This window comes from Geobacter sp. OR-1 (assembly GCF_000813145.1).
Taxonomy (GTDB): Bacteria; Desulfobacterota; Desulfuromonadia; order Geobacterales; family DSM-12255; genus Geoanaerobacter.
This window is the reverse complement of record NZ_BAZF01000021.1, coordinates 1-57,194: the sequence shown is the minus strand read 5'-3', so window position 1 is coordinate 57,194 and position 57,194 is coordinate 1. Positions and strand designations below refer to the sequence as shown.

General features: G+C 52.1%; 54 protein-coding genes and 1 tRNA gene (1 of these 55 running past the window's edge). 17 read left to right on the top strand and 38 right to left on the bottom strand.

The features are described from left to right. The 6 genes from nuoF to OR1_RS17245 form a co-directional block, all read right to left on the bottom strand. Positions 1-1,707, bottom strand: the 5' portion of a protein-coding gene (gene nuoF / locus OR1_RS17270) for an NADH-quinone oxidoreductase subunit NuoF (protein WP_041973564.1). 75 nt of this gene lie to the left of the window's left edge; the window shows 1,707 of its 1,782 coding nt (coding positions 1-1,707); the start codon lies at positions 1,705-1,707; its stop codon lies beyond the left edge, outside the window. A gap of 40 nt (positions 1,708-1,747) precedes the next feature. Beyond that, on the bottom strand, positions 1,748-2,269 hold the full coding sequence (locus tag OR1_RS17265) for an NAD(P)H-dependent oxidoreductase subunit E (RefSeq protein WP_041973562.1): 522 nt from the start codon (positions 2,267-2,269) through the stop codon (positions 1,748-1,750). A gap of 27 nt (positions 2,270-2,296) precedes the next feature. Further along, entirely contained in the window at positions 2,297-3,469 is a 1,173-nt protein-coding gene (gene nuoD / locus OR1_RS17260) for an NADH dehydrogenase (quinone) subunit D (RefSeq protein WP_041973560.1), read from the bottom strand. Between the two features lie 63 nt (positions 3,470-3,532). Continuing rightward, on the bottom strand, positions 3,533-4,021 hold the full coding sequence (locus OR1_RS17255) for an NADH-quinone oxidoreductase subunit C (RefSeq protein ID WP_041973558.1): 489 nt from the start codon (positions 4,019-4,021) through the stop codon (positions 3,533-3,535). Between the two features lie 31 nt (positions 4,022-4,052). Then, on the bottom strand, positions 4,053-4,565 hold the full coding sequence (locus tag OR1_RS17250; protein ID WP_041973556.1) for an NADH-quinone oxidoreductase subunit B family protein: 513 nt from the start codon (positions 4,563-4,565) through the stop codon (positions 4,053-4,055). Then, positions 4,556-4,912: an NADH-quinone oxidoreductase subunit A gene (locus OR1_RS17245; protein ID WP_041973554.1), complete on the bottom strand. Its 357-nt coding sequence runs from the start codon at positions 4,910-4,912 to the stop codon at positions 4,556-4,558. The genes OR1_RS17250 and OR1_RS17245 overlap by 10 nt, the downstream gene beginning before the upstream one ends. Before the next feature lie 353 nt (positions 4,913-5,265). On the opposite strand from OR1_RS17245, the gene hemL reads away from it, so the two are divergent. The 5 genes from hemL to atpE all read left to right on the top strand — a co-directional run bounded on the left by hemL (position 5,266) and on the right by atpE (position 8,288). Next, positions 5,266-6,549, top strand: coding sequence for a glutamate-1-semialdehyde 2,1-aminomutase (hemL, locus tag OR1_RS17240; RefSeq protein ID WP_041973552.1), 1,284 nt, complete (start codon positions 5,266-5,268; stop codon positions 6,547-6,549). 90 nt (positions 6,550-6,639) lie between these two features. Continuing rightward, positions 6,640-6,879: an AtpZ/AtpI family protein gene (locus OR1_RS17235; RefSeq protein ID WP_041973551.1), complete on the top strand. Its 240-nt coding sequence runs from the start codon at positions 6,640-6,642 to the stop codon at positions 6,877-6,879. Continuing rightward, positions 6,857-7,243: an ATP synthase subunit I gene (locus OR1_RS17230; RefSeq protein WP_041973549.1), complete on the top strand. Its 387-nt coding sequence runs from the start codon at positions 6,857-6,859 to the stop codon at positions 7,241-7,243. Before OR1_RS17235 ends, OR1_RS17230 begins: the two co-directional genes overlap by 23 nt. 4 nt (positions 7,244-7,247) lie before the next feature. Further along, on the top strand, positions 7,248-7,937 hold the full coding sequence (gene atpB / locus OR1_RS17225; protein WP_041973547.1) for a F0F1 ATP synthase subunit A: 690 nt from the start codon (positions 7,248-7,250) through the stop codon (positions 7,935-7,937). Between the two features lie 66 nt (positions 7,938-8,003). Continuing rightward, positions 8,004-8,288, top strand: a complete 285-nt coding sequence (gene atpE / locus OR1_RS17220; RefSeq protein ID WP_041973545.1) for an ATP synthase F0 subunit C — start codon at positions 8,004-8,006, stop codon at positions 8,286-8,288. Between the two features lie 80 nt (positions 8,289-8,368). Here atpE and OR1_RS17215 read toward each other — a convergent pair whose 3' ends face one another. Beyond that, positions 8,369-9,853 carry a leucyl aminopeptidase gene (locus OR1_RS17215; protein WP_041973543.1) on the bottom strand — a complete coding sequence of 495 codons (1,485 nt, stop codon included), beginning with the start codon at positions 9,851-9,853 and terminating at the stop codon, positions 8,369-8,371. 169 nt (positions 9,854-10,022) lie between these two features. On the opposite strand from OR1_RS17215, the gene OR1_RS17210 reads away from it, so the two are divergent. Then, complete coding sequence (locus OR1_RS17210; RefSeq protein ID WP_041973541.1) at positions 10,023-10,736, top strand: phosphatase; 714 nt, start codon at positions 10,023-10,025, stop codon at positions 10,734-10,736. A gap of 52 nt (positions 10,737-10,788) precedes the next feature. Here OR1_RS17210 and OR1_RS17205 read toward each other — a convergent pair whose 3' ends face one another. The 5 genes from OR1_RS17205 to OR1_RS17185 form a co-directional block, all read right to left on the bottom strand. Next, positions 10,789-12,195, bottom strand: coding sequence for a DegQ family serine endoprotease (locus OR1_RS17205; RefSeq protein WP_041973539.1), 1,407 nt, complete (start codon positions 12,193-12,195; stop codon positions 10,789-10,791). Positions 12,196-12,267: 72 nt separating this feature from the next. Beyond that, positions 12,268-13,713, bottom strand: coding sequence for a cell wall metabolism sensor histidine kinase WalK (locus tag OR1_RS17200; RefSeq protein WP_041973537.1), 1,446 nt, complete (start codon positions 13,711-13,713; stop codon positions 12,268-12,270). Beyond that, on the bottom strand, positions 13,714-14,388 hold the full coding sequence (locus OR1_RS17195) for a response regulator transcription factor (protein ID WP_041973534.1): 675 nt from the start codon (positions 14,386-14,388) through the stop codon (positions 13,714-13,716). It lies immediately after the preceding gene. Between the two features lie 61 nt (positions 14,389-14,449). Then, positions 14,450-15,286 (bottom strand): pyruvate, water dikinase regulatory protein, encoded by an 837-nt coding sequence (locus OR1_RS17190; RefSeq protein WP_041973532.1) that lies wholly within the window; start codon positions 15,284-15,286, stop codon positions 14,450-14,452. A 51-nt stretch (positions 15,287-15,337) separates the two neighbouring features. Continuing rightward, positions 15,338-16,504 carry a M20 family metallopeptidase gene (locus OR1_RS17185; protein ID WP_041973530.1) on the bottom strand — a complete coding sequence of 389 codons (1,167 nt, stop codon included), beginning with the start codon at positions 16,502-16,504 and terminating at the stop codon, positions 15,338-15,340. A gap of 146 nt (positions 16,505-16,650) precedes the next feature. Between OR1_RS17185 and prmA the strand changes: the two genes are divergently transcribed. The 3 genes from prmA (at position 16,651) to OR1_RS21095 (ending at position 19,488) form a co-directional block, all read left to right on the top strand. After that, the gene (gene prmA / locus OR1_RS17180; protein WP_041973528.1) at positions 16,651-17,592 is read left to right on the top strand and encodes a 50S ribosomal protein L11 methyltransferase; all 942 of its coding nucleotides are present in this window, start codon (positions 16,651-16,653) and stop codon (positions 17,590-17,592) included. Continuing rightward, a complete protein-coding gene (locus OR1_RS17175) occupies positions 17,593-18,336 on the top strand; it encodes a 16S rRNA (uracil(1498)-N(3))-methyltransferase (RefSeq protein WP_041973526.1) in 744 nt (247 codons plus the stop codon). It abuts the gene before it with no gap. Between the two features lie 114 nt (positions 18,337-18,450). Next, entirely contained in the window at positions 18,451-19,488 is a 1,038-nt protein-coding gene (locus OR1_RS21095) for a hypothetical protein (RefSeq protein WP_052440589.1), read from the top strand. Between the two features lie 6 nt (positions 19,489-19,494). On the opposite strand, the gene OR1_RS17165 is transcribed toward OR1_RS21095, so the two are convergent. The 7 genes from OR1_RS17165 to OR1_RS21770 all read right to left on the bottom strand — a co-directional run bounded on the left by OR1_RS17165 (position 19,495) and on the right by OR1_RS21770 (position 26,343). After that, a complete protein-coding gene (locus OR1_RS17165; protein ID WP_041973525.1) occupies positions 19,495-20,616 on the bottom strand; it encodes an HRDC domain-containing protein in 1,122 nt (373 codons plus the stop codon). Beyond that, positions 20,616-21,686, bottom strand: coding sequence for a cyclic dehypoxanthinyl futalosine synthase (mqnC, locus tag OR1_RS17160; RefSeq protein ID WP_237754339.1), 1,071 nt, complete (start codon positions 21,684-21,686; stop codon positions 20,616-20,618). The genes OR1_RS17165 and mqnC overlap by 1 nt, the downstream gene beginning before the upstream one ends. A 4-nt stretch (positions 21,687-21,690) precedes the next feature. Continuing rightward, the gene (locus OR1_RS17155) at positions 21,691-22,311 is read right to left on the bottom strand and encodes a LysE family translocator (RefSeq protein WP_041973523.1); all 621 of its coding nucleotides are present in this window, start codon (positions 22,309-22,311) and stop codon (positions 21,691-21,693) included. 61 nt (positions 22,312-22,372) lie between these two features. Further along, entirely contained in the window at positions 22,373-23,455 is a 1,083-nt protein-coding gene (mqnE, locus tag OR1_RS17150) for an aminofutalosine synthase MqnE (RefSeq protein ID WP_041973521.1), read from the bottom strand. Continuing rightward, positions 23,452-24,060 carry a flavin prenyltransferase UbiX gene (locus OR1_RS17145; protein ID WP_041973519.1) on the bottom strand — a complete coding sequence of 203 codons (609 nt, stop codon included), beginning with the start codon at positions 24,058-24,060 and terminating at the stop codon, positions 23,452-23,454. Before OR1_RS17145 ends, mqnE begins: the two co-directional genes overlap by 4 nt. Beyond that, the gene (locus OR1_RS17140; RefSeq protein WP_082003014.1) at positions 24,057-24,950 is read right to left on the bottom strand and encodes a UbiA-like polyprenyltransferase; all 894 of its coding nucleotides are present in this window, start codon (positions 24,948-24,950) and stop codon (positions 24,057-24,059) included. The genes OR1_RS17145 and OR1_RS17140 overlap by 4 nt, the downstream gene beginning before the upstream one ends. Continuing rightward, a complete protein-coding gene (locus OR1_RS21770; RefSeq protein WP_041973517.1) occupies positions 24,937-26,343 on the bottom strand; it encodes a UbiD family decarboxylase in 1,407 nt (468 codons plus the stop codon). The genes OR1_RS17140 and OR1_RS21770 overlap by 14 nt, the downstream gene beginning before the upstream one ends. 208 nt (positions 26,344-26,551) lie before the next feature. Here OR1_RS21770 and OR1_RS17130 point away from each other — a divergent pair, with 208 nt between their 5' ends. The 4 genes from OR1_RS17130 (at position 26,552) to OR1_RS17115 (ending at position 31,387) form a co-directional block, all read left to right on the top strand. After that, positions 26,552-27,475, top strand: a complete 924-nt coding sequence (locus OR1_RS17130) for a diguanylate cyclase (protein WP_041973515.1) — start codon at positions 26,552-26,554, stop codon at positions 27,473-27,475. 50 nt (positions 27,476-27,525) lie between these two features. Continuing rightward, positions 27,526-29,052 (top strand): hypothetical protein, encoded by a 1,527-nt coding sequence (locus OR1_RS17125; RefSeq protein WP_041973513.1) that lies wholly within the window; start codon positions 27,526-27,528, stop codon positions 29,050-29,052. Positions 29,053-29,160: 108 nt separating this feature from the next. Next, positions 29,161-31,167, top strand: coding sequence for a bifunctional 2-polyprenyl-6-hydroxyphenol methylase/3-demethylubiquinol 3-O-methyltransferase UbiG (locus tag OR1_RS17120; RefSeq protein WP_052440583.1), 2,007 nt, complete (start codon positions 29,161-29,163; stop codon positions 31,165-31,167). A 143-nt stretch (positions 31,168-31,310) separates the two neighbouring features. Continuing rightward, positions 31,311-31,387 (top strand) — tRNA-Pro (locus OR1_RS17115). A 951-nt stretch (positions 31,388-32,338) separates the two neighbouring features. On the opposite strand, the gene OR1_RS17105 is transcribed toward OR1_RS17115, so the two are convergent. Beyond that, positions 32,339-32,524, bottom strand: coding sequence for a hypothetical protein (locus OR1_RS17105; RefSeq protein ID WP_041973509.1), 186 nt, complete (start codon positions 32,522-32,524; stop codon positions 32,339-32,341). Next, positions 32,521-32,811, bottom strand: coding sequence for a hypothetical protein (locus tag OR1_RS17100; protein WP_041973507.1), 291 nt, complete (start codon positions 32,809-32,811; stop codon positions 32,521-32,523). The genes OR1_RS17105 and OR1_RS17100 overlap by 4 nt, the downstream gene beginning before the upstream one ends. Positions 32,812-32,918: 107 nt before the next feature. On the opposite strand from OR1_RS17100, the gene OR1_RS22345 reads away from it, so the two are divergent. Then, the gene (locus OR1_RS22345; protein WP_160295275.1) at positions 32,919-33,062 is read left to right on the top strand and encodes a hypothetical protein; all 144 of its coding nucleotides are present in this window, start codon (positions 32,919-32,921) and stop codon (positions 33,060-33,062) included. Positions 33,063-33,219: 157 nt separating this feature from the next. Here the strand turns inward: OR1_RS22345 and OR1_RS17095 are convergent, their stop codons facing one another. From OR1_RS17095 to OR1_RS17015, 17 genes are all read right to left on the bottom strand, one after another. Then, positions 33,220-34,287, bottom strand: coding sequence for a hypothetical protein (locus OR1_RS17095; RefSeq protein ID WP_041973505.1), 1,068 nt, complete (start codon positions 34,285-34,287; stop codon positions 33,220-33,222). Then, complete coding sequence (locus OR1_RS17090; RefSeq protein ID WP_041973503.1) at positions 34,284-35,207, bottom strand: hypothetical protein; 924 nt, start codon at positions 35,205-35,207, stop codon at positions 34,284-34,286. The genes OR1_RS17095 and OR1_RS17090 overlap by 4 nt, the downstream gene beginning before the upstream one ends. A 19-nt stretch (positions 35,208-35,226) precedes the next feature. Then, positions 35,227-36,852 (bottom strand): hypothetical protein, encoded by a 1,626-nt coding sequence (locus OR1_RS17085; RefSeq protein WP_152609949.1) that lies wholly within the window; start codon positions 36,850-36,852, stop codon positions 35,227-35,229. 9 nt (positions 36,853-36,861) lie between these two features. Then, positions 36,862-38,421 carry a M15 family metallopeptidase gene (locus OR1_RS17080; RefSeq protein WP_041973500.1) on the bottom strand — a complete coding sequence of 520 codons (1,560 nt, stop codon included), beginning with the start codon at positions 38,419-38,421 and terminating at the stop codon, positions 36,862-36,864. 75 nt (positions 38,422-38,496) lie between these two features. After that, the gene (locus OR1_RS17075) at positions 38,497-40,461 is read right to left on the bottom strand and encodes a M3 family metallopeptidase (protein ID WP_160295274.1); all 1,965 of its coding nucleotides are present in this window, start codon (positions 40,459-40,461) and stop codon (positions 38,497-38,499) included. 8 nt (positions 40,462-40,469) lie between these two features. Next, positions 40,470-40,790, bottom strand: coding sequence for a hypothetical protein (locus tag OR1_RS17070; protein WP_041973495.1), 321 nt, complete (start codon positions 40,788-40,790; stop codon positions 40,470-40,472). A 43-nt stretch (positions 40,791-40,833) separates the two neighbouring features. Continuing rightward, the gene (locus OR1_RS17065) at positions 40,834-41,937 is read right to left on the bottom strand and encodes a patatin-like phospholipase family protein (RefSeq protein WP_041973493.1); all 1,104 of its coding nucleotides are present in this window, start codon (positions 41,935-41,937) and stop codon (positions 40,834-40,836) included. Between the two features lie 21 nt (positions 41,938-41,958). Further along, the gene (locus tag OR1_RS21080; RefSeq protein WP_052440581.1) at positions 41,959-42,414 is read right to left on the bottom strand and encodes a hypothetical protein; all 456 of its coding nucleotides are present in this window, start codon (positions 42,412-42,414) and stop codon (positions 41,959-41,961) included. A 149-nt stretch (positions 42,415-42,563) separates the two neighbouring features. Next, entirely contained in the window at positions 42,564-42,893 is a 330-nt protein-coding gene (locus tag OR1_RS17055) for a hypothetical protein (protein ID WP_041973491.1), read from the bottom strand. A 72-nt stretch (positions 42,894-42,965) separates the two neighbouring features. Next, positions 42,966-44,198, bottom strand: coding sequence for an ATP-binding protein (locus OR1_RS17050; RefSeq protein WP_041973488.1), 1,233 nt, complete (start codon positions 44,196-44,198; stop codon positions 42,966-42,968). 110 nt (positions 44,199-44,308) lie between these two features. Further along, positions 44,309-44,803 (bottom strand): DUF2569 family protein, encoded by a 495-nt coding sequence (locus tag OR1_RS17045; RefSeq protein WP_041973486.1) that lies wholly within the window; start codon positions 44,801-44,803, stop codon positions 44,309-44,311. A gap of 64 nt (positions 44,804-44,867) precedes the next feature. Beyond that, complete coding sequence (locus OR1_RS17040; RefSeq protein WP_041973484.1) at positions 44,868-45,470, bottom strand: hypothetical protein; 603 nt, start codon at positions 45,468-45,470, stop codon at positions 44,868-44,870. Positions 45,471-45,556: 86 nt separating this feature from the next. Then, on the bottom strand, positions 45,557-50,608 hold the full coding sequence (locus OR1_RS17035) for a caspase family protein (RefSeq protein WP_041973482.1): 5,052 nt from the start codon (positions 50,606-50,608) through the stop codon (positions 45,557-45,559). A 19-nt stretch (positions 50,609-50,627) separates the two neighbouring features. Then, positions 50,628-52,280 carry a DUF6531 domain-containing protein gene (locus OR1_RS17030; RefSeq protein WP_041973479.1) on the bottom strand — a complete coding sequence of 551 codons (1,653 nt, stop codon included), beginning with the start codon at positions 52,278-52,280 and terminating at the stop codon, positions 50,628-50,630. 107 nt (positions 52,281-52,387) lie between these two features. After that, the gene (locus OR1_RS17025) at positions 52,388-52,708 is read right to left on the bottom strand and encodes a hypothetical protein (protein ID WP_041973477.1); all 321 of its coding nucleotides are present in this window, start codon (positions 52,706-52,708) and stop codon (positions 52,388-52,390) included. A 27-nt stretch (positions 52,709-52,735) separates the two neighbouring features. Beyond that, positions 52,736-53,296, bottom strand: coding sequence for a hypothetical protein (locus tag OR1_RS17020; protein ID WP_041973475.1), 561 nt, complete (start codon positions 53,294-53,296; stop codon positions 52,736-52,738). Between the two features lie 84 nt (positions 53,297-53,380). Then, positions 53,381-54,070 carry a hypothetical protein gene (locus tag OR1_RS17015; RefSeq protein ID WP_041973473.1) on the bottom strand — a complete coding sequence of 230 codons (690 nt, stop codon included), beginning with the start codon at positions 54,068-54,070 and terminating at the stop codon, positions 53,381-53,383. A gap of 223 nt (positions 54,071-54,293) precedes the next feature. Here OR1_RS17015 and OR1_RS17010 point away from each other — a divergent pair, with 223 nt between their 5' ends. From OR1_RS17010 to OR1_RS22155, 3 genes are all read left to right on the top strand, one after another. Then, entirely contained in the window at positions 54,294-55,781 is a 1,488-nt protein-coding gene (locus tag OR1_RS17010; RefSeq protein WP_041973463.1) for a DUF6531 domain-containing protein, read from the top strand. A 31-nt stretch (positions 55,782-55,812) separates the two neighbouring features. After that, positions 55,813-56,577, top strand: coding sequence for a disulfide isomerase DsbC N-terminal domain-containing protein (locus tag OR1_RS17005; RefSeq protein ID WP_041973461.1), 765 nt, complete (start codon positions 55,813-55,815; stop codon positions 56,575-56,577). A gap of 145 nt (positions 56,578-56,722) precedes the next feature. Beyond that, positions 56,723-57,034, top strand: a complete 312-nt coding sequence (locus tag OR1_RS22155) for a hypothetical protein (protein WP_152609948.1) — start codon at positions 56,723-56,725, stop codon at positions 57,032-57,034. Positions 57,035-57,194: the final 160 nt, after the last annotated feature.

Below are 57,194 nucleotides of genomic sequence, written 5' to 3'. Positions count from 1 at the left end.
AATCTGCCCTTTTTCCCACCTGATGGCATCTACCGGACACGCCTTGAAACAGGCGCCACACTTGACGCACTTTTCTTCGACCACCTGCCACAGAAGGAGTTCCTTGCAGCAGTTGGAGGGGCAGCGCTTTTCATTTATATGGGCTTCGTACTCATGCCGGAAGTATTTGATAGTTGAGAGGATGGGGTTTGGAGCCGTCTGGCCGAGCCCGCACAGCGAAGCCTTCTTGATGGTATTACCCATGTCCAGAAGCGTGTCGATATCCGAAGGCACACCTTGACCGGTGGTGATCCTCTCCAGAACGTCAAGCATTGCCTTGAGACCGATTCTGCACGGGACGCACTTGCCGCAGGACTCGTCACGGGTAAAGGTCAGGAAGAAACGGGCAACGTCTACCATGCAGGTGGTTTCATCCATGACGACCAGACCACCCGAACCCATCATGGCGCCTGCCTTTATCAAGGAATCATAGTCAACCGGCGTATCGAGGATCTCTGCAGGGATGCAGCCCCCTGAAGGGCCACCCGCCTGTACTGCCTTGAACTTGCGGTTGTTGGCGATACCACCGCAGACCTTATAGATAACGTCACTAACCGTCATCCCTGCAGGCACTTCAACAAGACCGGTATGCTTCACCTTGCCGGTAACCGCAAAAATCTTTGTCCCCTTGGTGGTCTCCGTACCCAGAGAGGCATACCATTCAGCACCACGAAGAATGATATGGCGGACGTTGGCAAAGGTCTCTACGTTATTTATATTACTCGGCTTTCCCCATAACCCTTTTACGGCAGGGAAAGGCGGGCGGGGGCGGGGCATGCCGCGCTCGCCCTCGATGGATGCCATAAGTGCTGTTTCTTCGCCGCAGACGAATGCACCGGCACCTTTCTTTATTCTCAGATCGAAGTCAAAGCCCAGCCCCATAACATTCTTGCCGAGATAACCCTTCTCGTAACAGACATCCAATGCCATCTGGAGACGTTCGATTGCAAGCGGATATTCTGCGCGAACATATACATAACCAGCTACTGCGCCTATTGCATAACCGGCAATCATCATTCCTTCGATGACGCAGTAAGGATCGCCTTCCAGAACCGACCGGTCCATGAATGCGCCCGGATCACCCTCGTCGGCGTTACAGATTACATACTTGAGTTCACCGGGGGACCCTGCACAGAAGGACCACTTCATACCTGTCGGGAATCCGCCGCCGCCGCGGCCTCTCAACCCCGACTTCTTGACTTCATCGATGACACCGGCAGGGCTCATCTCCTTGACGCACTTTTGAACCGCCTTGAACCCATCCTCCTCAAGATACGCGTCGAGGCTTTCCGGATTGATCTGACCGCAACCGGTCATAACGATTCGCAGCTGTTGATCGACAAATGTATTGTAATATGGCTTGGCTTTACGCTTTTCAAGGACTGTTTTGTTAACTATGTGTTCGTTGATGATGTTTTCTACTTCTTCTGGCTTGACGAAGTCGTAGGTAACCCGCCCATTTTCTTCTGTGATAATATCTACAAGCACGTCGTTTGCGCAGAGACCGCGACAACCTGTCTTGATCACGTCGCAACGCTTGCCGACAACGGCGTCAACGCCCTTTTCGGCAATTACCCTGTTAAACTCCGCCTCGACCTCTTTGGCCCCCATCGAGACACCGCCGGTACCCTGGCAGATCAAAATTTTTATCGCAGCGTTTTCGCTCATGACTGAATTGTCCCTTAACGAATAGTATCGAGCTACTTACTTACTTCATTGGCCTCTGGTTATAGTCGGCTATGATCTGATCAACCTTCTGTACAGTCATCGCACCGTAGGTGGAATCATTAACCATTGCCAGCGGCGCCATACCACATGCGCCCAGACACGCAACCTTTTCGAAGGTGTATCGAAGATCCGGAGTTGTTTCAGCATGCCCGATTCCGAGCTTGTCAAAGAAGGTCTCAACGATTCGCGGCGAGCCTTGAACATGGCATGCCGTACCAACACATACCCTTATTATGAAGCGACCACGCGGCTTTAAATGGAACTGGGCATAAAAGGTTAGAACGCCGAATATCTGACTGGGGTAAACATTCAACCGCTCTGCCACAAGATCTATAGTAGGCTTAGGAACGTAACCATACTCATCCTGAATTCCCTGCAGAACCGGCATCAGGTTCCCGTGGAGAGTCAGGTACTTGTCTATGACATGATTAGCTGGACCGAGATCGATCTCTTCAGCTGGGGTTTTTTCATCGTTTTTTGCTTCGGCCGGAGCGTTGCTCATTACTCCCTCTCCTTTGTCGCGGTAACGTTACCGGTCGATCTCACCAAGCACGATATCCAATGTTCCGATTACAGCCACAAGATCCGCTATCATCGCACCTTTAGCCATCTTCTCAATAGCCCCGAGGTTGCAGAATGAAGGTGGGCGAATTCTCATGCGGTAAGGCTTGTTACCGCCGTCACTGACCAGGTAATACCCGAGTTCACCTTTTGGCGCTTCAACACTCTGGTAAACCTCCCCTTCAGGAACAGGGAAACCTTCGCTGGCAATCTTGAAGTGATGAATAAGCCCTTCGATCGTGTTGTACACATTTTCTTTGGGCGGATAGCAAACCTGCGGATCATCTGCAAGGATGGGCCCGGGCTTGAGTGAATCAAGGGCCTGACGGATAATCTTGACCGCCTCCCTCATCTCCACGAGACGAACCTTGTAACGGTCGTAGGTGTCGCACTTCTCGCCCACCGGTACAGTGAAATTGTATTTCTCATAACCGCTGTAAGGATTGTCGCGACGAAGATCCCAGTCAACACCTGATCCACGCAGCGCAGGACCGGTAATGCCGTAATCTATGGCATCTTCGGCCGAGATTACGCCGTTGCCTATGGTCCTCTGCATCCAGATGGTATTCTTCGTCAGCAGCCCCTCATAGGTATCAAAGTGTGCCGGGAAGGTATCGATGATCTCGCGAACGTCTTTTTCAAAGCCGTCATATACTTCAGACGAAAGGCCGCCGACCCTGAAATAGTTACTGGTCATTCTCGCGCCGGAGATCTTCTCATATAGACTCATGATTGCTTCGCGCTCGCGGAAGGCGTAGATGAAGACCGTCATCGCACCGATATCGAGCGCATGGCAGGCAATCCAAACAAGGTGCGACTTGAGACGCGTCAACTCCGCCATAATCACGCGAATGGTCTGGGCCCGCTCAGGAATCTCTATTCCGAGCAGTTTTTCGACCGCCAGCACATAGCCGAGGTTATTGCTCATCGGAGCCAGGTAATCCAGACGGTCAGTAAGAGGGATCGTCTGATGATAAGTCCGGTGCTCCGACAGCTTCTCCACCCCACGATGCAGATAGCCGATATGAGGAGTGATCTTCTCAATGATCTCTCCGTCAAGCTCGATGACGAGCCGCAAAACCCCGTGTGTACTCGGGTGCTGCGGTCCCATGTTTACTGTCATTACCTCTTTATTAGCCATTGCTCGCCTCTGTATCTAATCTAAATAGCGTGATTAACTATCTACTTCAGAAAAATGGAGCCCTTAAGAGAGCCTGCCTTTGTACGGTTCGCGATCAGGTCCCTGCAATGGATAGTCCTTGCGGAGCGGGTGGCCTACCCAGTCATCCGTCATCAGAATTCGGCGAAGGTCTGGATGATTCCGGAAGTTGATACCCATCAGGTCATACACTTCGCGCTCTAAAAAAATCGCCGACTTCCACAGCCCGGTGACCGAATCGATAGCGCAGTCACTCTCAGGCACCGGAGCCTTAACACGAATGCGATCCTTGTTAGGAATTGAATAGAGGTTGTAGACTGCCATAAAACGCGGCTCTTGCTTCCCAAGATAATCTACCGCAGTGACGTCGGTGCACAGATTGAAGCGGAGCGAATCCTTCAGGAAACCGCAGATCTCCAGAATCTTCTCCCTGGCGACCGTAACCGTAACCTCGCCCCGAAACTCCTTCACCTCAAGAATGGAGTCCGCGTACTTCTCTTTGAGCTTTATTACTGCGCGATTATTTTCAGCCATAACCGTTAGTTCCCCTTAATTTGAAAGTTCGCTACGCCGCAGACTCTATGCGCTCGCCAAGGCCGATGGTTGAACCGAAAGAGTTCTTATCTTTCATTATCTTGTCCTGCAGTTTCATCAGACCATAAAGCAGCGCCTCAGGCCGAGGCGGACAACCAGGAATATAGACATCTACCGGGAGAAAATTATCCACTCCCTGCACAACACTGTAGGTATCAAAAACACCGCCCGAGCAGGCACAGGCACCCATCGCAACAACCCATTTCGGCTCCGGCATCTGCTCATATACGGTCTGAATGACCGGGGCCATCTTTTTCGTTACAGTGCCGGCAATAATAATACAGTCTGCCTGGCGAGGCGAGGCGCGGAAGATAATACCGAAACGGTCCAAGTCGTTATGGGACGCACCGGTTGCCATCATCTCAATAGCACAACAGGCAAGGCCGAAGGTCATCGGCCAGATGGAGGACTTCCTCGCCCAGTTGACGAGGCCATCCAGGGACGTTGTAATGAAGTTGTCTCCCAACGGCTGATCTACTCCCATTCCAGTGCTCCTTTTTTCCAGACATAAATATAACCGACAAAGAGAATGACAATAAAGACTGCCATCTCCATCACTCCGAACATTCCCAACTTCTTATAAATGATTGCCCAGGGATACAGAAACACTGCTTCAATATCAAACAGAATGAACAACATGGCAATAATGTAAAACTTTACAGAAAAACGCTCGCGAGCCGACCCGACCGGTTCGCATCCGCATTCGTACGGTGCCAGCTTGACTTCCGACGGCTTCTTCTGTCCGATAAGCGACGAAAAGCACAGGGAAGCGAATCCGAACACCGCCGCAATTACTACCAAAAAGATAATGGGCAGGTATGCACCTAACATATGCAACTTCCTCCACTCTGATATATGCCCTGAAGCCATTGCTTCCATACTTCTATTCTGCTTCAGGACTCTCTGTTTAAGCCATTAATTTCATTAGTAAAATTGTTACATTAATACAACATTTAAACGCATACTGTATACACTTGACCGAACGGGAACTTATTTCATTTCTTAGGCAGTGTCAAGAAAAAAAAGCTTTAATCATCTCCCTCTCAGCGCCATTATTTTTCACATCAAAACCCGCTTCCCTCAAGCAATTGAATCTCGGCTAGTTACACCTTGACACCCAAGAGCCTTGTAGGTATAAAAATATCTTCATTTCTAAGTAAATCTCATCAACGAGGTATAAGCACATGCAAAACAGCCGCTCAGTTTGCCTGTTCAAACAAGCCCAAAATTCAATACCCGGCGGCGTCAACAGCCCTGTCCGCGCATTCAGATCGGTGGGAGCAGACCCCCTCTTCATAAAACGGGCGTCCGGCTCACAGATAATCGACGAAGACGACAATACTTATATAGATTATGTCGGTTCCTGGGGCCCAATGATTCTAGGCCATTGCCACCCGCAAGTCGTAGCAGCGGTCAAGCAGACCATGGATAATGGCTGCAGTTTCGGCGCCCCGACCGAACTTGAAGTAACACTCGCGGAAATGGTCATCAAGGCTGTGCCCTCGATCGAAATGGTCCGAATGGTGAGTTCCGGTACCGAAGCGACCATGAGCGCCATTCGCCTGGCCAGAGGCTACACCAGCCGCGACAAGATCCTCAAGTTTTCCGGATGCTATCATGGACATTCCGATGCACTGCTGGTCAAGGCAGGGTCAGGGGCCGCAACTTTTGGCGTGCCTGATTCGCCTGGCGTTCCTGCCGACTTTGCAAAGCACACGCTTACCGCACGTTTCAACGACATAGAATCGGTGCGCACGCTGGTTGCAGAGAACAAGGGACAGGTAGCATGCATTATTATCGAACCGATTGCAGGTAACATGGGAACGGTCCCACCCCGCGAAGGGTTTCTTGAAGCGCTGCGCAAGCTTTGCACTGACGAAGGAATAGTTCTTATTTTCGATGAGGTAATGAGCGGCTTCCGGGTTGCCTATGGCGGCGCGCAGCAAGTATACGGCGTCACCCCTGACATGACCACTCTCGGCAAGATTATCGGCGGTGGCCTGCCGGTTGGAGCGTTTGGCGGCAAGAAAGAAATAATGTCCCTGCTTTCCCCATCGGGAGGTGTATACCAGGCAGGGACACTTTCCGGCAATCCCCTTGCCATGACTGCCGGCATCGAAACACTGAAACTTCTTCAACGCCCCGGTTTCTACCAAGAGCTCGACGACAAAAGCAGCTACCTGTCCGCTGGAATTGCCAAGGCCGCCAAAGATGCCGGCTATCCTATTTACTCGACCCGCGTCGGCAGCATGATCTGCGCTTTTTTCAATAAAAATGAAGTTCACGACTGGGACAGCGCGTCAACCTGCGACACAGCGGCCTTTGCAAAGTACTTTCGTTTGATGCTTGAAGAGGGTGTATACCTGGCTCCGTCTCAATTCGAAACCGCTTTTGTCTCCATTGCCCACAGTCAGGACGATTTAGATCGGACAATCGCTGCGGCAGCAAAAAGTTTCAAAGCTCTGTAGTGCCTGAAGCGGCAACGCACTGTCATAAATTGTTGACAGCGGCCACGCTCTTGTGCTAAACAGCCTTGTTTTGCTGCAGGCCATTCAGACATGAAAAGTGAAAAAAAGGATCTCTTCCGGGCACTCGGGCTGGTTTCCAGTATGGGAATCTCGGTCGTTGTAGCAATAGCGATTGGGGTCTGGTGCGGGCTTAAACTTGACGAATGGCTGGGAACGGCTCCTTGGTTCTTTTACATCTTTCTTTTTTTCGGGATCGCTGCCGGTTTCCGCAACATTTATATTATAACCAGCAGGGAGATCCATAGAAATGGGAACGGCACGGATAAATGACGACAACCTGATAACCGTGCTGGTAATAGGCTGTGCCTGTCTCGTGGTGATAATGACCGTCATGGGCTGGCTGATGGTTTCCGGCAGATTCGCAATCGGGGTTGCAGCCGGCGGCTGCCTTGCTCTTCTCAATTTTTTCTGGCTGCGAATTGCACTCCAGAAGATAATGCAAATGCCTGCCGGTCAGGCGACAAGGTCAGCAAACGTACGATATATTCTTCGACTTTCCGCTCTCGGATTCATCATCTGGGCGCTGATCGTAAAGGCGAACATAAGCATACCCGGCCTACTCGTCGGACTTTCGGTGCTCGTAATCGGCATCGTGCTCATGACATTGTACAGACTACTCCATATGGGAGGTTAATTTTATGGTTCACCCGTTACTTTTCCTGCAGTTTTTCAGAGAGCTTCTGGCACCGCTTCACATTTCAGCCGGTTCAGCAGATGCGATTGCCTATACCTGGCTGATCATGATACTTCTTCTGATAGTATCCAAACTTGCCACGAGCAGCCTGAAGAGCGTGCCAAGTGGACTTCAGAACTTCATGGAAGTGATTATCGGCGGCATAGAGAACATGCTGGTCGAGACCATGGGTGAGCACGGCAAGCCGTTCTTCCCCCTGATAGCGACGCTGGCTATATTCATTCTGGTTTCAAACCTGATTGGCCTGGTTCCCGGCTTTTTCCCGCCAACTGCCAACATAAACACCACTGCCGCCTGTGCAGTTATTGTCTTTGTAATGACCCATGTAGTGGGGATCAAGCACCATGGCGCAGCCTATGTAAAGCATTTCATGGGGCCGATCATCTGGCTCGCACCGATGATGTTCTTCATCGAAGTTATCGGGCACCTCTCAAGGGTAGTATCGCTGACGCTCCGTCTTTTCGGCAACATGAACGGCCACGAACTGGTGCTGATGATCTTTTTCGGACTGGCGCCGTTCATCGTACCGATGCCGATGATGCTAATGGGCGTTCTGGTATCTTTCATTCAGGCATTCGTATTTATGCTGCTGGCAATGATCTATATTCAAGGATCTCTTGAGCACGCCCATTAACTACTTATATTGATTTCAACATCCTATACAATTTAGGATACAAACAACAAACGAGGAGGTAGTACAATGAGCTTTTTCACCATGTGCGTTCTGGCCGCCGGTATCGGTATGGCACTTGGAACAGTAGGAACCGGCATCGGCCAGGGTATGGCAGTTAGCCGCGCAGTTGAAGGCGTTTCCCGTAATCCGGGCGCTTCGGGCAAGATCCTCACCACCATGATGATCGGTCTCGCCATGATCGAGTCTCTCGCAATCTATGCTCTGGTTGTCTGTCTGATCATCCTCTACGCAAACCCCTACAAGGAAATCGCAACCAAGCTGGCTGAGACTGCAGCTGCAGTTGTGAAGTAATTCCGCATTTTCCGGCAAACAATAAAAGAGGGTGTGTCAGTTGATGGCACACCCTCTTTTCATTCGGACCTTGATGCAATCTATCCGGCAATTCCCCTCAGATAGTCCACCAGCAGCCGCACACCGACCCCCGTCGCCCCTTTCGGCAGGTAATTTCTCCCTTTCTCTTCCCAGGCAGTGCCGGCAATATCCAGATGCGCCCATTTCGCCTTGCCGACGAACTGCCTGAGGAACCACGCAGCGGTAACAGTTCCGGCATGCGGGCCTCCGGCATTTTTCAGGTCAGCGATATCGCTCTTCATTGCTTCACCATACTCGTCCCAAAGCGGCAGTTCCCACACCCGTTCGCCGGTCGCTTCCCCTGCCTTTTTCAAGGCCCTTTTCAGCCCGTCGTCATTGCCCATAAGCCCTGAAGCCTCGGTTCCGAGGGCTACCAGGCAAGCGCCGGTAAGGGTCGCGAGATCGATCAGAGCCGATGGCCGGTAACGCTGAGCATAATGAAGAGCATCACAAAGAACCATTCGTCCTTCGGCATCGGTATTGTTTATCTCAACGGTCTTTCCAGACATTGTCCTGACCACGTCCCCAGGCTTGTATGCCCCGCCATCGGGCATGTTTTCCGCAGCCGGAACCAGCCCGACAAGGTTGACCGGGATTTTAAGAGCGGCGGCCGCTTTCATGACACCGAATACCGCTGCGGCACCGGACATGTCATCCTTCATCCGCTCCATCCCTTCGCGAGGCTTGAGGGAAATCCCGCCGGAATCGAATGTTATCCCTTTGCCAACTATGACTACCGGCTTGCCGTCCTGCCTCCTGCCATGGTACTCCATTATTATGAACCTGGGCGGCTGAGCCGACCCTTTGCCAACGAACAATAAGCCGTTCATACCCAGATTTTCGATTTCTTTGGCATCCAGCACGTGGCAGGCAAACCCCTGGCGAGCGGCAATAGCCAGAGCCTGTTCAGCCAAAAAGGCCGGTGTGGCGTGATTTCCCGGATGCGACACAAGGTCGCGGGCCATTCGGACCGCATCGCATATTATGCGGCTCTCCGATGATGCCAGCGCCATCGCCTTTGCTTCCCTTTTCGTTTCGGCCGCGAGATTCAGCTCCGCTAGACAGGCGCGCTCTTTCGGCTCTGTTCTATAGACATCGAACCGATAGGAACCGAGCATCATCCCCTCGACAACGGCACCTGCGAATCTGTCACCACCTTCAATTTGCGGCAGCGTCGCAAGGCAACTCGAAACGCCGAGCTGATTCAGTGTTCTGGAGGCTGTGCCCGCGGACTGCCGAACCCGTTCAGCGGTCAACTCCCTCCTCTTGCCAAGTCCAACCAGAACCACCCTCTCGGCAGGCATCTGCCCCAGGGTGTTCAACTCTTTCACCTTGTTTAGCTCTCCGGAAAACTCCTTCTGCTGTCGCAGAAAGGAAAGAACCCCATTCAACCCCCTGTCGAGGCGCTCCAGAAGATCGGTCCCGTCAACATCCTCGAAACACCCGACTACCAACGCCGGTGTAACAAACTTGAGGGGGTCCGCAGTAATAACTTTGACCTGCATCCAGGCTACCTCCCGATCAATAAGATTTCTCTGAGTGAGCAGATAGTTCCGGCATCACGAACAATCAGACTGACGCCTAAACCGCCATAATATTGTACCTGCACACCGGACGATGACAAGCGAGCCGTATCCATTGACAACCAAAGTATTAATGTGAAATAGTCTCTTCATGAAAATAATTGCCGATATGCATACACACACCATATCCTCGGGACATGCCTACTCAACGATCAACGAACTGGCGGCATCTGCCGCACAAAAGGGATTGCAGGCCCTGGCGGTAACCGATCACGGACCGGCATTGCCCGGCGGCCCCCATATATACCACTTTGGCGCTATGCGGTTTATCCCCAGGGAAATATCCGGCGTCAGAATATTTGCCGGTTGCGAGGCAAACATCCTCGATTCGGATGGCAAGATAGATCTTCCCGAAAACTATCTATCCAGGCTCGATTTTGTCATGGCAGGCTTTCACGAATTCTGCGGATTTGATGACAAGGGGACGGGCCGTAACACTGAGGCAATGATCAACGCTATGCATAATCCGGGGATTCACGCAATTTCGCATCCGGGCAATCCGGCTTTCCCGGTTGATTACGAGGCAATAGCCCGCGAAGCTTCCCTAACCGGCACCGCTCTGGAGATAAACAATGCCTCGTTTACCTTCAGCAGATGCGGCAGCCGCCCCAATTGCGAGAAACTTGCCCGACAGATAGGCAAGTTTCATACGCCGGTCATTGTCGGAAGTGATGCCCATATAGCGCAGAACGTCGGCGAATTTGCGGTTGCGTTGGAGGTAATTGCCGGAGCTGGGATAGAAGAGGCGCAGGTCGTTAATTCGGACCTGGAAAGGCTAATTGGGTTTCTGAAACCGTCCGGGTAAGGGTTTCGGGGAGGCGGCTTCATAATCCGGGCCGGCCTCCCCGCAGATATTCCTACTGCTCAACCTTGGTAACAATTATCAAAGCAGCATCGCCACGCCGGAGCCGGAAACGGAGATACCCCCCCTTGGCGGTGGCTTTGATCCCCTTTTCATAATCCGGGACGGTCTGAACCTTGACGTCGTTTATCTCCAGAATGATATCACCGCGCATAATGCCGGCTTCGTCGGCAATCCCTCCCGGTTTGACATCCGTGACCACTACCCCGGTAGCCTCTTTGATTCTGAGAGAATTGGCAAGATCCTTGTTCAGCTCCTGAACCGTAATGCCGAGCTTGTCAGGCGAGACCGCACCGGGCGCCTCCGTGTCGCCATCATCCTTTCGACGCTCCAAAGAAACCTCTACGACCTTTTCCTTGCCTTCGCGAAACAGCTTCAGCTTAACAGCCTTACCAGGAGGGGTTGCGGCAACGATCCGCGAAAGCTCATTAGCCTCCCGCACCGGTTTGCCGTCTATTTCTGTAATAATGTCACCGTTCTTCAGTCCGGCTTTCTCGGCCGGTGTGTCCTTGATGACGTCGGCTACCAGAGCACCTTTTTCCCCTTCCATCCCGAAAGCCTTGGCAATTTCCGGCGTTACAACCTGGGTCTGGACACCCAGCCATCCGCGCGTTACCTTACCCTTGTCCTTGAGCTGCGGGATAATCGATTTAGCGAGATTTATCGGTATGGCAAACCCAATCCCTTGGCCTCCGGCGACAATCGCCGTATTTATGCCGATCACCTCGCCCTTGACATTGAACAGCGGTCCCCCGGAGTTGCCGGGGTTGATCGAGGCATCGGTCTGGATGAAATCGTCATAAGGCCCACTCCCGATAACCCGACCCTTGGCGCTGACTATGCCGGCGGTCACCGTTTCGGAAAGTCCGAAGGGGTTCCCGATGGCCATGACCCATTCGCCGATCTCGATGGCGTCACTCTCGCCGAGCTCAGCTGCAGGCAGGTCTGTAGAGGCAGTAATCTTGATCAGGGCAAGGTCCAGTTTCTGGTCCCGCCCCTTGATCTCCGCCTTGTATTCTTTGCCGTTGTTCAGTTTCACCTTGATCTCGTCCGCGCCGTCCACCACATGATTATTGGTCAGGATGAGACCGTCCTTGCTGATGATAAAACCGGAACCCAGGCTTTTTTGCTTTTGCTGGCGCTGAGGAGCGTCTTCGAAAAACCGGTCAAAGAAATCGTCAAAGGGGCTGGAGCCAAAAGGACTGGTGAAGGGACGCCCGAGACGGCGCTGTGAAGCGATGGTCTTTGCGGTACTGATGTTGACCACCGATGGCGTCAACCGCTTGGCAAGTTCGACAAAATCCGGGTTCACCGGTTTTGCGATTGCGTTCGGCACAGGCAATACTGCCATAATGGCAGCCGCCAGCGACAGAGCAACACTGGCGAAAAATCGTCGTGACATATCCACCTCCGGAAGCTGATTTGTGCTTTAATCTAATTACAAGGGAGCCGGTTGTCAACCGTAAGGATTAAATTATGAAGCTATGAAAGGGCATTCTGCAGGTGCCGGGATGGCTGGTAGATCAACCGTAAAAGTGCTGCCGAGGCCAACATTACTCTCAACATAGACTTTTCCTCCATGGGCTTCGGTCAGTGACTTGACGAGCGACAGCCCCAACCCAGCCCCACCGTCGCGACGATTGCGAGATTGGTCAACCCGGTAAAACCGTTCGAAAATATGGTCGATATCCTCGGCAGGAATCCCGGTGCCGCGATCAACAACTGAAACCCTGGCCCGTCCGGCCTCTGCAACCAGTTCCACCCGGACCGTACTCCCCTCGGGAGAATAGCTGACAGCATTATTGAGCAGATTGAGAAATACCTGGCGGAGCCGCCGCATATCACCCATAATCCAGGCAGAAGCGACACTTTCCAACAAGACGCGGCTCTCCTGTTCAAGGTGCTTCTGCTGCTGATTCAGATCATGGATCAGCGCCTGCAGGAATTCTCCGAGCTCGATCTCCTGCATTTCCAGATGAACTCCCCCCTCCTCCGCCCTGGAGAGATCGAGAAGCGACTCAACGATGTCGGACATCCGCTTGACTTCATCGAGATTGCTCTGAAGGATCTCCTTGAAATCGTCCGGCTCTTTGGCCCACTTGAGACCGACCTCGGTCTCACCGCGGATTATCGTAAGAGGGGTGCGAAGTTCGTGAGAAATATCGACAAAGAAACGTCTGGTCCGGATAAATGACGCTTCCAGACGAGCAAGAGTCGAATTGAATGTCTCGGCCAGCCGGCCGATTTCATCATCAGGATTTAATACTTCAAGACGCTGGCTGAGGTTTTCCGCGGTAATTCTCTGGGCAGTGCGGGTTAACAGATCGACCGGTCGCAAGGCCTGCCCGGCAAGAAACCATCCGCCGCCACTGAGCAGCAGAATTCCCAGCGGAATAGAAATACCGAAAATAACTAGCAGTTTATCGAGAGTTTCCAGCTCGTCCCCGAAAGGAGCTCCAACCTGAACGACCCGGACGAGCTTTTGATCATTGAATACCGGAATCGTAACAATCCGCATGTCCGGCAACCCATTCACCTGGCCGGTCTCATGAATGCTCTCTCCGGCGACGGCCTTGCGATACGTGCTGCGTGACAGCAGAAACCGCTGATTGTTGAGGTTTTTGGAGGCTGCGGCCACAGTACCGTCAGCCTCCAAAAGCTGGACATATTTACCGTTTATCTTGGTTCCGAAGAAATCTTCAAGCACCTGGTCGAACACTGAAGGAGCCGCACGGCGAAAGGGCTCCATGGTCGGGCTGGCTAAGGCTTCCGCGATTTTGTTCAACTCACGGTCGATCTGTTTATAGATGCCTGCCCGGATGGTCAGATAGACAAAACTGCTGAACACCAGCATTATCACAGCCAGCGTAAGAGCATACCAGAGTGTCAAAGAAAAGCGGATTGAGCGACGAAGCTGCAATCAATCCTCCTCTTTCAGGATGTAACCAACCCCCCGCACAGTGTGTATCAGCTTCTTGTCAGCATCGCGGTCAATCTTCTTCCGCAGGTAATTCACATAGACATCGATAATATTGGTAAAACTGTCAAAAGTATAATCCCAGACGTGATCGGCAATCATGGTCCGGGTTAGAACCTGGTTCGGATTGCGCATGAAGTATTCGAGAAGGGCATACTCTTTGGCAGTAAGATCGATCTCCTTGTCATTACGCCAGACTTTATGGGTTACCGGATCAATCCTCAGATCCGCAAAACGCAGTTCCGCACCCCGGTCCATTTCACTGCGACGCAGCAGCGCTCTTACCCTGGCAAGCAATTCGGCAAAAGCAAAAGGCTTGGTCAGATAGTCGTCGGAACCGGAATCAAGTCCGGCAACAATGTCCTCAACCGTATCCTTGGCAGTCAGCATGAGAACCGGGGTTGATTTCTTCTGCGCCCTGAGTTCCTTGAGGACCGACAAACCGTCCTGCTTGGGCAGCATCCAGTCCAGGATCACCACTTCATAAGGCCTTTCCACCGCCAGCTTCAACCCTTCCTCTCCGTCAAAAGCTGTATCCACCTCGTACTTCTCTTCCTCAAGGCCCCGTTTGATAAAACTCGAAACTTTTTTCTCATCCTCAACCACTAGAATTCTCATGTTAGTACCTCTCGTCGCGTTTGATATAGTGAAACAAAAACCAAAGCTGCCGGCATCAATGTCACGCTGCCACACCATCATTGACGCGTTTCAGTATTTCCGCAGCTGATTCCTCCACAGACTTGTTGGTAACATCAATAACCTGCCACTGCGGATTCCGGCGATAAATCCGGCGGCACCACTCCAGTTCATCCTCGACAACCTCATAATCCGCATAGCTACCTCTTGGATTTTGCCGCAGATTTCTGAGCCGGGCGGAACGAAGCTCAACCAGTCTTTTGGCATCTATCAAAAGGCCAACCACCTTCTTCTGGTCGATCTCAAACAGCTCACGTGGAGGCTCAATCCCTTTCACCAGCGGAACGTTTGCAACCTTGTATCCCTTGTGGGCAAGATAAATGGACAGAGGGGTCTTTGAAGTTCTCGATACCCCTACCAGTACCATGTCGGCGCGATAGAGATGACGAAGTTCCTGACCGTCGTCCTGCTTAACAGTGAAATTTACCGCTTCTACCCGCTTGAAGTACTCGGTATCGACCTGATGGAGCAAGCCCGGCTCTTCTCGCGGTGCCCGGCCCAGCAGATCGGAGAGTTTGTACAGCAATGGGCTGATGAGATCGATGGCATCGAGGCCATAATGCTCCACCTCGTTGCGCAGGTACTCAGCCAGGTCAGGGTTGACCAGCGTGTAAATTATCAGTCCAGGCGTTCCTTTGGGACCGGCCAGTGCGTCATCGATATCGGAACGGCTTCTTAATCCGCTCAATCGGTGCAGCCGTGAATTCCCCCCCTGGAACTGGGAAAGAGCCGCACGAACCACACGTTCAACCGTCTCTCCGGTTGAATCGGAAAGTAAATACAGATGCTGGATCAATTCTTCGTTTAAGTGCTTAATCATTAGCATGTCTCATTAACAATATCATGGATTGGAATTTCAGCAAATTTTTTGTCAACTATTCCGGAACTCTTCAGTAATCCTCTGGCGGCATTCCGGATCGCATGCCAGCTCAACTGCAGCCATCGCTAGTGCACATGCACCCTCGAGCACGGCCTGATCTCCCTTGGGCGAAACCGAGGCTTCGGCAAAGGTGTTGCTGTGAATGTTTATCCCTAAACCTATCGGCACATGAGGATGAATGGTCGGCACTATCTGGGAGACATTGCCGATATCGGAAGAACCGCAGTTCCGGTCAACCGGAACCTCATCCACCTGCAGTCCGAGAGCCTGCAACTGTATAGCATACAGCTCGGAGAAAGCCGCATTGATCCTGAAAGGCGCCATTATCCGCGGATCTTCCACAACTTCAACTTCGCAGCCTGCAGCGGTTGCAGCCCCCTGAGCGCAGGCAATAACACGCTTGACCGTTTGATGGACCCGGTCCAGATCCATGGCGCGGACATAAAAACTGCACGCGGCGCGGGCCGGGATGATATTCGGGGCAGTCCCGCCTTCGGTAATAATCCCGTGGATTCTTACATCCTGAGCTGTTTGCTGTCTGAGGGCATTTATTGCGTTAAACGTCTGGATAACCGCATCCAAAGCGTTGATCCCCTCTTCAGGATAAGCAGAGGCGTGCGCCGGTCGCCCGAAAAATATAAACTTCAACCGGGCCAGCCCCAGATACGCCTTCGTGATGTAACGCCGTGATGACGGATGAACCATCATCGCAAAATCAATCCGGTCGAAGTAGCCGGCCTTGATCAGCTCGATTTTCCCAATTCCCTGCTCTTCTGCCGGAGTGCCCAAGACCGTCAGCCTGATGTCCTCATTCGACAAAACTGCACGCAAGCCGGTTGCCGCGCCCAGTGCAGCTGCAGCAATAATATTATGTCCGCAAGCGTGTCCGAGTTCAGGCAATGCGTCCATTTCCGCCAGGATTGCGATTGAAGGGCCGGTGTCGCCACGAGACGCCATGAAAGCGGTTTCCATCCCGGCCAATCCGTATTGCACCCTGAAGCCTTCACGCTTCAGGAATTTACACAATAATTCCGATGAGCGGTGTTCCTGCAATCCCGTCTCTGGATGCTTAAAAAGTTCGTGCGATATTGCTATGAAATCTTGCTCTCGCGACCGTATGACTTTGACTACAGCATCTTTGAGCGAAGCAACGTCCACTCAATCACCCCGGTTTATAAAAAATTTATTTTAATGAATTACACTGCAAGCCCCTCTTTGTCAAGGGAATTTCATTGACCAATACTGTTTCGTTCTGCTAGGTTAGCTCCAGCCGGACCATCTTATTGCTGCAGGAGGATCTTTACATGTCTGATGGTTGGGTGGAGGTTGCCTTTCAAATTCCCGCCGGTCTGGCGGATCAGCTCTCAGAAGAACTCTTTGCGCTTACCGGCAACGGCGTGTGCATAGACAATCAAACCCTTGATACCTTCTCTATTGACGCTCTCACCGAACCGGATGTCGTTACAATCCACTCTTATTTTCCTGATACCCCGGAATTCCCCCGGCTGCTCGCAGAATCCGAACGCCTGGTTGCAGCACTCTGCTCAAATCACCCGGAATTCGAGCAGACACCGCCCCAGGTAAAACCGGTCTGCCGGGAAGACTGGGCAACCAGCTGGAAACAGCATTTTCATCCAAGCCCGATCGGGAAGCGACTGCTGCTGAAACCCTCCTGGGAGGAGTCTGACGAGTTCGGAGACAGGCTTGTCATAGAGATTGATCCGGGGATGGCTTTCGGCACCGGCACCCATGCCACGACACGCCTCTGCCTTGAGACAATTGAAAGGATTTTGGCGCATCTCCCGCCTTATGACGCGCCTCTGCCGAATAACCCGCCGACAATTCTCGACGTGGGTACCGGCTCGGGCGTCCTTGCCATAGCAGCACGCAAACTGGGTGCCGGTAGAATTGTCGCGCTGGACATCGATCCGGAGGCGATCCGGGTAGCAATGGAAAACCTCGGCAATAACGGCATTACAGAAGATATCGAAGTAGCGACAACGCCTCTGGACCGAATCGACGGCTCTTTCGCCGTAATACTGGCAAACATCCTTGCTGAAGACCTGATCAGGATGGCCCCGGAGCTTGTTGCCCATCTTCTGCCAGGAGGAATCATTGTCCTGTCCGGCATACTTACAGAGCGGGAAGAACGGGTTACGGATGCCTACCTTGATTGTGGGCTCAGTCAGTTGGAAATCACCCGGCAGGACGAATGGTGCTGCCTTTCATTCATTCGGAACCGTTGAATGCGCAGATTCCTCGTAGCCACAGAGCTTGTTCCAGGCGAATCCTTAACCATCGATGGTGAACTGTACCGGCACATGGTACGGGTACTCCGCCTTCACCCAGAAGACCTGGTGATATTATGCGATGTTGTTGGAGCGGAATTTACCGCTGTCATCCGCCGGATCGACAGCCGCAGCCTCATCCTTGATATTCTTGACCGACACTCCATCTCCATTGACCGCCAGGGGATTCCCGCCATGACCCTGGTCCAGGGACTCCCCAGAAGCGATAAATTCGACCTGATAATTCAGAAGGCCACGGAACTCGGGGTGCATTCCATCATCGCCTTCCCATCGTCCCGCTCGGTAGTCAAGATCCCTAAAGCCCAACTAGCAACCAAGATCACCAGATGGAATAAAATCGCATCAGAAGCTTCAAGACAGTCAGAACGCACCACCGTACCGGCCGTTACTTATGCCGAAACTTTGGAAGCCGCATTGCAGGGTGCGGGTCAGTCTGTTAAACTTTTGCTATTCGAGCGCGAGCAGACGAACCGCCTGCGTGAAACCCTGGCAGGTATCGACCGGCCGGATAAGGTAACCATACTGGCAGGACCGGAAGGCGGATTTTCCGAGACAGAGGTTTCTTCGGCCCGCTCAAACGGTTGCGTGACGGTATCACTGGGCCCCAGAATTTTGAGGACGGAAACGGCTGGCATAGCCATGCTGGCGATACTTCAGTATCAATGGGGAGATATTGGTTGAGCAACTATCGGTAAAGCTTCGCGGTTACCTGCCGAAAAGTAGGGTAACGCCCGAGAATCCGCCCAGACAGGATTCAACGTCGCGAAAAGCTTTCTGCCGCAAAGGAGTGAAACGATGAAGTGCCCCAAATGCGGATACAATAGTTTCGAGTACCTGGACAGCTGCAAAAAATGCGGCAATTCCCTCGCCACCTTCAAGGAATCGCTCGGGATAAAAACGCTGGTGCTTCCGGCAGGAATAACTGCGGTAGCTTCGGCTACCCTGTCTGCCGAGGCTGAACAGCAAGTACCCGCAAGCAGCGGGGACGATATCTTCCAGTGGGACACGACATCTCCGCCCGCTCCGCCTACTCCACCCGCTTCAGATGGCCCAAGCAGCGACGATTTCGAGATCAACTTCGGAGAAGAGCCCGGCCAAGAGCCGCAGCAAAACTCAGACCCGTTCTCCTTTGATGAACAACTTCCCGAGGAAACTTCAGAAAAGCAGGGAGCTACGACAAAGGACCTCCTGGAAGAACTCTCGTTACATCTTCCGGACCGGCAGCAGGCCCCCACGCCACCACCTCAACCTGAAGAGCAGGCGGCAAGTCTGAATATAACAACCGATGCCTTCGGCGACTTTTCGTTGGATCTTCCCACAGAACAACAGCAGGAGATCGCACTGCCGGATGAAAGCATCCCTTCCTTCGCTACAGAACAAACGGATGACCAGGATTCGTCGGCCGGCGTTTTCGGCGAATTCGCTTTCGATCTCTCAGAGCAGCAGCCTGTGTTGCCTCAAGAAACCGGGCCGGCTGAAGTTCCAGCCAGTCAGGATGCAGCGGACAACATTTTCGGCGAATTCGCCTTTGATGACAACGTCGCTGATCAGCCTGCCGATGCTTTTGACCGGAGTGAGGGGAGCAGTGAGGCTCTGGCTGATGCAGAATTTCCATTCGATCCATTCAGTGACCTGGACGGGGGGGATACCACAGGAAAGGGAGAGCCGCAACTGGCAGGCACCGCCGGGGAGTTCGATCTGGAGGGTTTTTTAATGGATCTTCCGGAGCCGCAGCAGTCGGGAACTGCCAACAACGTTGACCAGAAATCCCCCCAACTTACCGGCAGTGAGTTCGATGCACTGTTCGGTGAACCGGATGAAAAGAAAAAATAGGAGTGACTAATCTCCCAATACTGCCGCAAGCTCACTGCCGAATGCACTTATCTGCCACTGCTTGAGATTGTCCATTAGCGCCTTTTGGTCACCATTATTGTGCCGCTCGGCAAGTATTTCCAGCAACGCATTGTTGGCAATGAGCCCGGGGGCCAAACCGCTCTTGACCGCTTTTTCCTCACGCCACGATTTTAACTTCTTTAGTCTTTCATCCTGGGCAGCAGTTCTCTTCCGTCGGGGAGAAAAAGGATATGCCGGCAGCTGTTCGGGCGGCACGGCAACCCCCTCCTGAATTGCCTTCATGAGCTGCTCGCAGTATCGCTGAATCAGCCGGGGCGACAAGCCGGCTATCCCTTCCATTTCCGCCAACGTAGCCGGCTTTCGCTCGGCCAATCCCTTGATGGACTCGTTTCCCAGGACCTTGAACAGCGGCAGGTCCCGCCGCTCAGCCTCAATCTCCCTGAATCTGAGCAGCTTCTCCAGAACCGCCAGCGTTGCCGGAGACATCTTCGCTGCCCCCTTGAACCTCAAGAACAACGGCTCGTCACCGCGCTCAGCACTTCTGACGTGGGAGAGCAGTTCACATTCTTCCTTAACCCATTCGAGCCGACCGATGTCGAGCAGTTCGCGGGAAAGCTGCTCATAGAGCGGAATCAAAAGGGTGGTATCCTTTATCGCGTAATCCAGCATCTCCTGTGAAATCGGCCGGCGGCTCCAGTCAGCCTGCTGAAACCTCTTGTCCAGTTCGGCACCAAATCGCTTTCGCAACACTGCCGCAAGCCCGAACTCGTTTTCACCGAGAAACTGGCTCGCAATCATGGTGTCGAACAGATTGTTGATCTCAATGCCGAAATCGCGATACAGAGACCGCACATCATAATCAGCCCCGTGAAATATCTTGCAGGTAAGATGATCGGCAAAAATCGGCTTCAGTTCCGACAGGTCCCGACAGGCCAGAGGGTCAATGATATAACAAGAAGTCGGCGAAGATATCTGCACCAGACAGACTTTTTCCCGGTAATGGTGCATGGAATCGGCCTCGATGTCGCATGCCAGCAACGGCTCCCCCTCAAGGCGCCTTACCGCTGCAGCGAGCCCGGCAGACGTGGCAATAAATTCAAATCCCATCAATACTCCTTCACGATATTGTACAGGGTTGTCCGCTGAGCAGCACGGAACCCGGCGCCATGAATCAGCTCCACCATCTCGGCCATGCTCATCCGGAAATGGCACCCGGCAGCGGCAACCACATTCTCTTCCAGCATGGTCCCCCCAAGGTCGTTGGCCCCGAAAAACAAGGCCACCTGGGCCATTTTCGCCCCCTGGGTCACCCAACTTGCCTGAATATTGGGGACATTGTCCAAAACTATGCGCGACAAGGCCAGAACCTTGAGATATTCGACACCGGTAGCGGATTTGCCACCGAGTTCAGTGTTCCCGGACTGATAGGTCCAGGGGATGAACGCGGTAAAACTCCCCCCGTCCATCTGGAGTTCGCGCACCCGATAGATATGTTCGACGATATCAGCCGGGCTCTCGGTGCTGCCAAACATCATGGTCGCGGTGGTAGGCATCCCCAGCCGAGCTGCTTCATGCATCACGGCGGCCCACCCCTCCCAGCCGATTTTTTTCGGCGAGATCTCCCGGCGAATCCGGTCGACCAGAATTTCCGCCCCACCACCGGGGACCGAGTCCAGCCCAGCCTCCTTCAGGCGGCGCAACGCTTCCGTGACTGTCAGCCTGGAAACCTGGGCAATCTGGGTAATTTCGGCAGGAGACAGGGAGTGGTTCTGAACTTGCGGGAATCTGGCCTTGATCGCCTGAAAAAGTCTCTCGAACCACTCGATTCCGAGTGCCGGATGGAGCCCGCCCTGCATCAAGAGCTGGGTCCCACCAACAGCAACCAGTTCCTCGATCTTCTCGAATATCTCCTCTTCTGCCAGCACAAAGGCATCCGGAGCTGCTTCGTCCCGATAAAAGGCGCAGAAGCGGCATTTTGATTCGCAGATGTTGGTATAGTTGATGTTACGGTCCACAACGAACGTTACAAGATTTTCCGGGTGTCTCCGCCTCCGGATCGAATCCGCGAGCTTCCCGAGTTGCAACAGGTCACCGTCGATCAGCAGCTTCAAGGCATCCTCGCGATTGGGGTGGTATCCCTGCCCGATCTTCTCAACCATTGTCTCTATCGACTTCATATTCCTACCTTTGCACAAAGGCGAGTCTCACCCCCAAGGAGGCAAAGATTGCCGCGGCAAGCCATGAAAAGCACCGGCCGGCCTGAGGGCGCTTCAGTATCCAGTTGCCGAGGCTCCCGGAACAGAAACCGATGGCGGTAAATATGACCAGCGCCTGCACCATGAATATTGCGCCGAGAAGAAGCATCTGCACAGGGATACTCCCGGCCTCGCGGCTGGTGAACTGCGGGAGAAAGGCGAGAAAAAACAGCGCCACCTTGGGGTTCAGAACATTCATGATAAAGCCGCGGCGAAAGAGTGCCACCCACGAACCTGCTCCTGCTTCGGAAAGCCTGAGCGGGCCGTGCTCACTTAGCGCCTGCCAAGCCAGATAGAGCAGATAGGCGGCGCCGGCAAACTTTACCGCCTGGAACGCCAGGGCAGATGAGTAGAAAACCGCCGATATTCCTGCGGCAGCCGCCACGGTATGCACCGTCAGGCCGCTGCACATTCCCCACGCGGTAACTATGGCAGCCTTTCTGCCCCGGCTGACTCCCTGGGTCACGACGAAGACATTGTCCGGCCCAGGCGCAACCGTCAAAGCAATTGATGCCCCGAGAAACATGAAGATGGTTGAAAGCGTCATCTATCGATCCGATCAAGCAGGGCAAATGCCGCGGCATTGTCCCGCAAAATTGCCGTTACTCTCAGTAAACTCTCAATTCATTGTACAATGTGTCCCGCTCGACCGGAATCCGGCCGGCCTTACGGATCATGGTGACGATATCGTCCTTTGTCATCGATTGCGGTGAACCGGCCCCGGCGTCGTGGCCGATCTTCTCCTCCACCACGGTGCCGTCCAGGTCGTTCACACCGAAACAGATGGAGGTCTGGGCGATCTTTTCGCCCAGCATGACCCAATACGCCTTGATATTGGCAAAATTATCCAGGTACAGCCTCGCTATTGCCAGGGTCATGAGATCATCAACGCCGCCGCTCATCGGGTTCTTCAGATGGCCGAGCGGATTGTTCTCCTTCTGAAACGCCAGCGGGATGAAGACCTGAAACCCTCCGGTCTCGTCCTGCAGCTCCCGCAGCCTCCGCATATGGTCCACCCGGTCCGCATACGACTCCACATGCCCATACAGCATGGTGGCATTGGATTTGAGCCCAGCACAATGCACAGCTCTCATGATCTTCAGCCATTGCTCCCCGGAAATCTTCTCCGGACAGAGCCGGTCCCGGATCTCCTGCCTGAAAATCTCGGCACCGCCGCCCGGCAGTGATCCTAAACCCGCTTCCTTCAGTTCGGCAAGGGTTTCGGGTATCGACAGCCCGGAGATTTTCGCCAGGTAATCGATCTCCACTGCTGTGAAGGCCTTGATATGCAGGGCTGGGGAGACGCCCCGCACAGTCCTCAGCATCTCCAGATAAAAATCGAAGGGTAGATCCGGATGGAGCCCACCGACGATATGGATCTCGGTAGCCCCCTGCTCTGCCGCCTCAATAGCCCGGTTGCGGATCTCGTCCAGATCGTAGCAGTATGCCCCCGGTTCGTCGGTAGTTTTGGAAAAAGCGCAAAACTTACACTGATTGACGCAGATGTTTGTGTGATTGATATGGCGGTTGACGTTAAAAAAAACCCTGCGGCCGTTTTTCCGCGCATTGGCAACTGCGGCCAGTTCACCCACGGCCAGGAGATCACGGCTTTCAAAGAGCGACAGGGCGTCTGCATCCGTGATCCGCTCAGCGGCAGCAATCTTCTTCCGTACGGTTTCCAGGCTGCTCAACGCCCTCCCCACCTTTCATACAGATCATGTTCAATCCCCAGGACGTCCAGCACCTTTCCCACAACAAAAGCGACCATATCATCGACCGTCTGCGGATTGCCGTAAAATCCGGGCATGGCGGGGATGATCCTTACCCCTGCCTGAGCCAGCCTCAGCATATTCTCCAGGTGAATTACGGAAAGCGGGGTCTCGCGAGGGACCATGAGCAACGGACGGCGCTCTTTGATCATGACATCGGCGGCACGCTCCAGGAGGTTTCCCGATATCCCTGCACTAACCCTGGCCACAGTACCCATTGAACATGGGGCGAAAACCATGGCGTCAGGCGCTGCGGAACCGCTGGCAATGGCAGCATGGAAGTCGTCGTCAGCATAATACCGGAGCCGTTCGGCATCGACATTAAAATGCCTCCTGAGCCTTACGGTCACAAGATCCGCATTTCCAGACCAGTCCAGGCGCTGCTCTTCCTTCAGCACTGCAAATCCTGCCCGGCTGATCAGGACCTCCAGGTTGTGACCTGCCGCGAGCAGCTCACGGATAAGAAGCAGGCCGTAAATTGCCCCTGAAGCGCCGGTAATTGCGACGATGATCCTTTTTCCGCTCATAGTGCCGCCTTGTTGACGCAAATTTCCAAAAGAGTGGCGATAAATATAATAATGCTGATGTAGCCGTTCATGGTGAAAAAGGCCAAATCCAGCCTTGCCAAATTGCCGTTTCTGAGCAGCCAGTGCTCATATAGAAGCAGTAGCGAGGAGAGGACGACCCCGGCAAGGAAAAACACCCCCAGATGCAGCTCGACAAGAAGCCAGATCAGCAGCACCACCATGAGCAGCGACAACAGGCGCGCCAGGTAGAGTGACCCTTTTACCCCCAGTCTTACCGGTATGGAATGGAGCCCTGCCCCCCGGTCGAATTCCAGATCCTGCAAGGCATACAGGATGTCGAAACCGGCAACCCAGAACAGCACCGCCAGCCCCAGCAACAGTGCCGGCAGTTCAATGGTACCGCGAATGGCAACCCATGCCCCGACCGGCGCAGCACCGAGGCAGAGACCGAGAACAACGTGTGCCATCGAGGTAAAGCGCTTGCAGTACGAATAGAGCACGAGGAAAAACAGGGCCACTGGAGCAAGCTTAAGGCAGAGCGGGTTGAGCCGTGCCGCCGCATACAACAGCAGCAATATGGACAAAAGGATAAATGCGACGACAGTCCCTTTGCCGAGCAGACCGGCGGGTATCGCGCGTCCGGCGGTACGCGGGTTTCTGGCGTCGATTTCGGCATCTATCACCCGGTTCAGCCCCATGGCGGCAGTTCTTGCACCAACCATTGCCATGACAATCCAGAACAGCTGGGCCAACGACGGAATTCCCCGCGCCGCCAGAAGTGCCCCGGTAAGGGCAAACGGCAGGGCAAACACCGTATGGGAGAACTTGATCATCTCCAAAAATATCTTTAACCGCGTAAAAAGGCCGCGGCTTGTCTCATCTGCCGTCATTAAAGCCATACTCCTGCCATCGCATTGTCACCAGACACTCGGTATCCGGGTCTCCTTGCAGGGCCACCCTGGAATCGCCGGGTTTGCGGGTCGCATCGACCGTCAGCCGTTTTCCGTCGATAATCAGGTCGTCCTGCCAGACCGTATTGTTCAGCATCCGCCAGTAAACACCTCCGACATCGACAGGGTCCTGGTCTTCGTCCACCAGCACCAGCAACCGCGCCTCCGCAAGCCACTTAATCCCCCGGATCTGCTGCAGCAAAGTTTCTCTGCCGCCGGCTGCGGCCTTGTCCACGGCCAGGACCGTTGCCCCGTGGAATGTTCCGGCAATCGGCCTGTGTAAGGCGCGGATCGCAGGAAGGTCCTGCTGCAGCAGCGGCAGCAGCAGCCTGCAGGCCGCCTCGGCGAGCATGCAGTCCTCCATCGGCGGCCGGCCGACAACAGTGAACGGCAGGATCATCTCCCGGCGATGGGTTATGGCTGTGACCCTTACCAGCGGATAGAACCCTGAAGGGTTATAGTATCCCGTATGATTGCCAAAGGCGCCATCTGCGGCACTCTCCCCCGGCTCGATGAACCCTTCTATCACCAGCTCCGCACCAGCCGGGACAAGCAAGTCGCTGGCCGGACATTTTACGGCAGCTACCGGTTCACCCAGGAGCAAACCGGCAAAGGTGAACTCGTCAACCCCTTCCGGCAATGGCAGCATGGCGGCAAAAGCAAGAGCAGGCGGGCCGCCGAGTGCAATCGCTACCGGCATCGGCCGGCCATCCAACCGCCACGCCTCTGCGTGGAGCGCACCGCCGCTTTCAGGCGACCAGTGGATTGCCAGCCGGTCCGGCCCGAGAACCGCTGCCCGGTACATGCCGCAGTTTTGAGTGGCGTCTGCCGGGTCGCGGGTTATGACCAGTGGCAGGGTCAGGAACCGGCCTTCATGTGCCGGTTCACCGTCACTGGGCCAGCATTTCGGTATCGGCAGCAATGTGAGGTCCGGCGGCTCAATCCTCAGCTCTTGGCAGGGAGCATTCTGTTGTATCTGCGGCCGGAACCTGCTGGCAGAGCTACCACTGGAAAGAGAGCTGAGTTTTTCGGCCGCGGTCCTGCCCGGCACCCCTTCGATCAGCCGCCCAATAATTTCCGAAAGCTGACCCAGTTTTGCCAGACTCAAAGCCGCTGCCATCCGCTTTTTCGAGCCGAAGAGGTTGGCAGCGGCACCAAACCCCGACCCTTTAACCCTGCTGAAAAGCAAGGCCGGCCCGCCAGAGTCGATCTTACTGACCCTGGCGCTGATAGCAGCCATCTCGAGAATGGGGTCAACCTCGACTGTCACCCGATGCAGTTCCCCAAGCTCTTCGATGCGGCGGAGAAAATCCCTCAAATCTCTGATTGCCATATCAATGATTCTCTTTGTTCAGCCGAACAATCATTACCACTTACATACCTTGATGACAATATTTTTGTCCTTGTTTAGGCCCAGTTCAAGCATCCTCAAGCCAGACAATCCTCCGGTAAAGCTTCTCCATCTTGACATCCGTATGCTCTCTGGCAATATCAAATCGACAAAGTAACGGTTTTATCCATACTCTTTAAAAGGAAATGATATGTCATCAAGTGCTCTAATTATCGATGACTCTTCGACCGAACTCAGCAAAATCAGATCGATCCTGGAACCAAGCAACCTGTTTGACAAGATATTGATGGCTCACGATGGCATTGAGGGGTTTAAAGCTCTCGTAAACGAGCCGGTTGACCTGATTATTTGTGATCTGATAATGCCGAATATGGATGGCATAAAATTTTTAGAGCTGGTTGGCACGCAGGATGGGCTCAAAGACATCCCGATTATCATGCTGACGTCAAGAGATGAAAAAAAATTCAAGATCAAAGGACTGGAGCATGGCGCATCCGACTATCTGACCAAGCCGTTCGACAACGAAGAGCTTGTTGCCCGGGTAAAAGTTCAGTTAAAACTCAAACATCAGCAGGACGATCTCAGGCAATCGAACAAAATACTGACCGAACTTACCACCCGCGATCCCTTGACTCAGTTTCACAACAGGCGCTCCATGGTCGAAATTCTGGAGCGGGAACTGCAGAGATGCGACAGAAAGGGCTCCCAGCTTTCCATCGCCATGTTCGACATCGACCATTTCAAGCTGGTTAACGACGAATTCGGCCATCAGGCCGGAGATACGGTTCTGGTTGCGATTGCGGAATTGACCAGATCTAGACTGCGCGGTTACGACCTGGTGGCAAGGTACGGAGGTGAAGAGTTTGTCCTGATACTTCCCGACACCCCTCACGAAGGGGCAATCCTGGTGGCCGAGAGATTACGCGCCCGGATCGAAAAGCTGAGATTCGAAGGGGAGCTGTCAAACCTCGGCGTATCGATCAGTCTTGGTGTAGCCTCGTTCCCATTCGAAGACATAGATTCAGTAGAGAGTCTGATCAAAGCGGCCGACTCGGCACTTTACGTCGCAAAACGGGAAGGCCGCAACCGGGTAGTTTCCGCACAGAGAACATAGCGGAGAAACTACTGTTGACGACCAATCTTGGAGCTGATAGAAGTCTTGTCATGCTCAAACCCAATCACTCCACCTCACCTGCTCCGATCCCAACTGGCATAAATTATATTTCGATTTTAGTCTGGACGCTGGTTTATCTGTGCGTTATCGGCTGTATCCAGCTTTACTCTTCATATCCCTACGACACTGATACTGCATACCATGCCGCAGTCGGTGGCCTGATCCGCAAATTCGGACTGCTTCATTCTTTTCCATGGACTACATTCAGTATAATGTCCGACCGGTATGCGGACAAAGAGTTGCTGTTCCATCTGCTCTTTGCACCTCTTTCCGGACTGGATTACGTGACTGCTTCTCGAATAGTCGGGACGGTCGGCGGGACCGGTGTGCTCCTGGCGATATACCTGATCCTTCAACGAGAAGGGGTCCGTTATGCCGGGATTTGGGCGCTTTTGCCACTGACAGCATCGGGATTCTATGTCTATCGGATAGCACTTGTAAGACCTCACCTGCTTTCAATCACTCTTGCCCTGCTGCTGCTCTGGGCCGTTGTACGATGCAGGCTTTGGACCATTACGATAATATCCATCATCTACCCTTGGGCGTATGTGGCATTTTGGCAGATTCCACTATTGATCCTTATTGTTGCCACGACCGCGCGGATAATTGGGAAGGAACGGTTTCGCTGGGAACCTATTGCAGCAGTTGCAGCCGGGATTATTATTGGTGCCGGACTCCACCCCAATACGATGAATCTGTTGCATCTTAACTGGGCTCAGATGTCGGTTCTGAAAAACTCATGGCAGATGAAGCAGGGGTTTGACCTTGGGAGGGAGTTTTCCCCGCCCACCTACGATGCATGGATCGCCCATCTCCTCCCGCTGGTGCTTGCGACGGTCATCAGCATTGCCGTCGCCTTGTACAAACGGCCCAGAAGCATTGTTCAGATTGCCTTTATACTTGGCTCTATCGTGTTTTGTATCCTTACTGCGCGGACTATCCGCTTTATCGAATACTTTGTCCCGTTTGCTGCAGTTTCGCTGGCATTTGCTTCGCAGCATCTGTCCTTCAAATATTTCACCCATTCGACCCTGATCGTTACCCTTGTCTACACAATTATGTTTGGGCGCGATGAAATTATCAGGCTGTCGCGAAGAGCGGATGACATGCCGGCCAACGTTGGCAATGCATTACGGCAGCTCGTGCCCCCGGAAGTGCAAATTTTTACCCCCGACTGGCAATGTACGGGAACGTTTATGCTGACTCTTCCGGGCAGGCGTTTCATTGTGGCGCTCGATCCAACGTTTTTTTATTTGAAAGATCCGGCGCTTTACAGAATATGGTATCGTGTTTCCCGAGAAGCTCCTGCCGATACGGTCGACATCATACGAGAAAGATTCGGGGCAAGATATGTCCTGTTCAACTACATTGCTTTCAAGGAAACATTCGGCCCACTTTTCAACCGTCTCTCAACAGAGGCACGAGTAAAAACTTTATTCAGAAAAGACGGGCTGGTTCTTTTTGACCTTGGGGATGCCAAATTCCCTTCTTCCAGCCCTCCTTTGCTCCCCAACTGAGCTGCCACTGACTCTTCTTCACAAAAATTGCTATTAGAATGCTTGACTTGTCAGTCAGGCATTGGATATTTAGTTAAAAAATTAAATCCCCCATACAGGAGAGTTAATGTGCGGATTGATGAGATTTTCAACAATGCACTGGCAAATCATAACGCGAATAATTACGAAGAGGCGATAAAACTGTACAAGATGGTCCTCAGCAAAGACCCTAAGCACCTTGATGCCAATTACCTGCTCGGCACGCTCTATTCAGAAATCGGAAAGCTCGGAGAAGGAAAACAGTACCTGCAGAAAGCCGAGAAAATAATGCCCAGCTCCCCTTATATAAAGGTAAACCTGGGCATTATCCACAAGAAACAAGGGAAGCACGAAACTGCACTAAACTGTTTTATTCGCGCTCTTCAACTCCAACCTAACCTTCCCGAAGCACTTAACAATCTTGCCATGCTGCTAAATGATCAAGGCGAGTCGGTAATGGCCTTGAACTTCATCAAACAATCATTGCAAATCAAAGAAACACGGGAAACCAAAAACATCTTTTTCAAATGTCTCCAGCACGTCAGTTTCACGCAATACAACAATGAGCTTCGGGCAATCATGTTTCGTGCTTTAACCGAGCCTTGGGGCCGTCCGAGCGAATTAGAAAATGCCTGCATCGATATCGTAAAAAAAGACCCGGAAATGACGTGCATAGAACGCGCTGCAAACGCCTGGCCGCATCGTTTGTCAGCGCAAGAGCTGTTCGGGACAGACGGATTCGCTACAGTTGCGGATGATCAGCTGTTATGCGCCCTGCTTGATTCGGCGCCAATTTGCGACATTGAGATGGAGCGCTTTCTAACTATGGCGAGGTGTGCCTTACTGGAAATTGCTTCCGGGATAACTGCTTCTGAATATATGGTTGATTCTGCGTTAAGTTTCTACGCTGCCTTAGCGCGCCAGTGCTTCATCAATGAATACGTGTTTTCCGGCACCGATGATGAAATGCAAAAAGCCCGGTATTTGCAAGGTGTGCTGGTTGCAGCGCTGGAAACAAAAACCCAGATTCCAATTCTTTGGGTAGTCGCAGTAGCGGCCTACTTTCCTCTCGGATCTCTCGCGCCGGCTAACAGGCTTCTGGAAAGCCAATGGCCCAAAGAAGTCACCGCCATCCTGGAACAGCAACTCATTGAGCCATCGAAAGAGATGCAATTACAGGCTGACATTCCCCGGTTGACCGATATTCAAGATAAAGTGACCCTGCTGGTTCAGAATCAATACGAAGAAAACCCTTATCCTCGCTGGGTCAAATTGGCGCCAGCAGAGAAGCCAATGAATATCGATGTATACTTTCGCCGCAAGTTTCCATTGACCTCTTTCAAGCATTATGGAGATTGCGACAGCGTTGACGTCCTGATTGCCGGGTGTGGCACGGGCCAGCATTCTATTGAATCGGCACAGCGATTCCCGGGGGCGAAAGTACTCGCAATTGATCTTAGCATCAATAGTCTTTGTTACGCCAAGCGGAAGACGCTGGAGCTTGGCTTGACCTCTATTGAATACGCTCAAGCCGATTTGATGGAGTTGGGCTCACTTGAGCGGAGTTTCGATATCATCGAGTCTTCAGGGGTGCTGCACCACCTTGCGAACCCTTGGGGCGGATGGCAAGTGCTCTTGACTCTTCTTCGACCTGGCGGATTCATGAAAATTGGCCTATATAGTGAAGTGGCGCGCCGTAGCATCGTTCAGATACGATCTGTAATCGCTGAGCAGAATTACGGCACGACCGCCGATGAAATTCGCAGATTCCGGCAGGATCTGATGAATTTGAATAACAGCTCAGATTTCGAACCCCTATTGAAATCACCAGATTTTTTTACAACCAGTAATTGTCGAGATTTGCTTTTCCATGCACAAGAACATCTCATGACACTGACCGGCATAGAAACGTTTCTTCGCGATAACAATCTGGCATTTCTTGGGTTTGATATCGGGCAAAATGTCCTTCATGATTATCTGCAGCGTTTTCCTAAAGATCATGCTGCCACCAATCTTGGTAATTGGCAAATTTTCGAGAACGAAAATCCGACCACATTCACAGGCATGTATCAATTCTGGATTCAAAAGACGGGATAAGATCAAGAAACGACGAACCTTCTATTGGTACCGGGATAGGACAATCGTCACCAGGGGAGGTACGCTCTCCGGCCCTCTCCATCCACTTCTTTCGTCTTTCTCCTTGACAAAATTCATCTGAAAAGCTAGAAAGGTGGTTCAGTCGGGGCGTAGCGCAGCCTGGTAGCGCACCTGCTTCGGGAGCAGGGGGTCGGAAGTTCGAATCTTCTCGCCCCGACCATAAAATTCAGGGACTTACGGCAACGGCTGTAAGTCCCTTTTCTTTCTTTTTTCTTCATGCAACCTCTGGTGCAACCTCTTGTTGCCTTGCTAGGAATTTTTATTTCACCATCCCCCTTTCCCTCTCGTTTCAAATTAAAGCAATGTTTCTCTTCATCAAGGAGAGCCTGACATGACCAAAGCAGATTTAGCCGCGATCATTTACCAAAATAAGCAACAGGCAGAGCGCCGGGGTTCCGTTCGCCGTTTATTTGAATCGTGTAAGTGGTAGGTGGGGTAAAGAGGGATTCTGAAAGGGAAAAATTAAGGCCCGACCACGGGGCGTCCCGCTCGGGCTCTTCAGCAGTGGATAAGAAGAACGCCTTCACACATGCTGATGATTCTAAATGTCTCTGTGGAGGGCGGTAGTTCCTCCATGGGGCATGATGCCATTTCTAGCAACCCCGCTGGCAACCGGTTTTCCAGTCGTACAGAGAAAGGCTTTATTCGTGTCATGCACTGGAGGGGCGACCGTACATATCCATCATGTTCCTCGCAACACACCCGAAGGTGAGGCTGGCGAATCGGAGGGCCTTTCCGAAAGTCAGCACATAACGTCAGGGAAATGATACCGAAAATTCGGTGTTATTGCAACGCCTTCCAGACAAAAAAACCGAGAATCCCATGGCTGGAACCCGGTTTTCTTGATAGGTTTGACTTTTAAATTTTCAGGATTTACACTTTTATGGGTTGGTTTCGTGACTAGCTGTGCCATTCACGATAGCAATACTGGGAGTGTCTGACGTAGTTCCAATGCCAACCCTTTTCTCAAGAGCTTCGCCTCTTTTGATGCCAACCCGGTGTTCTTGATTTTTGAGGTTGCCAGCATAATCTTGTCCAGCCTTCCGCTGTCTCTCCTTCGCCTCTTCAGCCAGCAACGGAAGCATATCAACGGCTATTGCTGCTTTTTGCCCTATTGCCCGCCAAACCTCTGCACCCTATCTGCCATGTCGCTGATCCGCTCTGAGACATTGCCGGCAATAGCAGCAAGCCCATGAAGCGTCTCGTCGTTGTACCGGTGTGCTGCCTCTTTCAATGCGGCCTGGACAGCCACCAGTGCCGCGCCCTGATCGACAAGCTCCTTCACTATGACCTTCATGCGCGGTCTCCTTGTATGACGTGAAGCAGTTCCAGGGTTTCGATATTTTCGGGGCTCTGGTCGAGAAGAAACTGAAGCTCTTCAATATGTTTCCGGCAGAGGTCAGAGATACGCCCTGACATCAAGTTGACAATTTCAGCGAGGCCGCACAGTTCGTCATCATGGTATGCCTTTGCCTTCTTCTCCAATACCCCCCAAACGGCGAATAATGCATTCGACTGAGCACCAAAATCCTCTTTAAGATCCCCGATGGCAACCTTCAAGCTAGTCCCTTCCGCTGGTGTCATACGCCCCTCCCCTGGTAATTTGATGGGGCGATAATGACAGATAAAAATAAAAGTACCAGACTGATACAGCAATTCTGCTGTTGAAGTTTCTACGGTTCAAATCGAGCATGAACTGGTCACTATCAAACCTGGTGGCAATGCTCAGATACAACCTGTTCACCTACAGGGACTTATGGCTCTGGCTGGACAACCCTTTCGAGGTGCCGGCCATGATTCCCGGAGATGAGCAGCTGATGCTGGCTTTCCGGTAACTGGACAGCATCGAAAAATGACAACCTGAATTTACAAAAAGCGATTTATCCGTCTAACTTATTGATATTTAAACTCCGGCATTTCAGTTCCGGTTTGTCTTGGACAGCACAGAGTTTGAACTAAATTTGGCAGTCGATTATGGATATTCGGATTGGATCAAAACCTTCTCTGAATGTCATCCGCAAGTTCATCCATACGGCGGTAGGATTTCTCATCGACAGGCCCGTCAATAATCTTCAAAATCTCAGTAATTTTCTGTGCAACTCCGCGAGGTGCTTCCAGTTTGCCCACTTTATTCGCCACTTCATTTAGATAAGGGTGGTGCAGCTGTGCAGCATTTTGCTGCTGAGCAGCCACACGTACAGATGCCGTCCATGCTCCCAACAGGAGATAGATGTCGTTAGGCGACAGCTTTTCCATGCAGGCAGCCGTTTGCTCCAAGAGATCTGTACAGACAGAGAGACTTGATGGGGTGGATGCCAGCTTCATAGCCTTTAGGTGTAATTCCGTCAATTCTGGGTGTGCGGTTTCGAGTTGCTGGATTCTCTCGTCAAGGCTGGCGGCAGATTTACGAATACTGTCAGAATCCTCGCTTTTGCATGCCACATACAACGCAATCGTAGAAAACCCAAGGTGAAACCTGTTCGCTTCATCTCTTCCTGTAGACGCAAATCCGGCCTGATTGGCTGAAGGTACTGGAAGTTCCAGTTGTGAACCTTTTTTGGGAATAACCAGTGTATTGGCAAACGCCAGGAGCGCCGGTGGTTTGGTTTGCTTTACAGGTGCATTGCCGGTAGCGGATGGTTGTGCAGGCGGTTCTTTACATGCTATTTGACTTTGCTGAGGTGTGCTTCCAGGAACAACCGGCAGAGGGAGATCACCGCGCTTCGGCACAAAATTATAGATGCCTATGGCTAACAGCACAGTAGCTGCCAGAGCCAGCGGCACCAGGTATGATTGTTTTTTCTGATGCAGTTGCACCGGTTCCTGGCAAGAATCAGCTGCCGCCAGCCGAGTGGTGATGATAAGCGCCTGTCGGCACAGGTCGCAGCTGGCAACATGGGAAACAGCCTGCTCACGTCGCTCACCCTGCAGGGCTCCTGCTGCCAGGGCGTCCAGCTCTTCATCGGTCAGGCAGGGAGTGTTCGGCGGCAGTTTCTGCACCCCTTCGGCCAGTAACCTGGCAATGCGCAATTCCTCCAGTTTGTGATCGTGGCGCCTCATGTTGTACTCCGGGCAGACGTGTGGCAGATCAGTTCGTCAAGAGAAAGACGCTGCTTACCGAGCCAGCCCCTGAACTCTTCGATAATACGCAGTTTACGCTTCTGCAAGGCGGTCTCGGTGCTGGCCATGATGCCGGAAATCTCCTTCAAGGTCAGCTCCTGGCCATCCAGTCCAAAATTAAGTGATATCAACAGCCGATCATCCGGCTTCAGTCTTGTCAGGAACAACTGGAGGGTGTTGTCTCTGGTGACAGTCTCCTGATGGCTGGCAACCAACTGTTCCGGGTCGTGACGGTTATCGATAAAAATCTGCTCGGTCATGCCAGTCTCCTCGTCGATCATCTGCCGCACGTCGATTCCCCCTTCCGGATCGGCCTTCAACCGGGCCTTGCCGCGAACCGCTTCGACAATTCTGTCGATTTCAGACAGGGAGCTATCGATACCGTAGTGAGCTTGGAGAAGCTCCCGTGCCTCATCGGCTGGATAGCCGTAGGTAATCACCAGCCTGCAGATCAGACGGGCATCTTTCCCCAGCTTATCCCAATCAATGCGGCCACGCTCCTGACGGAGCAGGTCAATGGCCGTGGTGCGGACTATTTTCTTCAGCCAGTCATTGGTCGGTGTGCCACTGGAGACAGCGCGAAGCTCCCGGCAATTGTCGTCGGTTATCTTGAAGAACACGGCATTGTACAACTCTTCCGGATCCATCCGATTGCCACCATCAGCAGTGAATTCTCCCGGTAGGTCATTGCCACGGGATCTTTCGCCACCCTGGGCCCCGACTGCAATAACACAATAGCGCCTAAGCCTGGTCAGCAGTTCTGGCGTTACCAGCGCGGCAGAAGTTGCCTCCGGCAACACAACTTCCGCTTTGCGTTTGAACGGTAATACCAATGCGGCAAACAAGAAAAACAGCTTCATTGCACCATCCCTTTGGTGGCTATTTCGTAGTTTGAACGTAGATGAGCCAGCCCTGAATCCTGTTGTCGGGACTGATTCGTGCTATGAGGTTATCCTGGGAGTAAATATTGATGCTCCCCTGACTGGTAGAAATTATCCGGTCGGCACGGCCGTAGGTTGCATCAAGTTTACTGCGGTCATCACCAATGCTGATCCCACGGGCGCTGGTGCCGGCATACCGCTCAGGTGTTGCTACTGTAGTGACCACTAGAGAACCTATCTGCAGGCGGACTCCCTCCCAGGTCGTGGCTGATTTACGATAAATTTTAACAGCGGGCGTATCGTATTCATCACCCATTTGAAGTGCCCCGACTGCGGGAATCAGGTTCGGATCGCGCAAACGGGACAGCGGAATGCCGCCGATAGATTCTATTGCCGGTTCATCCGGAATATATGCCGGTGGAGGAAGTTCGGGGGTGGCACCAATAGCCAGCAGGTTGGTAATCGCCATCGACTCGGCACTCGTTCTGGCATCACTGAAAGCAGCGGCAGCCTCAGTCGGTCTACCGCTTCTTGCCAGCGTTATCCCTCGTATGATCGCTATCCGTGCGAGCAGTTGATTGTTTCCAGACTGTTTTGCCAGATCGGCTGCTTCGTTCAGGTGGTATTCAAGTTTGTTTTTACTCACGAGCAGCTCAGCCACACACCCCCGATTCAGGTGCGCCGTGGCATAACCGGGGTCAAGCTGTATCGCCCGGTCAAACAGACCGGCCGCTTTCGTCAGTAGAGCATTTCTGCGGACTTCTCCGTCAGGATACATATTCCGGCTGCTGGACGGGTAACGAAAGGAGACATCCAATTCGAAAGGGTAGAAATATTTTGACCGGGGGGGAATGGCCACAGCGGCCAGGGCGTAGGCAACCCCGGCGTTGTTGAGGATTTCGCGGCTCTGGAAATCACGGGCCAGGTGTTCAAAGAGACGGGCTGCCTCCTCTGGACGGTCAATGCTCAGCAGTAACATGGCGGCAGTGAAGAATGGAACCTTGGCCGCCAGTTCATCTCGAACCCGATTGACAATGGCGATGCGCTCCACAAGGGCAAGATAATCGCTGATCACCTTCTTGCCGGGGTAATAATGGTCATAAATGGCGCGGATTGACTGTTCTGCCACGGGAAACGGATCGTATCCGGCCTCCACCGCATACCAGCAGCCGAGCCGGTCTGCCAGTTGTTCGCTCTGTTGCCGGTCTTCCTTCTTTTTCATATTGCTGATAAAGCTGCCGGATTGCCATGCCGCATAATGGGCAAACTCGTGGCCAAGCAGGAAGGCCAGGGCGTTATCCCGAGCCTGTGGCGATCCAAGTTTGGAGAGGATGTCGATCAACTCCTCGTCGATAACGACAAATTTCCCTTCCTCACTGACTCTGATGCGGGACGTCGGGTCAGGTCCGAATGATGACTTCATCGGCTTGTCCCAGTTATCGGCCTTAAGGATATGGAGGCGCGGCGGTACCCGGTTACCAACCCGGGCGAGTCGCTCAAAAACCGCGTTCACAATCCGGTATTTCGGGTCGCTTTCAGGCAGGATCTTGCTGGTCGCAGCGGCAGTTATCCCAGAGCTGGCCAGTAGGCATCCAAGCAGCATGGCCAACACTCGTGTTAGCATTGTGTCTCCTTATTTTTTCTTGCCAGTAAGAATATCCCTGTCAAAGTCGAAATGCTGGTAATCGGGATCATTTTTCCATTTTCCACCCCAATCGAAGCCACGGTTTGTGAAAGCTTTGACCGTTGTGCTGTCGGTCTTGATGAGGCCCGCCGCATCCAAATCTCTCTTTACGTTTAAACAAGCTGCGGGTGGTAATACATTGCATTCAGTCGGATGGGCTTTACAGAAGTCAACCACAGGAGAAGAAGTATCGAATCCCGAATGACGAATGAACAGCGATATTTCCTCTTTTCCATCCCAACCCAATTTGTTTAGGGAGTCACTTTTCACAAATATATATGGGTTCTGAACCGGGTTAATATCTATGGCGCCGCCATAACTGTGATTCGACCAAACTCCCGGCCGGCCAGGGACATCTCTGCAGTTGAATGCGGACGTATTATTTGCTGCCATTGAGCGATCGTCATCGGCATCATACGCTTCGATTAAATCCATGCGCTCAATGGGGAATTTTTGTGAATAAAGATCGGAAAATGCCTTAATGACCGGCAACGCTAGCTTCTTATGGACGACCAATTCGCCGACTTTTGGGACTCCGTCAAAACCCCAATGAGTAAGAACAAGGTAACTGAGGTCTGAGATCTGAATCGGACACCCCTCACGCCAGCTCTTCTTTTCCTTCATCGAGGCTGACACAGAAGGTGGAACGGCAACAGCCATTCCGAAAAAACCATCTGGTGAATATGACTCGACAATCCGTTCGTTCACTCCGTCAAGCTTTGCTCTTACCTGCTGTTCAAGAGCGTCAGGCGGTGCCAGTCGTGCCGCCGTAGCGAGCTTTTCCAGCTTATGCATGGATGCAAAGTCACTTCGGTTACCCATCAGGATCATGGGCTTTCGGGCAGGGTCAAGCCAGCCAATAAGCTTAACGAGCTGGTCTTCGTCGAACGATATACATCCTCCCGAGGTCTTTCCTTCTTCCCGCCAGACATGAACGAAGATGGCACTTCCAAAACCTTTGACAATCGGGTTCCTGTTATAACCGACCACAATCCCATGACGATAAACGTGGGTGGGGAGTTTCATATCTTCAAAAGAAGTGGCTTTGGATTCGGAACGTTTCACCCAGGTGTTGTAGTCGGGAGCATTCACATCATCTACCCAGATATCGTCTTCCGTGGCCTGGCGATACGGCATTTTGGTAATAACAGCCGGCGCATACCCAAATACGGATTCAAGAGGGTACAAGCCTGAAGGCGTTCGGCCGTCGCCCTCTCGCTTCTCTCCTGACGGGGCAAAACCATTTCTCCCTATTATTGATGGTATCGGTGTAAACCGTGAGGTCCATTTTCCATTTACACGCTCAAGTGCATACGTTTGCACGCGAGAGGTGTTGTTTCCTTCTCCAATTACAACAAGCAACTGATCTCCAGGAATGTCTGCTTCGGATAAAGCTGCTTGGACTTCATCAGCCGGAGAAGAGACAGCATTTTGCGGAGGTACATGGACGCATCCAGCCAAAGCAACAATAGAAAAAAACAGCAACACCACTCTGTTAATAAAATTCATTGAAACCTTTCTCCTTGTTGATGGGATGCTGAACTTAATAATTGGCACACAGTCCACCTCCCAAAGCCGTTTCAATCAGTGCTTCAGTGACTCAATAAACGCCGCGTTTGAGAACTCACGCCCCAGAAAGATGCGGAGCAGATCTTCCGGCGCACGGCTGTTGCCGAAGAAGAGGAACTCGTTTTCCAGGCGCATACCGGCAGTACGGGTAATCAGCCCTTTTGTCTGCAGCTGTTCACGCAGTTCGGCAGCAATGACCGCAGACCAGAGATATCCGTAGTAGCTGCCGTCGTAGCCGCTGACCAGATGGCTGAACGTGCCTGGGGTGCGGCTATCCTCCGGCGGCGGCAGTTGCAGCAGTTCCCGGTACAGATTCTGCCAGAGCTGCAGTGGATCGGCAACCGGTGCCGGCCCATGCAGGGCGGCGTCAAAGCGTGCCGTAAGCAGTGTAGATGCATGGCGGCTGGCGGCAGCGGTTTGCTGACTGAGGCGCAGGCGGGCGGCAACCTCATCCGGCAGACGGTTGCCGGACAGCAGCGCCAGCACGGTCGGCTCATAGGCAAGGTTCTCGAACAGGGTCGATGGAATCTCGATAGCGTCCCACGGAATGAGCGCACTGCCGAGAGACGCGTATGGCACGCTGATCAGCAGATCTTGCAGGGTATGACCGAATTCGTGCAACAGAGTCTTGAGCTGCCGGGGGGCAAGGTGCGGCTCGCCGTCTGCCGGCTGTCGCAGGTTGCTCACCAGCAGGGTGACCGGCGGCAGTTGGCCCTTTGCCGTCTCCCGGGTCGGGCGGAGGCAGATTTCATAGGAGCTGTCAGCTTTGCCGGGACGGTAAAAGAGATCAAGGTACAACCATCCGGCCAGGGAGCCGTCTTCTCGTTGCACCTGGTACAGTTCAACAGTTGGCGACCACCCTTGCAAAGCGGCCTGCCGCACGAACTGCAGCCCCAAAAGCCTGCTGGCCAGAGAGAATAACCCGTCCCGCACTGTTGACAAGGGGAAGTAGCGGCGCAGGCTCTCCTCGTCCAGACCTGCGGATTCTTCATGCAGACGGCTGCTCAGCCAGCTGATATCCCAGGGGTGTACCGGATTTCCCTCCCCCTTGAGCCGGGCAAAGGCGGTACGATCCGTGGCAACAAGCGGGGCAAGGCTGGTTTGCAGAGCATCAAGAAAGTTGTTCACCCGCTCCGGGGTTCCGGCCATGAGGGGAGTGGCGCGCACCTCCTGCCAGCTTGTCTTTCCCATGGCCTTTGCCTGCTCCTGGCGTAGCCGGGCGATTTCGGACAGCCGTTCCAGATTGCCGCTCCCCCGGTTGTCCAGATAGCGGAGCGCAGCCTGTCGCGTTGCTTCAAGGTTTGCCGTGCGGAGGATAGTGGCGGCATCGCCGGCACTGGCAACCGTAGTCAGTCCGGTTGTGTCCTTGGGTAACCGGGCGATGAGCGCATCCGGCACCCCGGACAGCTCTGCTTGTGTAAATGTGGCACTGCTATTATCATTCACCAGCGCACTGGTGAATTCGTTTTCCAGGGATGCCAGCTGCTCTGCCCGGCGCTGAAAGGCTGCACGCTCTGGGGCTGCCACCTCCAGGCCGTTGGAGCGGAACTCCTGCAGCAGGAGTTTCTGCAGCCGCCACTGATCAGCCCCGTCAACCGGGGCGGTTTTCAGACGGTCGTAGAGGTCACTCCGCCCCAGGGTGGCGATGGTGGCATTGGCCAGCTGCTCCTTGCAGTCGGCAGCCGCCTTGCGCATGGCGCTGTCCGGGTGGAGTTTGGCCAGCGGGATGAGCGGGTCGGTCGCTTCCCCCAGCAGAGCGATTGCTTCCTCGTACGCTAGCAGCGGATTTGCCGCACCACCGGCGGCGATACGATCATAGCTGGCAGCGGCCAGATTCAAGGCGGTGCGGCAACGGTTCTCCAGTGCGGCAGGGTCTGCGGGGAAGGCAAGTGGGGCGATTGGCGCATCGGGGCGCAACTGCTCCTGCCGGGCAGCACAACCGGAAAGAAGAATCAGGAGCAGTATCAGCAAACGGAGCATTTCACTCCTCATCCACCACAATTACTTGTTTCGCATTTTTTCTCCTGCGTCCGGGGCTGCTCCTGCTGCTCTGGATGCTGGCCGTTACAATTGCTTGTATCACAACCCTTTTCCGGCGAACGCTCACCACTGACAAAATCACTGATGTTCATCTCCCGGCTGCGGGATTGGTACTGCTCTGTATTGGCAGTCGATGCCGCCGGGGCAGCGTCCTGCACTTGCGTTTCCGGACGCTTGCAATCGGAGGTGCCGCAAGCAAATAGAGGAGTAGCGGCGAGGCAGATAAAGGCGGCAAAGATGAAGGTAATTCTACAAATTGATGTTTTCATGGGAGTTTACCTTATTTTAATATTGTAGATTCGATAGGTTGTTTTACGATAAAAGGTAGTTCGTTACAAAATCATCAATTTGAGTTCTATAATTTTGTGCCAATTGCTGGCCGAAGCGTTCCAGCCGTCTCATATTGTCAGTGGAAGCATTATCCATTGAAGAATCAATCCCTTCAATATCAAGGTTGTTTTTATAGTCACCAAATTCACCGTCGATTCTGAGAAACTGGTTCTTTACGCCAATACTTTCGAAAACTGTTTCCACTTGGTATGTTACCGTTTGTGCAACGCCATCCATAAGAATACTTATCAATGGTTTTGCCCAACCAGCCAAGCCCCAGTCTTTTCCTTCCTTATAACTGATTGATGCAGTTTTTTTGCCTGTCCCAAGAGACAATATGGCAACATTGCTGATTTCTAAAGGAAGCATATTTTCTGTCGTAGGTGCAACTTTATGCAAACGTAAAGCTTCAACCAACGCACATGCTGCTGGATTATTGGCAAAAACCCCGCCATCTATCATTGGAGCAGCATTTGGAATATTGTCTAAACTTTCGCTCAATGCCATTTCAAAATAGGTAGGAGCTGCAGATGTTGCCCTTGCAACATCTCGAACCAGGAAGTTTCTTTCTGGTTTAATCTTGGCGTCGTGCTGAGTATAGAAAAAGGATTCATAACGCTTGGTATTATACGCAGTAATGAGGCACGGTTGTATCAATTGGCAGAGCTCAAGATCCCCAAAATAGTTTTTCAGAGTTTTCTCCAGCATTTCGGCAGAATACTTCTCGTCGGCAAGCCCGCCAAGAGATACGATGCGCTTCCAAGCTGACCGGTCAAATATTTCGTCCCCGTTCTGCATATACAGATTGAGCGCATCCTTAGCCGAAAACCTTGCTTTCGCCGGATTTGCTGTGTCCGGAGCAAGATAAACACAGGTTAAGATGCCCCCTGTACTTGTTCCGGCAATCATATCGAAACAATCGCCAATTTTAAGATTGTTATCATTAGTTTTCGAACGGATAGCTTCCTCGACTTTGGTCAGTACTGCGGCTGGAATAATCCCTCTAATACCCCCACCATCGATTGATAAAATGCGAAAATATTTCTGGCTTGTTGTATTTCCACTGGCTACAGGTTTAACGCCCATGATCGAAGCTCCTTTCTATTGCTAGAGTCGGACATTATTCAAGTCAATATTTTTGATTGAGATCATTTCCTCTGCAAATTTATTAAACAAGCTCCAATACCTATGTTTCTTGTTAATGTTTGACCAAAAGACATTATTTTTCCAACAAAGAATCGCATAGTAACCAAACATATAATGGACAGTGTTTTTTGGTATTAGTTCTGAGTACATGAGCAAGGCAATTTCCTCCATGTAGCCAAGGAAAGTTTCTTTTTCATCCACTGTCAAACTAGCTACATTTGTAGGCGTAATATCAAGCGCATTGCATACCTTGTTAAAATCTGGATCATTAAAAATCTTGTCTCTTGTCTTCAGAAAATATTCTGCTCTTTTTTGAGTCGCATTTTTACGATACTCAGCAATGCCTTTAAATACGGCTAAACTAGCCGTAACTATTGAAATAATAAACTTGCTGATTGATATAATTTCTTGAAGCATTTTGATCTCTCCTTTCATGGATCACCCAATTATCATTCACTGCTTCAGTAATTGGATTCACCTATGATCTTAATAGTCCCGCTATGCCAGCGGTGGTGTGGCCATCGAGATGGTGCGGTTGAGTATTTGTTGCATGAGTGGCCTCCCTCTCAATTGCAGTCAGAACCACTGTTGCACTTCTTCTCCTGCGTCCGGGACTGCTCCTGGGTTGGGCGGGCCTCATTGCAGCCGCCTTCGCTGCAACCCTTCTTTTCCGGCGAACGCTCACTGCTGACAAAATCGCTGATGTTCATTTCCCGACTGCGGGATTGGTACTGCTCAGGATTGGCAGTCGGTGCCGCCGGGGCGGCATCCTGCGCTTGCGTTTCCGGGCGGGCTTCATTGCAGCCCTCAGAGCCGCACCCTCCCCAAGCCAGCGGAGCGGCGAGGCAGATGGCGATGACGGTTATAACGATGGTACGGCTGAGTTTAGTTGACATAATGTGACCCTCCATGGTTGGCATTGATATCTATCATGACGGAAGGAGAAGAAAAATCTCCCAAAATATTTTTCAATACAAAAATCCGAACAGCCAGAGCGGGATGCGATTGCCGCTGCCGGTTTCGATTCCATCCAGCGCCAACCAACCGTTGTCAATCCCCTTGAGCTGGCTGGCGTCCTTGTTCTTGCCGCCAACCTCAATGGTAACGCTGTCATCCACCAGAAAATCACCTTTGGCCGGCACCGTCACCCGATGGGCGGTGCGAAGCATGCCGAGCAGAAAAGTCTCCCGCAACGGTCCGCTGGCAGGTTCGCCCCCGGCGGCCAGCGCATGGCAAAGGTTCGGGTTGTTCAGATAGATTTTCTCCGGTTTCTCCAGCTCCCGCAGCCCCTTGCCACTGCGTGCCACGGTGAGGATCACACCGGCATCTTCCAGATATTTGAGATAGGTTTTAAGGGTCCGCTCGTCACCGATTCCCAGAAGCCCTTTCAACGTTTTCAGATCAGGAGTGTACGGCACCATTCCGGCGATGATCGCCAGCAACCGCTCGATCTTTCTGATGCTGCCACCATTCAGTGCCTGATGGATGGCAGGCAGATCACTCTCCAGCGTAGTGTGGATGTTCTGCTCCAGAGTCATCTGAAACTGGGCAAGATCCGGGTATTCGAGAAAATACGGGTAGAAGCCATACTGCAGATACTCTCTGAACAGGGCCAGCACCTTGTGACTGGTTTGCTCCAGGGTGGTCACAATCGCTTCGGCAGCCTGACGATGATCGGACAGCAGCTGAGCAAGCGGCAATCGATCAAGCTGGATGCCGGTCTTTAGAATAATGAATTCACGAAACGACATGCCGTGCATTTTGTAGACAATAGCCCGTCGGCTCAGGTCATGGCTGCCCCGGGTGATCTCCAGCGCCGAGCTGCCGGAGGCCAGAATCCGCAGCGACGGGAAGGTGTCGCAGATGCTCTTCAGCTCCATTGACCAGTCAGGGTATTTATGGATTTCGTCAAAGCAGATCAGCTCACCCCCCAGTTTGACGAAATCATCGGCAATGCTGTAGAGGGATGAGCGGGCTACAAGGATATGGTCGGCCGGCAGGTAGAGGATGCGGGAGGAGGTCCGGTCATTGTCACACGAGAGAAGATGCTGGACCAGCACTGTGGTCTTGCCGATCCCGCGCTGGCCGATGATGATGGAAAACCGCGCAGTGAGCGGGTTATCATCCAGAAAAGAGCGGCGGAACTCCCGGTTGCGCAGGCGCAGGAAGGTCTGGCTGAGGGTTTCGAGTTCATGAAGCATGGGTCATCCTACTGAATAGTATTTTGATCCCAGTTTATCCAAGAAAAATAGTAATGCAATACAATTATTGCTGATTGAAATTGTGGCGCTGCTGAAGAAGAGATCGCAGGTCAACGCACAAAAGTCCCTTTCACCCGTTTTGAGGTAGCTAGATAGAGTATCAATGTCGTGTAGCCAACAAACTGGATCATCACCCCATCACTGTAATCACTGCCGATTAAAAATATTTCGGCTATTGCATTTGCAATCAAACCAATGCCCAGCAGCTTTGGGAAATATCGATTTTGCTTCAGCAGCAGCATAAGCGCTATGGATACAGTGATGAACATGAGAGATGAAGCAATAATCATCCATAAACTGTCATTACGGACATGCCCACTCAAGTTCATGAAATCATTTGCGGAGAAGAAGAGAGCAGCCCCACTGCCGATCAACAGTGCAAGCAGATAGATAATAACCAGATACAGGGCTCCGCCAATTTTATCATAGCTGGCTGGAGAGACCGGAGAGGTTTCCTGTCGTTCCTCCAACTGCAGATATCCGCAGCTACAGCGGATGCTGCTGTCATCGTTTTCCGCAGCGCATTCGGAACAGTTCCAGGTCATATGATCACCTCGGTAGTGAGGAATATATATTTTGCCAGACCACTTCTGGTCATTAAGAACGACACTACAAAAGCTTCTCCAGCATCTCCCCAGGCATGCGAAAACACAAATTGTAGTTGATGATGAACTTGTGCCAATCCTTAATTCTTTTCACCTTGCTGTAATCAATGGTTTCGCCTCCACAAAACTCAGCGTCAAAATAATTCTGAAGGTCAGTGCCATAGATGATTATGTCTGTTTGTTGGGCCGAGTAGACCGGATTCCCCTCTTCATGCGGGTAGTCGGGGATGTACCGGTGGGAATAAACCGGGATCAGCTTCGGGAAACCCTGGAAATACTCTCTGATGACCCCTTCCCGTGCATCTTTTTCCCTCGGTCGCTTGCCGCATTCATCAACCCAGAAGTCATTGTGGTGAACATCAAAGAGAATCCCTTTGATAGGCCTTTCCATTGCGTCTATTATCGCTTCCGAGTCGTACTCCCGCCAGTTGTAGAACCCGTCGCTGACCGGCAGTCGATAACGGTAAAGCTCTTCCAGGTCAGGAGGGAATCTGAAGTCGTGAAATGCGTATATTTCCAACAACTCGGAATCGGTGAGCCCTGACGCAAACAGGACACCTGCTGACGCCAGTTTGTCATGCAAATGTTTGATGGCAGACGGTTCCATGCGCATGTCCCTCTTTATTGGTTAGTGATATCCACTGATGACTGCAGCGAGGGGAAAATACTCCCATACATTTTTTGAACCATTCGTTATTGAGACAAAATCAGCTCTCTCGGTTCTTTTCGGAAATCGAACAGGGCCGGCTGCTGCAATGCGTTGTTCTGACCGAGGAGTGTACCGCCATCATCCCGGGACTGAACTTTTGCCTCTTGCACAGGACTCCGAAACGAGGTGTTTTTTATGGATTGCTGGAGCTTCGGTACGCGCCATACCGCGTAAGTCAGCCACTCTTTCAGCGTTATCTTCCCGTCTTTAGATCTGTAATAGGCACGGTTCGCCTTCAGACCTTCTTCTACCAGTACATAGGTCATAATGCCATGTTTAAGCATACTATACTCTTCAGCATTATTGTCTGCCTGTGAGGCCGCGAGAATACTGATTCCTTTGTCATAGGCGAGTTGTCCAAGCCCGCGGCTCCCCATTGGACCGGGCTTGAACTCTCTGGTGCCGACAACAGCAGCAGAGTGGCAGGAATCAATAATAATTGTCATGTTCCCGGCATCAATGTCGCGTAACCAGTTAGACAGGAGATTGCTGGAGATATAGCTCTCGCTATTGGTTACCGGGCTTGCCGTTGCTATGTAATATTTACCGTTATCAGTATTGCCATGGCCTGAGTAGGTTATGATTACTACATCATCCGGGGTAACGGCACGGAGTCTGCCTGCACCAGGAATCTCATCCCGGATCTGCGCCGTTACCGGTCGACCGGCAAGCAGGTCGAAAACACCTTCTATCAGCTCTCTTCGGGGCAAATTACTGGTTACGTTTATCCACTCACCAACATATTCGCTTGTTTCTTGTTTCGTCTCACTATTTACGGACTTCACGTTTTTCATACTCCAATTTCCGTTATTCGTGAGGAGTACTGGGATGATATCCTCTTTGGCAAAACCACCTAAACCTTTGATTTTACTGGGGAGAGTCTCAATGTATGAGATAGCATCTGCTGGAGGAAACTGCAGATCGAATTTCGAATCCGTGTACTTACCAACCCCTATGGCGACGATATATGCCCTTCGGACTGGCCGCCCCTTAGGAAGAAAAAAGGTGATCGGTGGTGAGGAAGCACTTTTGATCCGATCGCTATTGAATGCATAGGCGGTGAAGCTGGAGTTGTTCTTGTCTCCCTCGACATACGGGAGGGCAACAGTAAAAGTTTTGGTGAAGCTGTTACCGGTGAGCGGCAGGTTGTCATCCGCATAGCCGACCAGCTGGCCGTCGCGGAACAGACGCAGATCTCTAAGACCGCTAACCCGACGGTTACGCTCCATCTGTTTTGCGGAGACAGTTACCAGTACATGTGAAGGATCGTTGGGCACGGGCTCAATTTTATCCACTGTAACTTCAGGCTGGATACGATTCAAGGACAGCGGCGAGGTGATTGCCGGCAGATTGGGATTTTCAGATAGCAGCCTGGCCAGCAGTCGTGGTTCGTAGTATTCCCGCATGAATGCTTCCACCGGCAAAGGGGTGAACGGTTCATCCGTCATTATCCAGTGCAGTCCTTTGATGTCTTCGAGGTTGTTGGTGTCAAAGCGGCCGTCTGGTGCAACCACCGCCCAGGTGCCATCGGAGAAGGAGACCATGCTTGCCACTTCCGCACCGGTAGAAGTAGCGATAATCCTGATCAACCCGGCATCACCCGGCACTGCGGCAAAGGCTCCACTGGGAGAAAACGTTTCATTTGTGAAAGCTTGATTGTCAACCTTATAGCTGGCTATTTCGCGCTTTTCAGGAAGATACCAGAGCCGCTCTCCTTCAAGACTGTTGCCGGTGAGCAGATAGTCGCCAGTGGCGGAGAGAGCCAGCCGATCTACTGCGTTGGAATGTTCTCCCAGTTTCTCCAGCGCACCGGTATCCGTGTCTACAATGGTCACCGGACCTTCCGGGGCCGTCATGACCAGTTTATGACTATTCGGTGCAAATGCGAGTGCTACCTCGGCACCGCTGTTCTTCGGCATTTTTCTCAGTTTCATTGTCTGCAGATCAAAGGCGGTTACGGTGCCGTCCAGGGAGCTGACCGCTGCCTGACTACCGTCTGAATCAACGGCAATCGAGACAATCCCCCGGTCATGACCTTCCAGCATAAACCTACGCACAATTTCACCCGAGCGGCTGTCAAGGATATAGACGAGGCTGTCGTCGCTGCCGACCAGCAGTCGGTTGCCGTCCGGAGTATAGGCAAAGGGGGTACCCAGTGCGCTTACCCGGGAAATTTTAGCCCGCGATGCTGCAGTTGAGCCGTCCCAGAGCCGGAGGGTGCCGTCGTCATGGAACGTTGCCAGTGATTGCGCATTTTTGGACAGGAGGAGGGAGACAATGCCGGGCGTTGCGAGTTGCAGGCGGGAGGTTTCCCGCTCCTCGGCCATGTTATACACCACCACGTTGCCGGTGCGACTATAGACGGCAAGATGACGTCCATCACTGGAGAAGGCCCAGGATACATCCGTATCAGTGCCTGCCGGTCTAATCTCCACCTGCTGCATCGACCCGTTGATCGACCAGAGCCGGACTGTGCCGGCAGTGGTGGCCGTTACCAGCAGATTCCCGTCCGGGGAGAATCCTGCCGGTGAGCGGCTGTCCAGCAACCCTTTCATAGTGCGAACATGAGCAAAGTCTGCCAGGCTAAGCTCACAAATGGCGCCATCATTCCCTGCTGACAGGAAACGATCCCCTGGAATAACGGCTATCGCCCTGGTTTCGGCATCCTTCTGCTGAGAGCGGCGGGTTACCTTACCTGCGTTGAAATCGACCAGCTGAGCCCCTTCCTTTTCCACCCCGGCGATAAATGCCAGCCCTGTCTGCAGAGGAGCCAGTGACTGAACCGTGCCGCCGGTTGCAACAGAGGCAATTTCGACATTGGATGCCAGGTGCCAAAGGCGCGCTGTGCCATCCGCTCCGCCACTGGCAAGAAACCTGCCATCAGCGGAAAACGCCAGAGATGTCACCGGGCCGCGATGACCGTTAAGCAGATCACGCCGAAAAGTTGTGGAGGTATCGTACAGCCTGACGGTTCCATCGACAGAGGCAGTCGCCAGGCGCAGCCCGTCAGGGGCAAATGCAGCTGCAGTGATGGCGGCATATTTACTGTCAAACTTGGCCAGTTTTTCCAGAACGGGAAAACTGAGCAGAGGTGCAGATAGTGCGGTGCCACCGACGAGAAGATGAACTCCGTCTGCCGAAAGGGCCAGGGTATAAATTTTCCCTTCCAGTACCTGTTGCTGTTTTTTCTGTTCTCCAGTTGCAGGGTCCCACAGCCGCACAATACCGTCATCGGCGCCGCTGATCAGTGTCTTGCCGTCGCGGGCAAAACAGAGCCCCCGTACTGGCAGCTTATGGATAAAGCGGCGCAATTCCCGGCCGCTCTCCAAATGGCGGAGAATGACGATACCGTCGGCACCGGCGCTGGCCAGGAGGGTCTTGTCAGGTGACAGTGCCAGTGCGTTCACCACCCCCTCATGGCCGATCTGGGCAACCAGGCGAGGAATAGCGTTTGAGCTCTTTTCCTGCGGTACGTTTACTGCCGCAACTTTCTCTGTTGTGGGGAGTTCAGGGGCTAGAGAATGACGAGTGGAACCTCTCTTAATATTCCCTTGCAAGCTATCCAGTGCAGCTATCGCAGCCGCAAGCCCGGACTTTTCCCGATGAAATGCGGCATACTTGCGCATCTGGTCTCTGGACGGGGAGTTGATGGCAAACATCCGGCGGTACTCATTAATGGCCTCATCATTCTTGCCGGCTTTCCCCAGTTTGTCCCCCTTCAGTTCCGGCAGACGCCGGGAGCCAGGATACTGGCGGGCATATTCTTCCCGCAGGGTATCCAGTTCAGCGGCATTACTCTCCCCGTTCAGCAATTCTTCGGCGGTTTCATACAGTGTCGTGGTGATTTCAGGGAAGGTCGCCCTGATCTTCCGGTAAAGGGTGTGCGCTTCCTGTTCTCGTTGGGCTTTGTGAAGCACTGTGAGCAGTTGTACCTGATGCTGAATTTTTTCGGGATGCCTTTCGGCAAACGCCCTGGCAAATTCCAGGGCCTCCCGGCAGTGCCATTCATTCATTTCCAGGTCGATGCGAGCTGCGGTGAGCCCTTCGTGGTCAGGCCATTTCCGGTTCAGCTCTTCCAGCAGCGGATCGGCCGCGTTATCGTTGCACCTTACGAGCAGCTGGTAGCGCCGCAAGCCGATCTGCTGTTCCGCATCCGGCAGATTACGCAGCCGCACACTGCGGACGATGACCCGGTCGGCCTCATCATTGCGATTCAATTTGCGCAGGGCAAAGGCATGATCATCCCAGGTGCCGGTCATGAACGGGAATATTCTCGCTGCCTCTTCGAAGGTCTTAGCCGCTTGCTCATACTTTTCCATTTCATTCAGCCGTTTGGCGAGGAACAGCAGGGCAAATGGATCTCGGGGATGGGTTTTCAGCCAGTCGTTGATGGAGGTAAACATTACTTCAGTCGTAAGCGGACTGGCCTCAAGCATCGCCAGCAGAAAGCGCTTACTGCCCTTGTCTTGCAGGATGTGCCCTTTCTTAAGTCGTAAAATAAAGTCTGCTCGCAACCGTTCATCTTCTTCGAAAACATTGAAGGTTCTCCACACAATCCAGAAAATATCTGAACCGGTAGCCAGGGCCTGTTCGGCGTACTGCAATGCCTCCGTGTATCGGGTCTGATCCATTGCAGCCCATTGCAGGGGAAGCAGCAGCATCGGATTGGATTTCTTGCCGAAGCTGGCAGGCGGGTATTTGCCCAGCATCTCCCGGTAGCGATCTTCGTAGTCAAGGGCGGCAATATCCTGCCATTGGGCTAGAACCTTTCTGAGTTGGGGATTTGTTATCTTCTGGTATGCCTCACGAACATTTGCTCCTCCGCCATGCAGCTGTTCCCAGATATAGGGTGAAAAGATGAACGGTTTTGGGGAAACAAGGTCTTTCTCCACCGACTTCAGCACAGTGTCTGTCTTGCCCTCAAGGGTCATGGCCGCCCATCGGGTGAGTCGCGAGTCGGAGAAATACTCTTTGCTCATGGCGGTGCCAGGGAGGGTGAGAATAACCAGCAACAGCAAACTGAAAATGCGTATCATGGGCAGAACTCCTTTACCCTTAGAAAGAAAGTGATATTCCGGCAGGTTTGAGAATCTTCTGCAGTTGCTGAACCGTCGCGCTGATCTGAAGAGCGACTTCCTCGCCGCCCGGGGAATCAACACCTGCAATTTCACCGTCGGCAGTATAGGTGACAGTAATGTCGCCCACTCCCTTCAGACTGATTTTCAGCGGTTTCGAATTTTCGTTGTAGCTGATCGCCAGTTCACCTTTATCAGAATTCATTGTTGCTACCCTGCCTTGGGGGTCATAGGTCAGCTTGATTTGACCGACATCATCGTTGTGTGCCGTAACGAGATTTCCTTTCGTATCATAGGAGAACTTAGATTCTTCAATATCGCCGCTTTTCCGGTCGGTTACCCGCACCCATGACACCTTGTTCAATGTCGTGTGGTATCCCATCTCGGTTCTGGTTGACGGGGTTTCCTTCAGGGTTACCTGTCCCCAAGGATCGTAAGCAAATCGCACCTCTTTGCCATTGCGGGTTATTTTGAGCGGCTGTTCGTTATCGTTGTATTCTGTGTCGGTAATGTCAGCATCAATATTGCTTATCAATCTGCGGGTGTATTGTATGCCGTTGTCCTGAACCTCGAAGAAATATTCATAGGATGCTGAAGACAGCCTGACGTTTTCCTTGCCGGTAATAATACTTTCAACCTTGTAGCGCAGGGGATCACGCAGATCATAGGTATAGCTGGTTAGCGTACCGTCAAGGTTTTTTACGCTGCGCACATTTTCATTGTACGCCATGCCGTAGTAACTGATCTCCACACTGGTTCCGTCGCTGTAGCGGATTGACCGGAGATTATGCCTCCGGTCATAATCGTATTCGTAGACATTACCATCAATATCCCTGGAATAGATCAGCTGCTGGTGCTTGTTGTAACGATATTCGGCGGCTTTACCCTTGTTGTCTGCAGCGCTTACCAATCGCCCCTCACTGTTGTAAGCAAGGGAGATCCAGCGGCCCTGGTTATCACTGATTCTACTTATCCTTCCCTTGTCGTCATAGCTATAGGCAAGGTAATTGTCGTTACTGTCTGATGATTTCCGCAATCTGCCGTGGTTGTCATACTCCTCTGTTTTCCCGTTGCCCAGATACCTGAGGTAGCCGTCACGGGTTTTCACTACATACGTATGGCCATTGTAGTTGCTGGTGAAGATCGTTCCCACCGGCAGTCGCCGTGGCTCTACCAGCCCCATGGAAACGGCGTGCTTCCATTCGGTGTCCCTGAATTCAATATTCTCCTGCAGCTTCTTCCGGTATGCGTCCTGCTCCGCTGGTGTGGAAAATTTCTTCAGGTCAACGAGTCTCAGCAAATTCTGCCGCATCAGTTCGGGTTTCTCGTCAGGCGGGTAAAAGTGCACTTCGGCACCGCCGCCAAACTCATTTACAATTAGCGAGCCATCGGCAGCAACGCCCAAGTTGACTTCGAGCGCGCTCCCCCAGCCCCAGCCAAAAATTCCATAAGCCGGACTCTTTGAATTATAGACCCGCTCTATCTCGGGTTCCTTGCCACCACCTGAACCGATGTCCCGAAACGAGGTGAAAAAATTCCCGTTCCTGAGCGACACATTCCCCCAGGCTGCTGCGGGCAGTTGCAACAGCAGGCTGAGCAGGCAGATTGCCAGAACATGGATTAATTTAAACATGGATCTCCTCCTCATTGCCGGTAGGTCTTTTCGGGGGCATTGCAGCGACAGGCACGCTAAGCAAGATCTGGCAACGGTATTGACTTCGGCTCATTCCCAGTCAATGATCAATCGCAATTTGGACTGCCGGTGCACTTCTTCTCCTGCGTCCGTGGCTGCTCCTGCTGCTCCGGAGAATGCCCACAATTGCTTGTTTCGCAACCCTTTTCAGTGCTGCGCACGCTGCTGACAAAATCGCTGATGTTCATCTCCCGGCTGCGTGATTGCGGGGAAGTCTTGACAGGGGTGGATGGCGCCGGCACCGCTTCTTGCGGTTGATTTTCCTGATTGCGGCAATTGTCATTATCACAACCTCCCCAAGCCAGTGGGGCGGCAAGAAGGATGGCAACTACGGTTATAACAATGGTGCGGCTGAGTGCAGGTTGCATGGGATGGCCTCCTGAGTATATGAAAGTCTATTTGCAGCTGATACTGCGGTAGATATCATCAACAGTCTTCTTGTAGGCTTTCTCTTCATGTTGCGTAAATAAAGATTTCAACAGATATAAGGTTCCACCGCAGGGTGCGTACGTAATGCGTGAACTGAAAACTGCTTTCTGTCCAGCAAGGGTGTAGCGTAATCCGGCCTCGTAGCCCTTCACTTGTGAATTCAGGGATACTTTTGTCAGTGGGAGCCAGTCAACAAGCTTTCCGTTGACCTCCTCAAGCCAGCTTATGCGCCCTTCCCGAAAGTCTTTTTCTTCTTTTTCGGGGTCATCAAACTCTATAATTTTAACATCTGTTGCTACAGGAGTAATGGAAACAGTCGGCCTGAAATTATCCTTTTCCGGGCCGTTTATCATCAACGGCATTCCGAATAAACCCTCCACAGCTGTCCACCCCTTGGGGACATTAAGAGAAATGTTGCTGCCTTCAAGATTGAAGCTGAGTTGTTCTCCAAAACAGCTTATGGTTGCGAACATTTGGGCAAGGAGGATAACTGCACTCAGGGTAACTATTCTTCTAATTGATTTCATGATGGGCTCCTTTATTCTTAATGGTATGTATCAATGACGGAAACTCGGGTAAAATCTCCCAACTATTTTTTGCCCGCACTGCATTTACTTGCAAAGTTTCTGATATCCGGTCCGTTTGTCAATTTTGGTCCACCCTTTTGTGAATCCCTTTTCGCTGCTGTTGTTAATCCTGACCTTCTTACTGGCGCAATCAACTACAATGTCGTTAAATGAAAAATGTACTGTGCTTTCGTAACTTTCGTAATCGAAGTCAGCTTGTTTGACCAATATCGTGGTTGAAACGGTGTCACCCTGTCGCCGGGTTGCCTCTGGGCAGTTTAACGCAGATGAGGATATGCTTATTTCGCCCAGATATTCACTGCATTTCTGTTCATACTGGTTATTTTCCAGATAGAAGGTCACCTCTGGCACTAGCATTGCCTGCCCCAAATCATTTCCGGACGCTTTGTCGCGATAGTTATTCTGAAACATCTCCCGCTTATAACTGACTGTATCCCCAGCTAAAAGGGATTTTCTGTTCTTTGGGGCCTGCCAGAATTTCTCGCCGGTCAGTTTCTTTGCTACCAGCCAGTAAGTTCTGTTGGCGTTATCCTTGACATTGATGAGGTGCTGCCCACCGGATTTTAAGCTGGAGAGGACAGTTGCGGTAATTTCGTAGCCCGTTAGCAACTTCTCGGGCGCTTGCGTCGAACTGTTCCCACGTCCGGGAAAGCAACTCAATGCGATGACTGCGGCAAATGTAATGGCCAGGTAGCGGATTGAACTGAATAACATGATCCCTCCGTGTTGAGGATGGTTAGTAACTAACCTGATGAGTAATGCGCCAACTCCCTGAACATGTACTGGCGGTTCGGGCCGAAAGTGCCGAATTTTCCCACGGTTAAAGTGCCTTGTCAAATAATCGCTTTCGACTCTAAAAAATATTTGGGAGATTTTCGAAGTGCCGCCGTCATTGTTATTATCGCGGTCATAATCGAGTAGTACGGAGGGTTACAATATGAAACGATTGCTCAATATATTAATGGTTACCGTAGTGGGGATGATCTGGCTGACTGCTCTGCCGGTATCTGCTGAGATGCTGCCCCGCACCGGTGATTACCGGTTGGTGCAGACTGATCTTGGTGAAGTTGACAACCAGGGTACACGACTCACCCGCTATTATCACTCAAGCTGGACGGAAAAAGGGATGTTCGGCCCGGGCTGGATAACTGACTTTGATCTGAAAATTACGGTGGAAAAGGACGGGTCTCTTTCTCGCATGGATCCGTGTACCGGTGAGAAATCACTATTTCTGCCGGATAAGGGAGCTGTAAGTGAGGGTGAAGGGGCAGCTTATACCAGTGTCAGCTGCAGATGTCAGCAGATTACCGTTACAAAATCCGGTTACCTGCTTACCTCGAACGATCGGCGAGAAAACTACTCTGCCGATGGTTTGCTGCAATCTGTCACTTACAACGGCGGGAGCCAGGTAAACCTGGTGAGGGACAAGGGTGGCCGTGTTGTCGAGCTGAATGACGCCTCGGTTGGTGATTACACCCTTTCCTACGGTGCGAACGGCTTTGTATCTGCCGTACATCTTGGAGAAGAGCTGATCGCCCGCTATTGCTATACGCCGAATGGTCGCCTGGCATCAGCTTCCATATCGGGAGAACTGGAGTATGTCTTTGACTATGATCAGGGTTTGATTACGCATTTAGCCTATAACGACAGCGAGGAATGGGTAGATTATTACAGCTCTGACAAGCCGCAACGGGTCAAATTGTTTCGAACCTCTGAAGGATCGGCCAGTCGTTACACCTATCGCACGATAACCCCTGATGCATTAACCTACCTGGTGACCGTCGAAGAAAAGCAGGATGGAGCCTCAGTTGGCAAACTGGAATACCTGTACACGGACCGACTCGAAGGCGCTCACCGATTTCTTGCACGGCTTGTCGAATCCAGTGATGGCGAGGTTGTGCGGGAAACAACCTATAACAGCTTTATGCTCCCCCTTGAGGTCAAGTCGAACGGGCAATCCAGGATTTATCGTTATGATGAGCGTGGCCGGGTGATTTACGCCGCATACCCTCAGGCGCTGCTTGAATTAGACTATGACCCTGCAAGCGGGAAGGTAAGCCATGTGCGGCACGTTGATCGCGAAGATGGCGAAGAGATTCTTGATACCTATTACCGTTACGATGGCAGCAAGAACCTGATTAAAGCGCATGACAGCAGCGGCAAGGCAATAACTCTTGCTTATGGAGCAAGGAACAAGATCATAACGATTGAGGAAGGCGATACGAAGATCAATTTCCGCTACGGTCGGCATGACAGGCTGGAAAGGGTGGAAGTGGTCGGAGTTGGCGTTATCGATACCATCTACGACGATATTGGCAACATGCTGACGTTACCCAGTGAAAATGGAGAGAGCGCTGCGCTCAAGGTTACGGAAACATTCAACACGCTTATGGGGATGACCAAAGAAGCAGAAGTCAGGTTTTGACAGATCCTCTTACACGAAAGGAAACGGGCAAATGAAAATATCCAAACTGTTACGGGTAAATGCCCTATCGCTGTTCGCGGGCATGCTATTTTCCATCAGTATTGTTCATGCAGAAGACTCCGAACTGGTCAAAGTGAGGGAAAGTTTTGTTGCGGCCTGGCCGGATGTAAATATCCAAGGAGTAAACCGCACAGCAATCAAAGGGCTGTACGAAGTGGTTACCGAAGAACGTGTGATGTACTATCTGCCGAAAACTGATCATGTAATTGCCGGAAGAATGTATGACAAAAACGGCACTGACCTGAGTGCATTAGCCATCGAAAAAGCTGCTGCCGAACGGTTTACCCAATTGGCAAAGTCCAAGGACAAAGCAATAAAGGTCGGCACCGGACCTATCGAAGTTATTGAAGTGATTAATCTGGACTGTGCTTACTGCCGACAGATGGAGCGCTTCTGGAAAAAGAGGACTGATGTCACCCGTTACGTGTTCCTTGACACTGGTTCAGCAGACACTGAATCAATACAAAAGGCCAAGCTGGTGCTTGCTGCCAAAGATCGTTCCAAGGCACTGTTCGAGGCATTATCCGGTAAGTACGACTTCAGCGATGAAATGCCGGCGCAGATAAATGACAACGGATTACAGGCACTGCATCAGCAGTTGGTTGGTGAAGCCGCCATTTCCGGCACACCGGTATATCTCATCAAAGGTAGATTTGTAAATGGCGCAGAAGTTGATAAAATCGAGGATATTCTTTGCGACAACGATGAAACTAAAGTCTTACCGACAACCCAATAATGTTGTATTTCATGGAGAAAAATTATGCTTGGCGAAGTCTGAGAATAAGGGAATAATGGCATTCTCGAAATTCTTCCAGAAGGGATTTCACGAGTAGAAATCATTAATAAGTAAGTCTGTTAAATACATAAACAGGGGGTGGACTATGAAAAAATTAATTAATGGATTGGTGATATTAGTATTTATATCAATTAATAGTTCGAGTGCATTTGCGGGGGATTATGATAAATGTGCAAAAATAGAGGTATACACTTCTAAAGAAGATTATTGTAATACGAAAGTTACTAATGTCAGGGTTATGAACGTTTGTAAATTTGATATTAAAGTGCATATCTCTTTAGAAGATGATCTAGGCGCTACTACTCCTTATTTAGACGTAATTGAACCTGGGTGGACTTCGAAATATTACCGACAATGCTCAAACGGAAAATATAGTGTATGGGCTGAAAAACTATAGTCTAAATTATGATATGGCTTTCATTTGAGTGAATTCCCCCCTACAGGAGAACTCCAATGGCTATAGAAACAGCAATCGAGATATCTAATGATAGTGATATTTCCCCGAAAGCAAAACATCAACTGGTAGCAAGGCAACTGCGAACCTACTTAACCAGTAT

What these genes read in the sequence shown, in the direction of transcription:
- OR1_RS17265 (WP_041973562.1), bottom strand. Translation starts at nt 2,269, where the DNA reads ATGAGCAACGCTCCGGCCGAAGCAAAAAACGATGAAAAAACCCCAGCT.
- nuoD (WP_041973560.1), bottom strand. Translation starts at nt 3,469, where the DNA reads ATGGCTAATAAAGAGGTAATGACAGTAAACATGGGACCGCAGCACCCG.
- OR1_RS17255 (WP_041973558.1), bottom strand. Translation starts at nt 4,021, where the DNA reads ATGGCTGAAAATAATCGCGCAGTAATAAAGCTCAAAGAGAAGTACGCG.
- OR1_RS17250 (WP_041973556.1), bottom strand. Translation starts at nt 4,565, where the DNA reads ATGGGAGTAGATCAGCCGTTGGGAGACAACTTCATTACAACGTCCCTG.
- OR1_RS17245 (WP_041973554.1), bottom strand. Translation starts at nt 4,912, where the DNA reads ATGTTAGGTGCATACCTGCCCATTATCTTTTTGGTAGTAATTGCGGCG.
- hemL (WP_041973552.1), top strand. Translation starts at nt 5,266, where the DNA reads ATGCAAAACAGCCGCTCAGTTTGCCTGTTCAAACAAGCCCAAAATTCA.
- OR1_RS17235 (WP_041973551.1), top strand. Translation starts at nt 6,640, where the DNA reads ATGAAAAGTGAAAAAAAGGATCTCTTCCGGGCACTCGGGCTGGTTTCC.
- OR1_RS17230 (WP_041973549.1), top strand. Translation starts at nt 6,857, where the DNA reads ATGGGAACGGCACGGATAAATGACGACAACCTGATAACCGTGCTGGTA.
- atpB (WP_041973547.1), top strand. Translation starts at nt 7,248, where the DNA reads ATGGTTCACCCGTTACTTTTCCTGCAGTTTTTCAGAGAGCTTCTGGCA.
- atpE (WP_041973545.1), top strand. Translation starts at nt 8,004, where the DNA reads ATGAGCTTTTTCACCATGTGCGTTCTGGCCGCCGGTATCGGTATGGCA.
- OR1_RS17215 (WP_041973543.1), bottom strand. Translation starts at nt 9,853, where the DNA reads ATGCAGGTCAAAGTTATTACTGCGGACCCCCTCAAGTTTGTTACACCG.
- OR1_RS17210 (WP_041973541.1), top strand. Translation starts at nt 10,023, where the DNA reads ATGAAAATAATTGCCGATATGCATACACACACCATATCCTCGGGACAT.
- OR1_RS17205 (WP_041973539.1), bottom strand. Translation starts at nt 12,195, where the DNA reads ATGTCACGACGATTTTTCGCCAGTGTTGCTCTGTCGCTGGCGGCTGCC.
- OR1_RS17195 (WP_041973534.1), bottom strand. Translation starts at nt 14,388, where the DNA reads ATGAGAATTCTAGTGGTTGAGGATGAGAAAAAAGTTTCGAGTTTTATC.
- OR1_RS17190 (WP_041973532.1), bottom strand. Translation starts at nt 15,286, where the DNA reads ATGATTAAGCACTTAAACGAAGAATTGATCCAGCATCTGTATTTACTT.
- prmA (WP_041973528.1), top strand. Translation starts at nt 16,651, where the DNA reads ATGTCTGATGGTTGGGTGGAGGTTGCCTTTCAAATTCCCGCCGGTCTG.
- OR1_RS17175 (WP_041973526.1), top strand. Translation starts at nt 17,593, where the DNA reads ATGCGCAGATTCCTCGTAGCCACAGAGCTTGTTCCAGGCGAATCCTTA.
- OR1_RS21095 (WP_052440589.1), top strand. Translation starts at nt 18,451, where the DNA reads ATGAAGTGCCCCAAATGCGGATACAATAGTTTCGAGTACCTGGACAGC.
- OR1_RS17165 (WP_041973525.1), bottom strand. Translation starts at nt 20,616, where the DNA reads ATGGGATTTGAATTTATTGCCACGTCTGCCGGGCTCGCTGCAGCGGTA.
- mqnC (WP_237754339.1), bottom strand. Translation starts at nt 21,686, where the DNA reads ATGAAGTCGATAGAGACAATGGTTGAGAAGATCGGGCAGGGATACCAC.
- OR1_RS17155 (WP_041973523.1), bottom strand. Translation starts at nt 22,311, where the DNA reads ATGACGCTTTCAACCATCTTCATGTTTCTCGGGGCATCAATTGCTTTG.
- OR1_RS17145 (WP_041973519.1), bottom strand. Translation starts at nt 24,060, where the DNA reads ATGAGCGGAAAAAGGATCATCGTCGCAATTACCGGCGCTTCAGGGGCA.
- OR1_RS17140 (WP_082003014.1), bottom strand. Translation starts at nt 24,950, where the DNA reads ATGACGGCAGATGAGACAAGCCGCGGCCTTTTTACGCGGTTAAAGATA.
- OR1_RS21770 (WP_041973517.1), bottom strand. Translation starts at nt 26,343, where the DNA reads ATGGCAATCAGAGATTTGAGGGATTTTCTCCGCCGCATCGAAGAGCTT.
- OR1_RS17130 (WP_041973515.1), top strand. Translation starts at nt 26,552, where the DNA reads ATGTCATCAAGTGCTCTAATTATCGATGACTCTTCGACCGAACTCAGC.
- OR1_RS17125 (WP_041973513.1), top strand. Translation starts at nt 27,526, where the DNA reads ATGCTCAAACCCAATCACTCCACCTCACCTGCTCCGATCCCAACTGGC.
- OR1_RS17105 (WP_041973509.1), bottom strand. Translation starts at nt 32,524, where the DNA reads ATGAAGGTCATAGTGAAGGAGCTTGTCGATCAGGGCGCGGCACTGGTG.
- OR1_RS17100 (WP_041973507.1), bottom strand. Translation starts at nt 32,811, where the DNA reads ATGACACCAGCGGAAGGGACTAGCTTGAAGGTTGCCATCGGGGATCTT.
- OR1_RS22345 (WP_160295275.1), top strand. Translation starts at nt 32,919, where the DNA reads ATGAACTGGTCACTATCAAACCTGGTGGCAATGCTCAGATACAACCTG.
- OR1_RS17095 (WP_041973505.1), bottom strand. Translation starts at nt 34,287, where the DNA reads ATGAGGCGCCACGATCACAAACTGGAGGAATTGCGCATTGCCAGGTTA.
- OR1_RS17090 (WP_041973503.1), bottom strand. Translation starts at nt 35,207, where the DNA reads ATGAAGCTGTTTTTCTTGTTTGCCGCATTGGTATTACCGTTCAAACGC.
- OR1_RS17085 (WP_152609949.1), bottom strand. Translation starts at nt 36,852, where the DNA reads ATGCTAACACGAGTGTTGGCCATGCTGCTTGGATGCCTACTGGCCAGC.
- OR1_RS17080 (WP_041973500.1), bottom strand. Translation starts at nt 38,421, where the DNA reads ATGAATTTTATTAACAGAGTGGTGTTGCTGTTTTTTTCTATTGTTGCT.
- OR1_RS17075 (WP_160295274.1), bottom strand. Translation starts at nt 40,461, where the DNA reads ATGCTCCGTTTGCTGATACTGCTCCTGATTCTTCTTTCCGGTTGTGCT.
- OR1_RS17070 (WP_041973495.1), bottom strand. Translation starts at nt 40,790, where the DNA reads ATGAAAACATCAATTTGTAGAATTACCTTCATCTTTGCCGCCTTTATC.
- OR1_RS17065 (WP_041973493.1), bottom strand. Translation starts at nt 41,937, where the DNA reads ATGGGCGTTAAACCTGTAGCCAGTGGAAATACAACAAGCCAGAAATAT.
- OR1_RS21080 (WP_052440581.1), bottom strand. Translation starts at nt 42,414, where the DNA reads ATGCTTCAAGAAATTATATCAATCAGCAAGTTTATTATTTCAATAGTT.
- OR1_RS17055 (WP_041973491.1), bottom strand. Translation starts at nt 42,893, where the DNA reads ATGTCAACTAAACTCAGCCGTACCATCGTTATAACCGTCATCGCCATC.
- OR1_RS17050 (WP_041973488.1), bottom strand. Translation starts at nt 44,198, where the DNA reads ATGCTTCATGAACTCGAAACCCTCAGCCAGACCTTCCTGCGCCTGCGC.
- OR1_RS17045 (WP_041973486.1), bottom strand. Translation starts at nt 44,803, where the DNA reads ATGACCTGGAACTGTTCCGAATGCGCTGCGGAAAACGATGACAGCAGC.
- OR1_RS17040 (WP_041973484.1), bottom strand. Translation starts at nt 45,470, where the DNA reads ATGGAACCGTCTGCCATCAAACATTTGCATGACAAACTGGCGTCAGCA.
- OR1_RS17035 (WP_041973482.1), bottom strand. Translation starts at nt 50,608, where the DNA reads ATGATACGCATTTTCAGTTTGCTGTTGCTGGTTATTCTCACCCTCCCT.
- OR1_RS17030 (WP_041973479.1), bottom strand. Translation starts at nt 52,280, where the DNA reads ATGTTTAAATTAATCCATGTTCTGGCAATCTGCCTGCTCAGCCTGCTG.
- OR1_RS17025 (WP_041973477.1), bottom strand. Translation starts at nt 52,708, where the DNA reads ATGCAACCTGCACTCAGCCGCACCATTGTTATAACCGTAGTTGCCATC.
- OR1_RS17020 (WP_041973475.1), bottom strand. Translation starts at nt 53,296, where the DNA reads ATGAAATCAATTAGAAGAATAGTTACCCTGAGTGCAGTTATCCTCCTT.
- OR1_RS17015 (WP_041973473.1), bottom strand. Translation starts at nt 54,070, where the DNA reads ATGTTATTCAGTTCAATCCGCTACCTGGCCATTACATTTGCCGCAGTC.
- OR1_RS17010 (WP_041973463.1), top strand. Translation starts at nt 54,294, where the DNA reads ATGAAACGATTGCTCAATATATTAATGGTTACCGTAGTGGGGATGATC.
- OR1_RS17005 (WP_041973461.1), top strand. Translation starts at nt 55,813, where the DNA reads ATGAAAATATCCAAACTGTTACGGGTAAATGCCCTATCGCTGTTCGCG.
- OR1_RS22155 (WP_152609948.1), top strand. Translation starts at nt 56,723, where the DNA reads ATGAAAAAATTAATTAATGGATTGGTGATATTAGTATTTATATCAATT.